Genomic DNA, 41,940 nt, shown 5'->3' with positions numbered 1-41,940 from the left:
GCACCGATCGCCATGGAAGACGGCCTGCGCTTCGCGATCCGCGAAGGTGGCCGCACCGTCGGCGCCGGCGTCGTGTCCAAAATCCTCGAGTGATCGGGATCCGATAGGTATTGCAGGGGGCGTCCTTCGGGGCGCCCCTGTTGCTTGGACCGGCGCACAAGGGCGTTACGCGCCGAGGATTCGGGGGATATCAGGCCCGATCCGTCAAGATGTCGCAGCTGCGACTCTGCCCTCGGCCAGTGTTTTCACATGCAGCAACCGGGATGTTCGGCAGGCCACGCCGCCGTGCCGAAGGGACGGATTAGTGATGCAAAACAATGGCAAGCCGGATGTTTCTGCAGGTGCGAGAAGGCCATCTGCATACGATGGTATTCCGCTAAGTCATTGAAAACTTGACTTTTTTCTGCATTCCGTCACTCTTTGCGCAGAAGTCGGGGAGACGCGGATGGATCAGTTGAATGTCAGGGCTTGGGAAGGCCGTACGGAGTTGCAGGAGGGGTGTATATCGCCTGCTCAGGCCGCTCAGATCCATGCAACTCTCGGGACACCGGGCAGCAGACCGCCGGCGATGGGTGACCTGCTGGAGCCGCTGTGGCACTGGTGTGCGTTCAATCCCACGGCGCCCTTGGCGGAGCTGTCACGCGACGGTCACCCGGCGCTTGGGGATTTCCTGCCGCCGGTCCGTCTGGAACGGCGGATGTGGGCCAGTGGGGCGCTGAGCTTCGGCGCGCCGCTCAGAGTGGGAGAGCGGCTGACAAAGCGATCTTTCATCCGCAGCGTGGTGGAAAAGGAAGGCAAGACCGGGCCGATGGTTCTGGTTTCGGTCGATCACCGGATTTACGGCGAACAGGGTCTGGCGATCGAAGAGCGGCAGGATATCGTCTATCTCGACATCCCCGACAGGTTCCGCCCGCCCGCTGCCCGCCCGCTGCCCGAGCGCCCGGCACTGCACAAACAGATCCGGTTGAGCGAGGCGCTCTTGTTCCGGTATTCGGCGCTGACCTTCAACGCGCACCGTATTCACTATGATCTGCCCTATGCGCAGGAGGTCGAGCATTACCCCGGTCTTGTGGTGCATGGGCCGATGCAGGCGACCTGGCTTATTCAGGCGGCGTGTCAGTACAAGGGCCGACGACCCAGCCATTTCGATTTCCGCGCCGTGCATCCGGTGTTCCTGAGCCCCGGCGAAAGCCGCGATCTGGACATCATGGGCACCGAGGACGAGAGCGGCGCAGTGCTGCTCTGCACCGGCCAGCAAGGGCATCAGGGCATGCAGGCCACAGCCATTTGGGAGGAAACGGTATGAACAGGTTGCTCAACGGAATGCGGGTGGTCGAAGGCTCGGCTTTTGTGGCCGTGCCGCTGGCGGGAATGACGCTGGCGCAGATGGGGGCCGAGGTGATCCGCTTTGACCGGATCGAAGGCGGCTTGGACGCGGGGCGCTGGCCGCTGGCACCCTCCGGGCGCAGCCTGTTCTGGGCAGGGTTGAACAAGGGCAAGAAATCGATCGCGGTGGATATGCGCAGCCCCGAAGGCAAAGAGCTGGTCACCCGGATCATAACCGCACCCGGAAAGGACGCGGGCATGTTCCTGACCAATCTGCGGGTGCGCGGCTGGATGGACTACGAAACGCTCAGCCAGTATCGGCGCGACCTGATCATGGTGACGCTGACCGGCGACCGGCATGGCCGCCCGCAAGTGGATTACACGGTCAATCCAGCACTTGGCATCCCCGAGATGACCGGTCCCGAAGGCCATGACGCGCCCGTGGCCAGCGCACTTCCGGCATGGGATCTGATCGCGGGAAACATGGTGGTGTCGGCGCTACTTGCGGCCGAGCGTCACCGCCTGCGAGAGGGCGAGGGCCAGGATGTGGAGATTGCGCTGAAGGACGTCGCGGCAGCCACCATCGGCCATCTGGGCATGATCGGCGATGCGCTCGTCAATCAGACGGAACGCGGCAAATCCGGCAACGCGCTCTATGGCGCGTATGGACAGGATTTCGAATGCGCCTGCGGGCGGCGGGTCATGGTGATCGGGTTGACGGGGCGGCAATGGGCGGGGCTGGTGAAGGTGACCGGCACCGGAGACGCGATGGAGCGGCTGGCCAAGCGCACGGGCCGTGATCTTGAGGATGAAGGCGTGCGTTGGGAGCTGCGCCACGAGATCACCGAGATTCTCCGGCCCTGGTTCGCAGCGCGCCGGGTCGAGGAGTTCGCCGAGCAGTTCGAGGCCCGTGGCCTGACATGGTCGATCTTCCGAAGCGTGAAGCAAGCGGTGCGCGAGGACCCCGATCTGAGCGAGGCCAACCCGATGTTCTCGATGCTGGATCAGCCGGGGCTTGGCCGATTCCCGGTGCCGGGCTATCCCGGCGAGTTTTCGGCCAAGCCGAGGATCAAGCCGGCGCCGGCGCCGGAACTGGGCCAGCATACCGAGGAAATTCTGGGTGATGTGGCGCGTTTGACCGATACCGAGATCGCACAGCTTTTCGACAAGGGTGTCGTGCAAAGTCCAAATTATACCGCCCGATCGGCGGCCTGAAAGGGCCGCCGGAACGAGCGCCAGGACGCGATGAAGAAATTCCGAAGAAGGCGGCTTGATTCCCGGCGTAAGGTGGCTTAATCCGGCGCTTGGCGTAGGGGTATAGCTCAGCTGGTAGAGCGACGGTCTCCAAAACCGTAGGTCGCGGGTTCGAGCCCTGCTGCCCCTGCCAATCCACATTTCCTGTCACAGCTTACGAATTCAGGACGCGCCGTGGAGGGTTTTTGCCCCGGCCGCATTCCTGACGGATTTCCGCCATTCTCAAGTCTCAAAACCCATGTGAATACAATCATAAAGTTATTTTGCGTGGGGGCGCGGAGTTGAGTGAGTTTTGTCATGACAAACAATGCATCCGTGCGCATTACGCACACAGACCAGCCTGCACCTTTTGCAAAAGCCTCCGACAGGCGCGGCCATGTCGCGGACGGTGGTGAGACGCTTGCCGGACAGGATGCGGCCGAGCGGATTGTCCGCGATTTTATGGTCGAAGAAATGCGGAAAACCGGGGCTGATCGTTTGCCCGAGCTTGCGCCCGCAGAGACAGAAGTCACGGGCAAAATAAAGGCAAAGACCCAAAAGAAAGCATGTGTCCGGCGCCAGCAATGGCATGAGGCCGTTTTTGATGATTCCGGGCGGGACCAACTTGACCGGCTCGCCCAGGTGCAGGCTGAGCCACGGCAAGCTGAAACACCGATGGGTACGAGCCAAGGCCAGACAAAACGCATCGTCGGATTGGCGCGGGGCATCAGGCTCGGACGTGGTGCCGTCATGGCGATGCTGCTCGTGCTTTTGGTGATCTGGAAACCGGGTCTTGTGCTGACCTTGATCGGGGTTCCAGTCGTTCTGGCTGTCATTGCCTATTTGACCGTCGGACATGACCGGATCGCGGAAATCAGCGCCGAAAGCTGGCGAAAATTCGAGGCGCGCCGTCCGAAACGTGCCGAGACGTTGCGCGCGAAGGCGGATGCGCTGGCTCTGAAATGGGACATGCTGCTGGACCATCTGCCCGAAAGCTGGGCCGAACGGCTGGCCTTGCCCGATCTTTCGGCATCGAACGGCACGACGCTGCGGGATGCGCCGGACCCGTTCGAGCGACTGGCCAGAGAGGCCCGCAACGACTGAGCGAGGGCAGCAGCGCCACATGGCTGCCTTCTGCCGGAGCGTGGCCCCTTGAATTCGCGCGCCCGCCCGAGTATGTCGCCCGTCAACCGGCACAGGAAAGTAGACAGCGCCCATGGCACGCACAAATCCGCTTCAGTTCATTCAGCAGGTCCGCGCAGAAGTGGCGAAAGTGGTCTGGCCCACGCGCCGCGAGGTCCTGTTGACCACGGTCATGGTGTTCATCATGGCGGCCCTGACGGCGGTCTTCTTCGCGCTGGTCGATCTGGGTATTCGCAGCGGGCTGCAGGGCTTGCTGTCGATATTCGGCTGACAGGCCTCCGTGGGACTGTGTGACGGGCGAGAAAAGTGCGCCTTCGCCCTTGAAACCGCAAGCGATCACGGGTAAGCCGCAGGTCACTTCGGAATATGGCGCGCGGCGATTCGGGTTGCGCGCCGATTTTTGTTTCGAGAACTCCGGGTTCAGATCCGGAAGGAATTCTAGAATATCGGTCGAATGGCCGGCAGCGACAAGGGCATGGGTCGGACATGGCGAAACGGTGGTACTCGGTCAGTGTTCTCTCGAATTTCGAAAAGAGGATCGCCGAGCAGATCAGACAATCCGTTGCCGAACAGGGGCTCGAAGAGGAAATCGACGAGGTTCTGGTCCCCACCGAAGAGGTGATCGAGGTGCGGCGCGGCAAGAAGGTGACAACCGAGCGCCGTTTCATGCCCGGCTATGTGCTGGTCCATATGGAAATGTCGGACCGTGGTTATCACCTCGTCAATTCGATCAACCGGGTCACGGGCTTTCTTGGCCCGCAGGGCCGCCCGATGCCGATGCGCGATGCCGAGGTCAATGCCATCCTGAACCGCGTTCAGGAAGGCGAGGAATCGCCGCGCACGCTGATCCATTACGAGATCGGTGAGCGGGTAAAGGTGAATGACGGTCCGTTCGAAGATTTCGACGGCATGGTCGAGGAAGTGGACGAAGACAACCAGCGCCTCAAGGTGACGGTGTCGATCTTTGGCCGGGAAACCCCGGTCGAACTGGAATTCACGCAGGTCACCAAACAGACCTGATGTGTGAGCCGTGGGAGGCGAGGGCGCCGCGGCGCCCGGACCGGACCACACGACTGAGACCCCAAGGGGCGCGCCCTGAGGGGAGTTGGAAAGAAGGAGAGGCCAGATGGCCAAGAAACTCGCAGGCAAGATGAAGCTGCAAGTGCCCGCAGGCAAAGCGACCCCGTCCCCCCCGGTGGGACCGGCGCTTGGTCAGCGTGGCATCAACATCATGGAATTCTGCAAGGCGTTCAACGCCAAGACGCAGGACATGGAGCCCGGTGCGCCGTGCCCGACCGTGATCACCTATTACCAGGACAAGTCTTTCGAGATGGACATCAAGACGCCGCCGGCGTCGTACTACCTCAAGAAGGCCGCAAAGCTGCAGTCCGGGTCCAATACGCCGGGCCGCGCGACCGCTGGCACAGTGTCCACCAAGCAGGTGCGCGAGATCGCCGAAGCCAAGTGGAAAGACCTGAACGCGAACGATGTCGATGCCGCGATGAAAATCATCCTCGGCTCCGCGCGTTCCATGGGCATCGAGGTGAAGTAAGATGGGAAAGCTTGGAAAACGCACCCGCGCCGCACGCGAGGCATTCGCCGGCAAGGAAAATCTCAGCGTCGAGGAAGCCGTTGCGCTGATCAAGGCCAACGCAACCGCGAAATTCGATGAAACGGTCGAGATTTCGATGAATCTCGGCGTTGATCCGCGCCACGCCGACCAGATGGTCCGCGGTGTTGTCGGCCTGCCGAACGGCACCGGCAAGGACGTACGCGTTGCCGTGTTCGCTCGTGGTGCCAAGGCCGAAGAAGCGCAGGCCGCAGGGGCCGATATCGTGGGCGCCGAAGACCTGATGGAAACCATTCAGGGCGGCAAGATCGATTTCGATCGCTGCATCGCCACCCCGGACATGATGCCGATCGTCGGTCGTCTGGGCAAGGTGCTTGGCCCGCGCAACCTGATGCCGAACCCCAAGGTCGGCACCGTGACCATGGATGTGGGTGACGCCGTCAAGGCCGCCAAGGGCGGTGAAGTCCAGTTCAAGGCCGAAAAGGCCGGTGTGGTTCACGCCGGTGTCGGCAAGGCATCGTTTGACGATGCCAAGCTGGTCGAGAATGTGCGCGCTTTCGTGTCGGCCGTGGCCAAGGCCAAACCGGCGGGCGCCAAGGGCACCTACATGAAGAAGATTTCGCTGACCTCGACCATGGGGCCGGGTGTCAGCATCGACGTGGCGAACGCGGCGTCGGAATGAGATTTGCGTCGGCCCAATGGGCCGGCGTGAATGGCGGGGCCGCAACCGGCCTCGTCCTGTCCGAGATGGAGGGTTGGGCGCAAGCTCTGTAATTCCTTCCTGAGATGGGGAACGAGATGAGATTCAACGAAGGTGAAAGCCTTCGGGTGATCTTGGCCTCGGGACCCTGACTTTGGACCCGAACGGCGGGGAGACCCGCCAAAACTGAGCCGGGGGGAGACCCCCAAAACTGGAGTGAAACTGTGGATAGAGCCCAGAAAGAGAAAGTGGTCGAGGAACTCGGCCAAATCTTCGAAAGCTCTGGCGTCGTAGTGGTTGCCCACTACGCGGGTCTTACAGTTGCCGAGATGCAGGATCTTCGTGCGCGCGCCCGCGCGGCCGATGCTTCCGTTCGCGTCGCCAAGAACAGGCTCGCCAAGATCGCCCTTGAGGGCAAGCCTTGCGAAAGCATTGCTGGCTATCTCACGGGTATGACGGTTCTGACCTATTCGGAAGATCCTGTGTCCGCCGCCAAGGTGGCAGAGGGTTTCGCCAAGGACAACTCGAAATTCGAGATCCTCGGCGGTGCGATGGGATCGGATCCGCTGGACCGTGCCGGTGTCAAAGCCGTGTCCGACATGCCGTCGCGCGAAGAGCTTCTTGCTCAGATCGCTGGCATGCTGGGCGCACCCGCTTCGAGCATCGCCGGTGCAATTGGCGCCCCTGCTTCTAACATCGCGAGCATCCTTTCGACCATCGAAGAGAAGGCGGAAGCTGCGTAAGCGAGCAACTGGAATATCCGCGTTTGGGGAATGCCCGACGTTGGAACACATCTTAAAACGGAAAGAGCTGAACAATGGCTGATCTGAAAAAACTTGCTGAAGAGATCGTTGGACTGACGCTTCTCGAAGCACAGGAACTGAAAACCATCCTGAAAGACGAGTATGGCATCGAGCCCGCCGCTGGCGGCGCCGTGATGATGGCTGGTCCGGCTGGCGACGCAGGTGCTGCGGCAGCTGAAGAGCAGACCGAATTCGACGTCATCCTGAAGTCGGCAGGCGCGTCCAAGATCAACGTGATCAAGGAAGTCCGCGCAATCACCGGTCTGGGCCTGAAAGAAGCCAAGGACCTGGTGGAAGCCGGTGGCAAGGCCGTCAAGGAGCAGGTCTCCAAGGACGAAGCCGAAGAGATCAAGAAGAAACTCGAAGAAGCTGGCGCGGAAATCGAGCTCAAGTAATCAGCTTGCCAGGGCAGCCTGGCGACACATTACAGGCTGGGTCCGGATTTCCGGTCCCAGCCGAACCTGTCTCAGCAAGGCCCTGATTTATCAGGGGTTTTCTAAGGCGAGGTTTTCAAGATCGGGAGGCTTCTGGTGGGACAGAGGCCGGGAATGGATCGAACCCGCCATCTCGGATGGGCGTGCTGCTGTGGCCCGACAGCAGGTGCGGCCGGTGAGAAACGAAAGGTGACCAGACACATGGCTCAGACCTTCCTTGGCCAGAAGCGTTTGCGGAAATATTTCGGCAAAATTCGCGAAGTTCTCGATATGCCGAACCTCATCGAGGTTCAGAAATCCTCGTATGATCTTTTCCTGAAATCCGGCGACCAGCCCACACCGCTGGACGGCGAAGGCATCAAGGGTGTCTTCCAGTCGGTATTCCCGATCAAGGATTTCAACGAAACCAGCGTGCTGGAATTCGTCGGCTATGATCTTGAGCGTCCGAAATACGACGTCGAGGAATGCATGCAGCGCGACATGACCTATAGCGCGCCGTTGAAGGTCACCCTGCGTCTGATCGTGTTCGATGTGGACGAGGATACCGGCGCCAAATCGGTCAAGGACATCAAGGAACAGGACGTTTTCATGGGCGACATGCCCCTGATGACGCCGAATGGCACATTCATCGTGAACGGCACCGAGCGCGTCATCGTCAGCCAGATGCATCGCAGCCCGGGTGTGTTCTTCGATCACGACAAGGGCAAGACCCACAGCTCGGGCAAGCTGCTGTTCGCCTGCCGCATCATCCCGTATCGCGGCTCGTGGCTGGATTTCGAATTCGACGCCAAGGATCACGTCTATGCCCGCATCGACCGTCGCCGCAAACTGCCGGTGACGACGCTGCTCTATGCGCTTGGTATGGATCAGGAAGGCATCATGGATGCCTATTACGATACGGTCGATTACAAGTTGAAGAAGAACAAGGGCTGGGTTTCCAAGTTCTTCCCGGAACGCGTGCGCGGCACGCGCCCGACCTTTGATCTGGTCGACGCCAAGACCGGCGAAGTGATCGCCGAAGCCAGCAAGAAGATCACCCCGCGCGCGGTCAAGAAGCTGATCGACGACGGCAATGTCAGTGAGTTGCTGATGCCGTTCGAGCAGATCGCCGGCAAGTTCGTGGCACGGGACATCATCAACGAAGAAACCGGCGCGATCTATGTCGAGGCCGGCGACGAGTTGACGATCGAGCGCGACAAGGACGGCGACATCATCGGTGGATCGGTCAAGGAATTGCTGGATGCCGGGATCACCGATATTCCGGTTCTCGACATCGACAACATCAATGTCGGCGCCTACATCCGCAACACCGTGGCGATGGACAAGAACATGAACCGGGAAACCGCGCTCATGGACATCTACCGCGTGATGCGTCCCGGTGAGCCGCCCACCGAAGAGGCCGCATCGGCCCTGTTCGACACGCTGTTTTTCGACGCCGAACGTTATGATCTGAGCGCCGTCGGACGGGTCAAGATGAACATGCGTCTGGCCCTCGACAAGCCCGACACGCAGCGCACGCTGGACCGCGAAGATATCGTGGCCTGCATCAAGGCGCTGGTCGAGCTGCGCGACGGCAAGGGCGACATCGACGATATCGACCACCTCGGCAACCGTCGGGTGCGCTCGGTCGGCGAACTGATGGAAAACCAGTATCGCGTTGGCCTGCTGCGCATGGAGCGCGCGATCAAGGAGCGCATGTCCTCGGTCGAGATCGACACGGTGATGCCGCAGGATCTTATCAATGCCAAGCCTGCCGCGGCGGCCGTGCGTGAATTCTTCGGTTCAAGCCAGCTGTCGCAGTTCATGGACCAGACCAACCCGCTGTCGGAAGTCACCCACAAGCGGCGCCTGTCGGCGCTTGGGCCGGGCGGTCTGACGCGCGAGCGCGCAGGCTTCGAAGTGCGCGACGTGCACCCGACCCATTATGGCCGGATGTGCCCGATCGAGACACCCGAAGGCCCGAATATCGGTCTGATCAACAGCCTTGCGACCTTTGCCCGGGTCAACAAGTACGGTTTCATCGAAACGCCGTATCGCAAGGTGACCAACGGACAAGTCACCGATGACGTGGTCTATATGTCCGCGACCGAGGAAATGCGTCACACCGTGGCCCAGGCGAACGCCAAGCTGGATGACGAAGGCCGGTTCGTGAACGATCTCGTCTCGACCCGTCAGTCCGGCGAATACATGCTCGCACCGAACGAAAGCGTCGACCTGATCGACGTGAGCCCCAAGCAGTTGGTCTCGGTTGCGGCGTCGCTTATTCCGTTCCTGGAAAACGATGACGCCAACCGCGCTCTGATGGGCTCGAACATGCAGCGTCAGGCCGTGCCGACCCTGCGCTCGGAAGCGCCGCTGATCGGCACCGGGATCGAGGGCGTTGTCGCCCGGGATTCGGGCGCGTCGATCATGGCCAAGCGCGCCGGCATCATCGACCAGGTCGATGCGGCCCGTATCGTTGTGCGCGCGACCGAGGATCTGGAAATCGGCGATCCGGGTGTGGATATCTACCGGATGCGCAAGTTCCAGCGCTCCAACCAGAACACCTGTATCAACCAGCGTCCGCTGGTGAAGGTGGGTGACCTGGTGCAGAAGGGCGAAGTGATCGCCGATGGCCCGTCCACCGACATGGGGGAACTGGCGCTTGGCAAGAACGTGGTCACGGCCTTCATGCCGTGGAATGGCTACAACTTCGAGGACTCGATCCTGATTTCCGAGCGGATTGCACGGGATGATGTGTTCACGTCGATTCATATCGAGGAATTCGAAGTGGCGGCCCGCGACACCAAGCTCGGGCCGGAAGAGATCACCCGCGATATTCCGAACGTGGGCGAGGAAGCGCTGCGCAACCTCGACGAAGCGGGTATCGTCTATATCGGCGCCGATGTAGAGCCGGGCGATATTCTTGTGGGCAAGATCACCCCCAAGGGTGAAAGCCCGATGACCCCTGAGGAAAAGCTGCTGCGCGCGATTTTCGGCGAAAAGGCGAGCGACGTGCGTGACACCTCGCTGCGCGTGAAGCCGGGCGATTACGGCACGGTGGTGGAAGTGCGGGTGTTCAACCGTCACGGCGTTGAAAAGGACGAGCGCGCGCTGCAAATCGAGCGCGAGGAAGTCGAACGTCTGGCCCGTGACCGCGACGACGAATTGGGGATTCTGGATCGGAACATCTATGCGCGTCTGAAGTCCTTGATCCTTGGCAAGGTGGCCGTGAAAGGCCCCAAGGGCGTCAAGTCCAACTCCGAGATCACCGAAGAGCTTCTGGAGACGCTGACCAAGGGTCAGTGGTGGCAGCTGGCTCTCAAGGATGAGAAGGATGCCCAGATCGTCGAGGCGCTGAACGAACAGTACGAGGCGCAGAAGCGCACGCTGGAAGCCCGCTTTGAGGACAAGGTCGAGAAGGTGCGTCGCGGCGACGATCTGCCGCCGGGTGTGATGAAGATGGTCAAGGTCTTCATCGCTGTGAAGCGCAAGCTTCAGCCGGGCGACAAGATGGCGGGCCGTCACGGCAACAAGGGTGTGATTTCGAAGGTTGTGCCGATCGAGGACATGCCGTTCCTTGCCGATGGTACGCCGGTCGATTTCTGTCTGAACCCTCTGGGTGTGCCGTCGCGTATGAATGTCGGTCAGATTCTTGAAACCCATATGGGTTGGGCCGCGCGCGGCCTTGGCATCAAGATCGATGAGGCGCTGCAGGAATACCGCCGCTCGGGCGACCTGACACCGGTGCGTGAGGCGATGAAGATCGCCTATGGCGACGATGTGTACGAAGAAGGCATCGCCGACATGGATGAGGCACATCTGGTGGAAGCGGCCGGCAACGTGACCAAGGGCGTTCCGATCGCGACACCGGTCTTCGATGGGGCCAAGGAAGCCGACGTCAACGATGCGCTGCGGCGTGCCGGCTTCGACGAAAGCGGCCAGTCGATCCTCTTTGACGGGCGCACCGGCGAGCAGTTCAGCCGTCCGGTCACCGTCGGGGTCAAGTACCTGATGAAGCTGCATCACCTTGTGGACGACAAGATCCACGCGCGCTCGACCGGGCCTTACAGCCTTGTCACGCAGCAGCCTCTGGGCGGCAAGGCGCAGTTCGGCGGCCAGCGCTTCGGTGAGATGGAAGTCTGGGCGCTGGAAGCCTACGGCGCGGCCTATACCCTGCAGGAGATGCTGACCGTAAAATCGGACGACGTGGCAGGCCGGACCAAGGTCTACGAGTCGATCGTCAAGGGCGAGGACAATTTCGAGGCCGGTGTGCCCGAAAGCTTCAACGTTCTGGTGAAGGAAGTCCGCGGCCTCGGCCTCAACATGGAACTCCTGGATGCCGAGGAGGACGAGGAATAACGGCGGGATCCCCCGCCGTCCCCATCCCCTCAGCCAGATTTCAAGGATTTGAACATGAACCAGGAACTTACAAACAACCCGTTCAACCCGGCCGCTCCGGCCAAGGTGTTCGATCAGATCAAGGTCAGCCTTGCCAGCCCCGAGCGTATCCTCAGCTGGTCCTACGGCGAGATCAAGAAGCCCGAGACGATCAACTACCGCACGTTCAAGCCCGAGCGTGACGGCCTGTTCTGCGCGCGCATCTTTGGTCCGATCAAGGATTACGAATGCCTGTGCGGCAAGTACAAGCGGATGAAATATCGCGGCGTCGTCTGCGAGAAATGCGGTGTGGAAGTGACGCTGCAAAAGGTCCGCCGCGAGCGGATGGGCCATATCGAACTGGCGGCACCCTGTGCGCATATCTGGTTCCTCAAATCGCTGCCGTCGCGCATCGGTCTGATGCTGGACATGACTCTGCGCGATCTGGAGCGGGTGCTTTATTTCGAGAACTACGTGGTCATCGAACCTGGTCTCACCGATCTGTCCTATGGGCAGATGCTGACCGAAGAAGAGTTCATGGACGCGCAGGATGCCTATGGGACGGATGCGTTCACTGCCAATATCGGCGCCGAGGCGATCCGCGAGATGCTGCAGAATATCGACCTCGAAGCCGAGGCCGAACAGCTGCGCGCCGATCTGGCCGTCGCCACGGGTGAATTGAAGCCCAAGAAGATCATCAAGCGTCTGAAAGTGGTCGAAAGCTTCATCGAGTCCGGCAACCGTCCGGAATGGATGGTCATGACCGTGATTCCCGTGATCCCGCCCGAACTGCGCCCGCTGGTGCCTCTGGATGGCGGTCGCTTCGCGACATCCGACCTCAACGATCTGTATCGCCGGGTCATCAACCGCAACAACCGCCTCAAGCGTCTCATCGAGCTGCGCGCGCCCGACATCATCGTCCGCAACGAAAAGCGGATGTTGCAGGAATCGGTCGACGCGCTGTTCGACAACGGTCGTCGTGGCCGTGTCATCACCGGCGCCAACAAGCGTCCGCTGAAGTCGCTGTCGGATATGCTCAAGGGCAAGCAGGGCCGGTTCCGTCAGAACCTTCTGGGCAAGCGGGTCGACTTCTCGGGCCGTTCGGTCATCGTGACCGGTCCGGAACTCAAGCTGCATCAGTGCGGCCTGCCCAAGAAGATGGCGCTGGAACTGTTCAAGCCGTTCATCTACTCGCGGCTGGAAGCCAAGGGCATGTCCTCGACCGTCAAGCAGGCGAAGAAGCTCGTGGAAAAGGAACGCCCCGAGGTGTGGGATATCCTCGACGAGGTGATCCGCGAACACCCCGTTCTTCTGAACCGGGCACCGACGCTGCACCGTCTGGGTATTCAGGCATTCGAGCCGATCCTGATCGAAGGCAAGGCAATCCAGCTTCATCCGCTGGTCTGTTCGGCCTTCAACGCCGATTTCGACGGCGACCAGATGGCTGTGCACGTCCCGCTGAGCCTTGAGGCGCAGTTGGAAGCCCGTGTTCTGATGATGTCGACGAACAACGTTCTGTCACCGGCAAACGGTGCGCCGATCATTGTTCCGTCGCAGGACATGGTTCTGGGCCTCTATTACACCTCGATCATGCGCGAAGGCATGAAGGGTGAGGGCATGACCTTTGCCTCGATCGAAGAAGTGCAGCACGCACTGGACGCCGGCGAAGTGCATATGCACGCCAAGATCATCGCCCGCGTTCCGCAGATCGACGAGGAAGGCAACGAAGTGATGATGCGCTTCGAGACCACGCCTGGGCGTGTTCGGATCGGCGCGCTTCTGCCGCTGAATGCCAAGGCGCCGTTCAGCCTGGTCAACAAGCTTCTGCGCAAGAAAGAAGTGCAGCAGACGATCGACACGGTCTACCGTTATTGCGGTCAGAAGGAATCGGTCATCTTCTGCGATCAGATCATGTCGATGGGCTTCCGCGAGGCGTTCAAGGCCGGCATCAGCTTCGGCAAGGACGACATGGTGATCCCGGAAGACAAGTGGACGATCGTCGAAGAGACCCGTGACCAGGTCAAGGGGTTCGAACAGCAGTATATGGACGGTCTGATCACCCAGGGCGAGAAGTACAACAAGGTGGTCGATGCCTGGTCGAAATGTAACGATCAGGTCACCGAAGCCATGATGAACACCATTTCGGCTGAAATCCGCGACGAGAACGGCGCGGTGATGGAACCCAACAGCGTCTACATGATGGCCCATTCGGGCGCCCGTGGTTCTGTGACCCAGATGAAGCAGTTGGGCGGCATGCGCGGCCTGATGGCCAAGCCGAACGGCGACATCATCGAGACGCCGATCATCTCGAACTTCAAGGAAGGTCTGACCGTTCTTGAATACTTCAACTCGACCCACGGTGCCCGGAAGGGTCTGTCGGACACGGCTTTGAAGACGGCGAACTCGGGCTATCTGACACGCCGTCTGGTCGACGTGGCGCAGGACTGCATCGTGCGCGAGCATGATTGCGGCACCAACCTTGCGATCACCGCTGAACCGGCTGTCAATGATGGTGAGGTTGTCGCTTCTCTTGGTGAGCGTGTTCTGGGCCGTGTCGCGGCCGAGGATATCGTAAACCCGGTGACCGAAGAGGTGATCGTCGCCGAAGGTCAGCTCATCGACGAGCGCACCGCCGACGCGATCGAGGAGGCCGCTGTGCAAACCGCGCGCATCCGCAGCCCGCTGACCTGCGAGGCCGAGGATGGCGTCTGTGCCATGTGCTATGGCCGTGATCTGGCGCGTGGCACCATGGTCAATACCGGTGAAGCGGTCGGCATCATCGCCGCGCAGTCGATCGGTGAACCCGGCACGCAGTTGACGATGCGGACATTCCACATCGGCGGCGTGGCTCAGGGTGGCCAGCAGTCGTTCCTCGAAGCAAGCCAGTCCGGCCGCATCGTGTTCGACAGCGCACAGACGCTCGAGAATTCGTCAGGCGAAACGCTGGTCATGGGCCGTAACATGAAGTTGCGGATCATCGGCGACAACGATGTCGAGCTAGCCAGCCACAAGATCGGCTATGGCACCAAGCTGTTCGTCAAGGACGGGGACAAGATCACCCGCGGCGCCAAGCTGTTCGAATGGGACCCCTACACCCTGCCGATCCTTGCCGAAAAGTCGGGTATGGCGAAATTCGTTGATCTCACCAGCGGTGTTTCGGTGCGTGATGTGACCGATGACGCCACGGGCATGACACAGAAGATCGTTACCGACTGGCGCGCTGCCCCGCGCGGCAACGAGCTGAAGCCCGAGATCATCATCGTCGGCGAAGACGGTGAGCCGGTCCGCAACGACGCGGGTAACCCGGTGACCTATCCGATGTCGGTGGATGCCATCCTGTCGATCGAAGAAGGTCAGGAGATTCATGCGGGCGACGTGGTTGCACGTATCCCGCGCGAAGGCGCCAAGACCAAGGACATCACCGGCGGTCTGCCGCGTGTGGCCGAACTCTTCGAGGCGCGTCGTCCCAAGGATCACGCGATCATCGCTGAAATCGACGGTTATGTCCGCTATGGACGCGACTACAAGAACAAGCGTCGCATCACCATCGAGCCTGCGGACGAGTCGATGGAGCCGGTCGAATACATGGTGCCCAAGGGCAAGCATATCCCCGTTCAGGAAGGGGATTATGTCCAGAAGGGTGATTACATCATGGACGGCAATCCCGCGCCGCATGACATCCTGTCGATCATGGGTGTCGAAGCGCTGGCCGATTACATGATCCACGAGGTGCAGGAGGTCTATCGCCTTCAGGGCGTGAAGATCAACGACAAGCACATCGAGGTGATCGTGCGGCAGATGCTGCAGAAGTGGGAGATCCTCGACAGTGGCGAGACAACGCTGCTGAAGGGCGAGCATGTCGACAAGATGGAGCTGGAGGCAGCCAACCAGAAGGCGATCGCCAAAGGGGGACGCCCGGCCTCGGGCGAACCGATCCTGTTGGGCATCACCAAGGCATCGCTGCAGACGCGCTCGTTCATCTCGGCGGCGTCCTTCCAGGAAACCACCCGCGTTCTGACCGAAGCCTCGGTTCAGGGTAAAGTGGACAAACTTGTGGGCCTCAAAGAGAACGTCATCGTGGGCCGCCTCATTCCGGCGGGTACGGGCGGCGCGACCCAGAAGGTGCGCCAGATCGCTCAGAGCCGCGACAATGTCGTTATCGAGGCCCGCCGCGAAGAAGCGGCAGCAGCCGCGGCTCTTGCGGCACCGGTGCAGGACGATGATGTGATCGGTGATGACACCTTCGACAATTTCGTCGACACGCCGGAAAATCGCGACGATTAAGACAGGTCGCAAGACCATCAAAAGGCCCCGCAGACCCATCTGCGGGGCCTTTTTGCGTCAAGCGGGTTCCGGCGCAGTGACGATTCTTGTTGCAATCAGGGTTGATCCTGACAATCGATAGGCCATGCGACGGTCTCAAACCCTTCTTGCCGCATTGGCGGTCGCCTTTGTGGCGGCCTGCATATTCTGGATATCGCTGAGCTATTTCCAATCCGAGGAGCGCAGCAAGGCGCAGGGGCGGTTGTCGCTTTATCGCAGCACCGTTCTTGCCGAATTGGAGCGATTTTCGCACCTTACATATGTTCTGGCGCGCGATCCCTTCGTGATCGAGACATCGCTTGGCGCCGACACCCGTGCCCTGAACCTCCGGTTTGCTGCATTCGCCGAGAAGTCAGGGCTGGACGCGATCTATCTCATGAGACCTGACGGGCTGACGATCTCGGCGTCCAATGCCGGAGAACCAGGCAGTTTCGTCGGGCAGGATTATTCGTTCCGGCCCTATTTCAAGGATGCCATCAAGGGACGTCAGGGGCGCTTTTACGGGATCGGAGCGACAACGGGTTTGCCGGGATATTTCATCGCCGATGCTGTGCGCGGGCCGGATAACGCGGTGTCGGGGGTTGTGGCGATCAAGCTGGATCTGTCCGGGCTGGAAGCCAGCTGGCGTGAGGCTGGCGAACAGGTGATCCTTGCCAATGAGGATGGTGTCGTGCTGTTGGCCTCGGATGCGGACTGGCGCTATACCTTGCTGACGGACATTACGACCGAGCAAATCGATGCCATACGCGCCTCGCGCCAATTCCCCGGACAGGCTCTGGACCGGCTGGATTGGCAGCCGAAATCCGGACAACGCGCCGTGATTGGCGGCGGCGAGCGCATCCATCTCAGCGCGCATGATTTGCCGCATGGCTGGGTATTGCACTACTTCACAAGCGATGACCGCGCCGTGGTGCGAAGCCTGTTGGTCACGGGCATCGCCGTGATCCTGGCGGCACTGGCCTTCATCTTCTCACAATTGCGCCGGACCCGCCGGATCGGGGCGGCGTTGCGCAAGTCGGTGGCCGAAGAGGCGCAGCTGCGGCAGGCCAACGAACGGCTGGCGTTCGAGATCGAAGAGCGCAAAGCGGCGGAGCGGCAACTGAAGCGGACCCGCGGTGAATTGGAGCGCGCCAGCAGGCTCGCGGCACTTGGGCAGTTGGCGGCGTCCGTTACACATGAGTTGGGACAGCCGCTTGCCGCAATGCGCAATCACCTGGCGGCCGCTGAATTGAGCGGCGCGGCAAATGGCGGGCTGCTGCCGCGTATCGGCGGGTTGGTGGACCGGATGGAGGGGATCACCCGGCAGCTGAAGTTCTTTTCGCGCACCGATGGCGAAGGGTTTCGCGAGGTTGACCTGCGTCAGGCGGCCCAGGCCGCGCTAGAGCTTGTGGCTCCGAATATCGAACAGGCCGAGGCCGGCGTGACCCTTGAATTGCCGGATGAACCCGTCCTTGTGAGGGGCGATCAGTTGCGCCTCGAGCAGGTGATAACCAACATTTTGCGCAATGCCATGGATGCGCTGGAAGACAGCACGGAGCGACATCTGTCGGTGCGGATCGGCACCACTGGCGACAAAGGCTGGTTCGAGGTTCGCGACACCGGACATGGACTGGGCGACGCGACCCTGTCGGATCTGCAGGAGCCGTTTTTCACCACGCGAGAAAGCGGGCGCGGCATGGGTCTTGGGCTTGCGATCTCGGCCAGCATCGTCAAGGAACATCATGGGCGGATGTCGGCATGTAACGCCTCTTCGGGTGGCGCCGTGTTCCGGGTGGAAATTCCGCTCAATGAAACCGAAGAGGAGGCCGCCGCTTGAGCCGCAGCCAGATACGAACCATCCTGCTGATCGATGACGACCGCTCGATGCGCGAGTCGCTCGTCGATCTTCTTGAGGCTGATGGATGGCGGGCAGAGGCCGTCTCGCGGGCGCAAAAGGCGATCGACCTGTTGCCGGACCTGCAGCCCGATGTGATCCTTTCGGACATCAAGATGCCCGGTATGTCGGGCCTTGATCTGCTGGGGCAGCTTGCGCCGGATATCTCGCCGCCTCTGGTGCTGATCTCGGCGCATGGAGACATTCCAATGGCCGTCAAAGCCATGCAGGACGGGGCGTATTCCTTCGTCGAAAAGCCATACGAGCCGCGCCGCCTTTTGACGATTCTGCGCCATGCGGCCGATCAGCATCTCATGCGGCGCACGAACGAAAGGCTCAAGGCGCGTCTGATGAGACTGTCCGGGCTGGACCGCGCCTTGTTGGGGCAAACACCTGAAACCCGCGCCTTGCGCGAGGATGTTCTGGATTTGGCCGAAAGCGATGCGCCTGTTCTGGTTCTTGGGCAGACCGGCACCGGTAAGGAACTGGTGGCCCGAGCGCTGCACGATCTCAGCCCGGCTGGGGATGGACCCTTCGTGGCTTTGAACTGCGCGGCGCTTTCCGCGGATAGTTTCGAGACCGAGATGTTCGGCGGTCATGCAGGGCAGGGCAGCCGCCTTTTGGCGGCGAATGGCGGGACCCTGTTTCTGGACGAGATCTGCTCCTGCCCTCTTCAGGTGCAGGCCAAACTACTGCGCGTGATCGAAGACAAACAGATCTTGCCCACGGCGGGTGGGCCTCCCATTCCACTTGCCTTTCGCGTGGTATCGGCCACGAACGAAGATCCCGCGCAGGCGGTCGAAGAGGGCCGTTTGCGCCGTGATCTGCTGTTTCGTCTGAATACGATGATGGTCAGCCTGCCAACTCTTCACCAGAGGCGTGATGACCTGTTGCTGCTCTTTACGCATTTCACGCAAGAGTTTGCCCGCGTCTACGAGACAGCGCCCCCGCCCTTGACGCAAGAAGACATCGCCGCCCTGATGGCCCATGACTGGCCCGGAAATGTGCGTGAATTGCGCAATGTGGCCGAACGCCGGGTGCTGGCGTCGCGTCGCGGGGGCGGATCGGTGGCGCAGGCCATGCGGATCGATCCCCTGACCGATGATATTCCAAACACCTTGCGCGAGGCTGTCGCCTCGTTTGAGCGCGAGTTGATCGCGAAGGCGATCAAGGCGCATGATGGCCGCATGGATGCCGTGGCCGAGGCTCTTGGCATCGGGCGGCGCACGTTGAACGAGAAGATCGTCAAGCTCGCCTTGGACAAGGAGGCGCTGTTGTAGACCGGCCATTCCGGCCCTGCGGATTTCCGCAGGACCTGGCGGATCTTCCCGGCGGTTTTCTTCGTTGGAGCGCGGCGCAGATTTACCGATACTCTCGCCATCGATCCGCATGATACCTTGGGAGGAGACACCATGCAGAAGTTACTGGGCTGCACGACCGTGGCCGCAATCAGCCTTGCATTCGCCACCGAAGCACTCGCGACCGAATGGAACGTATCGCTTTGGGGCAAGCGCCGGGCGTTCACCGAGCATGTCGAAAAGCTGGCTGAACTGGTCAGCGAGAAGACCAATGGCGAATTCACGCTGAACATCAGCTATGGCGGTCTGTCGAACAACCGCGAGAACCTTGACGGCATCAGCATCGGCGCCTTCGAGATGGCGCAGTTCTGTGCAGGCTATCACCGGGACAAGAACCCGTCGATCACCGTGCTCGAACTGCCGTTCCTCGGGGTCGAGACGCTTGAGCAGGAACGTGAGCTGTCCATGGCGCTCTATGAGCTGCCCGCCGTGAAAGAGGATCTGGGCCGCTGGAACGCGACGCTTCTGATGCCGTCGCCCATGCCGCAATACAACCTTGTCGGTATGGGTGAGCCGCCGCGCAGCCTTGAAGAATTCGCGGGGCTCAGTGTCCGGGCAACGGGTGGCATCGGTGCGGCGATGGAGGCCGTGGGCGCGGTGCCCACGTCGATGTCGGCCACCGAAGTGCGCCAGTCCTTGGACAGCGGCGTGATCACCGCAGCTTCGTTCGCTCCGCACGCGCATATGGCCTTTGGCACGATCGAGAACGCGACATGGTGGACGACCAATCTCAATCCCGGCACGGTGAACTGCCCGGTGGTCGCCAATACCGATGCGTTGAACGATCTGCCGGACGCCCATCGCGACGCGCTTCTGGGGTCGATCGATGAGGCCCTGGATCATTATGTCGATTATTACACGAACGAGACGATGAAAGCCTGGGGCCCTGCTCTGGATGAGCGAGGCATCGAACGGATCAGCTATGATGTCGACGCGCTTGCCGCCTTTGAAGACGCTGTTGCCGGACCCGCAGCCGAAGCCTGGATCGAGGACATGAGCGCCCGCGGCCTGCCCGCACAGGAGCTGTATGATTTCGCGACCAGCAAGCTGGCGGAACTCAAGGGCCAGTGACACCGGGTCATTCCGATCGAGGATGACCGTCCACCGCGCCGGGCTGTTTTGACCGGCGCGGTGGACATGCAGACTATCCGAAACGAAGGGGACCGATATGGCAGGTGCTGCATCAGTACTGTCAGATGACAGCCGACTCAGCCGTCTGGATCGTGGCTTTTACAGGCTGGAACGGTTCTTCGCACTGCTCAGCGGCATCGCCGTGTTCGGCTTGATGCTGCTGGCCGTATTCTCGGTCACGGGCCGCAACATCTTCAACCAGCCGTTGCCAGGCTATGTGGATTGGATCGAACAGATCATGCCGCTTATCGCCTTCATGGGCGTGTCCTATGCGCAGCGTGACGGTGGGCATATCCGCATGGACATTCTGGTCGGCGCATTGAAGGGGCGCGCGCTGTATCTGGCCGAGTTCATCACCACATTCGCGATCCTGATCCTGATGCTTCTGCTGGTCTGGGGAAGTTGGGCGCATTTCGAGCGCAGCTTCGATTTTTCATCGCCGCTCTGGAGCAGGGACAGTTCCATGGATATCGCACTTCCGCTTTGGCCGGCGAAACTTCTGGCGCCAGTGGCGTTCGCGGTGCTCTGCGTGCGTCTGGTTCTGCAGCTTTGGGGATACATGCGGGCCTTTGTGCAGGGAATGGATGAACCGGTCGGTGTTCCGCTGGTGCTGGATGCTGCGACCGTGGCTGCGCGTGAGGCCGAGCATGTCAGCCGCCGCGAAGAGGAAGGGGCCAACTGATGGAACCGATCGATATCGGCCTTGTCGTGACCGGTGGACTGCTGGTTTTCGTGGTTCTTGGGATGCGTGTTGCCTTCGCCGCCGGGCTCGCCGGTTTGGTCGGGCTGATCTGGATCTTCTGGTCCAAGAAGGGCTATGATCCGGACGAATTCGGTTGGGCGCTGACGGTTGCAGCCAAGACGGCAGGTCAGGTGCCACATTCCAAGGTCAGTTCGCAGGCGCTCAGCCTGATCCCCACCTTTATCCTGATCGGCTATCTGGCTTATTACGCCGGGCTGACCCGGGCGCTTTTCGAGGCCGCCAAGCGGTGGATCGCCTGGGTTCCTGGTGGCCTTGCGGTGTCGACGGTCTTTGCCACGGCGGGCTTTGCGGCAGTTTCAGGCGCGAGCGTCGCCACAGCGGCCGTGTTCGCGCGCATCGCCATCCCGGAGATGCTCAAGATCGGCTATGACAAGAGATTCGCCGCCGGTGTCGTGGCGGCGGGTGGCACTCTGGCCAGTCTGATCCCGCCGTCCGCGATCCTTGTGATCTATGCGATCATCGTCGAACAGGATGTGGGCAAGCTGCTTCTGGCGGGGTTCATTCCCGGAGTGTTCTCGGCGCTGATCTATGCAATTCTGATTATCGGCATGGCCCTGACGATCAAGGGGTTCGGGCCGCCGGTCGGGGGCTTTTCGTGGCGCGAGCGGTTGGAATGTCTTCCCGCAGCCCTGCCCATCGTTCTGGTCGTCGTGACCATCGTCTTTTTCGTCTACAACCCGTTTGGCGGGGACGCTTGGGGTACGCCGACCGAAGGCGGCGCAATCGGCGCGTTCATCGTGTTCCTGATGGCGGTGTATCGGGGCATGAGATGGGCCGAACTGAAGGATGCGCTTCTGGAGACTGCAAAGCTGAGCGTGATGATTTTCACCATCATCTGGGGTGTTCTGATCTATGTGCGGTTTCTGGGCTTCGCAGAATTGCCAAGCGCCTTTGCGGACTGGATCACGTCACTGACCATGTCGCCCATGGTGATTCTGATTTGCATTCTCTTGGCCTATGCGGTGCTTGGAATGTTCATGGATGCCATCGGCATGCTGCTTCTGACGCTGCCTGTTGTCTATCCTGCGGTCATGGCGCTGAACGGCGGCGTATATGTGTCTGCCGAGGACAGCGCATTCGGCATGTCTGGACCGATGTGTGCGATCTGGTTCGGCATCCTCGTGGTCAAGATGGCCGAGTTCTGCTTGATAACTCCGCCTATCGGGCTGAACTGTTTTGTCGTGGCCGGGGTCAGACCCGACCTGAGCGTGCAGGACGTGTTCAAGGGCGTCACGCCGTTTTTCATCGCGGATGGCATCACCATCGCCCTTTTGGTCAGTTTCCCGATGATCGTTCTATGGCTGCCGGGCTTGGCCTGAGCATGTCGGCGTGGCGACGGTCACGGTCGAGTGCGCGCAATCAGCGCAAGTCTCGGATATGGCGTGCAACGAAAGCGGCATCGCCGGAACTGGCCAACAACTCGGCGGCTTGCTCCGCTGAGGCCCAGATCACGCTATGGCCCGGTTCTGTAGGTTCCGAGAGCTGCAGGACCGGCGTGGCCACGAAGATCGTGCAGATCTTTTCCGCCCAGATGTCATATTCCGGCATGTAGGCGAAACGGCGATACACGCCAAGCCGCCGGGCGCCGGCGATCTTCCAGCCGGTTTCCTCGCGCACCTCGCGGTGCAGCGCTTGCAAGGGGGACTCGCCGGGATCGATGCCGCCGCCCGGCAGTTGCAACTCGGGTTCTGGCGCTTCTTGGAAGGTCAGCAGAAGGCCTGCGTCACTTGGCAGTATGGCATAGACGCCGGGGCGCGGTCGGTAGGCCTGATGACGCACAGGGGGCGTGCCGAATCTGGGGGTCATGCGGGGGCTCTCCGTTTCCTGATCCTTGGCCTTGCGTCGCATAATGCGCCTGCAAACGCCAGCGCGCGATACCGTGTCAGCCGCCCTTGAGGCGCGCCAGCAGCACAACTTCGCTGTCGTCCTTGATCGGCGTGAACCAGCTGTCGTTGTAGATCCGTCCGTCGATGGCGACCGACACGCCGCGATCCAGTTGCGGACGCATTCCGGGATAGCGGTCTGCCAGAGCATCCAGCAATTCCCGCAGGGTCGACGCATCGATCTCGACCTCGCTCTTGTCGTCGGTCGCCGCCTTCAGAGAGCCGAAGATCTGCACCTTGACCATGGCGTGTCAGGACTGACCGGACCGGATCGCCGCCAGCAGCTTGGGTGGTGACATCGGAAGGCTTGTCATGCGAACCCCTGCCGCGTCCGACACCGAATTGGCGACGGCCGCCAGCGGCGGCACGATCGAGGTTTCGCCAACGCCGCGCACGCCGTAAGGGTGACCGGGATTGGGGATTTCCAGAATGACCGTGTCGATCATCGGCAGGTCTGATGCCACGGGGATGCGGTAATCCAGGAAACCGGGATTCTGCAGGATGCCATCCTCGCCATAGATATACGCCTCATTGAGCGCCCAACCGATGCCCTGCACGGCGCCGCCCTGAAACTGGCCCTCGACATAAGACGGATGCACCGCCTTGCCTGCGTCCTGAAACACGGTGTAGCGCAAAATCTTGACGGCGCCTGTGTCGGGATCGACCTCGGTATCGACCATATGTGTGGCGAAGCTGACGCCGGCGCCTTCGGCGTTCACTTCGAAATGCCCGGCGATCGGCCCGCCTGTGTTCGAGGCGATGGCCGCAATCTCGGCCAAGGACATCGGCGGATGCTGGCCTGCGTTGGGGCCAGCGGGGCGGGCGGCGCCGTCTTCCCAGATCACCGCGTCTTCGTCTATGCCCCAGACCTGTGCGGCACGTTTGCACATCTCGCGCTTGGCGGCGCGGGCGGCCTCGATCGTGGCAAGGCCCACGGCGAAGGTCACCCGGCTGCCGTCGGTCACCTCGTTCTGACCAAGCGAGCCTGTGTCGGCGATCACGGTGCGCACCCTGTCATAGGGAATGCCCAGTTCTTCGGCGGCCATCATCGACATCGACGCGCGAGAGCCACCGATATCGGGATTGCCTTCGGACAGGGTCACGGTGCCATCCGGCGTGATATTCAGGGAAACGCAGGTATCGCCGCCGAAATTGAACCAGAACCCACAGGCGACGCCCCGCCCCTGATTGGGGCCAAGCGGAGCGGACCAATGCGGATGATCCTTGGCGGTACGCAATGTGGCCTCGAGCCCGATGGCCGGATAGGTCGGACCATAGGACGCGCGGGTGCCTTCGCGGGCGGCGTTCTTGAGGCGGACTTCTAAAGGGTCGAGGCCGAAGCCGCGGGCCAGTTCGTCAATCGCGCTTTCCACTGCAAATGCGGCCATTGGCGCGCCGGGGGCGCGATATGCGGCCTGTTTGGGCCGATTTGTGACCACGTCAAACCCTACGGTTCGTACGTTTTCGAGGTCATATGGTGCGAAAGCCGACATCGATCCCATGTCCACCGGAGAGCCGGGATAGGCGCCCCCCTGATAGCGCAGTTCGGCGAAGCCGGCGGTGATGCGGCCATCGCGGGTCATGCCGATCCGCACGTCGATCGAGCTCGAGGCGGTGGGGCCGGTGGCGCGCAGCACCTCGGAGCGCGACATCACCATTTTCACCGGGCGTCCGGATTTCTGCGACAGCTTGAGCGCCACGGGTTCCAGAAACACGGTGGTCTTGCCGCCGAAGCCGCCGCCGATCTCGGAGGCGGTGACGCGCAATTGCCCCTGTTCGATCCCGAGGATCGCGGCACAGGTGTTGCGCACCATGTAGTGACCCTGGGTGCAGCACCACAGATCGGCCTGACCGTCGGCGTTCATCGTGGCAAGGCAGGCATGCGGTTCGATATAGCCCTGATGCGTCGCCTCGGTCCGGTAGGTGCGTTCCAGCACGCGGTCGGCCTGCGAAAGGCCGGCGTCGATATCGCCATGGCCGAACTCGTGACGGGCCATCACGTTGGGCGACATGCCGGCAGGAACCGTTTCATCGGCGCGGCCCTCGTGCAGCGCCGGGGCATCGGGTGCCATCGCCGCGTCGACATCGGTGACATGCGGCAAGGGCTGGTAATCGACCTTGATGAGCTTGAGCGCCTGCCGGGCCACCTTGCCCGATATGGCGGCGACGGCGGCGACGGCATGACCGTCGTAAAGCGCATTGTCGCCTGCCATGCAATTGTCGAGCACATCCGCAACCCCGGGATCGCTTGGCGGTCCGAAATCGGCGCGGGTCACCACGGCGTGAACGCCGGTCAGGGCTTCGGCTGCGGAGGTGTCGATGGATCTGATCCGGGCATGAGGGTGCGGGCTGCGCAGCACCAGCCCCACCAGCATTCCCGGCGCGGACATGTCTGCGCCGAACCGCGCACGCCCGGTGACCTTGTCGATGCCGTCGGGGCGCAAGGGGCGTGTGCCAACGACCTTGAACTGCTGTGGCTTGGTGTCGGTCTTGCTATCGAGTGCCATCAAGATGCCTCCCGCATGTCCTTGGCCGCGTCCAGAACCGCGCGGATGATCTTGTCATAGCCGGTGCAGCGGCACAGGTTGCCGGCCAGCCAATAGCGCGTTTCTTCCTCGGACGGGTCGGGGTTGTGGTCGAGCAGGGATTTGGCCGCGACAAGAATGCCCGGCGTGCAGATCCCGCATTGCAGGGCCGCGTGTTCGATGAATTTCTGCTGCAGCGGATGAAGCTGATCGCCTTTGGCCATGCCTTCGATCGTGCCGATCTCGCGGCCTGCCGCTTCGGCGCCCAGCATCAGGCAGGAGCAGACAAGCCGCCCGTCCACGGTGACCGAGCAGGCCCCGCAATCGCCGGTGCCGCAGCCTTCTTTCGAGCCGGTCAGTCCGAGATGATCGCGCAGCACATCCAGAAGGGTCTCTTCGGCATCGCAGAGATATTCCACTGGATCGCCGTTGATCGTGGTGGTGACGTGGATCTTACTCATGATGCACCTCCGGCGCGGGTCTTTGCGATGATCGCGGCGCGTTTTGCCAGAACTCCGGCCACATGGACGCGGAATTCCACGGTGCCGCGCTTGTCGGCGATGGGCCTGGCCGCGTCTGAACAGGCGCGCGCCAGAGCGTCGAGTGCGGTGTCGTCAACCGTCGTGCCGATCAGGGTGTCGGCGGCGGCGTCAACCAGAATGGCCGTGGGGGCCACGGCCCCGAGCGACACGCGCGCTGCCGTGCAGGTGCCGCCCGCGTCCAGCGTCAGCGCCACGGCACAGCCCACCACGGCGATGTCCATCTCGGTCCGCGGGATGAATCGCAGATAGGCGTCGCCGGACCGCTCGGGGCGGGACGGCAGCCAGATCGAGGTGACGAATTCTCCGGGGGACAGGCATGTCTTGCCCGGCCCGGTTGGAACATCGGCCACCGGGATGTCGCGCAGGCCGTCTTGCCCCGCGATCCGCGCCACGGCGCCTGCGGCGATCATCGCGGGTACGCTGTCGGCTGCGGGCGAGGCGTTGCACAGGTTGCCCGCCATCGTCGCGCGGCCCTGTATCTGGGTGGAGCCGATCAGGTTCACCGCTTCGACCACGCCGGGCCAGTCGGCGACAAGATCGGCATGTTCGCCCATTTCGGCCCCGGACACGGCAGCGCCGATGCGCCAGCCGCCCGCATCGCGGGAGATGCGGCGCAGCTCGTCGATGCGCTTGATGTCGAGAATGCTGTCCGGTTCGGCAAAGCCCGAGCGCATCCTGACCAGCAGGTCGGTGCCGCCGGCGAGCACCTTGCAGTCTCCGCTTTGGGACGAGAGCAGGCGTATGGCGTCGTCAATGGTGGTGGGAGACAGGTATTGCATGGGCCGGTTCCAGAGGTCGTTTTGGGGCGCGCGCATCAAACGGGTCACTCGTTATGCCGCCCAAGCGTAACTCTGTCCCGAGGGCACATCAATCGTTGTTGTGACGTGCCGCTGCGCTTGCAGATCGGCGCAGGCCGCAGCATGGAAGCGGGTGGTGTGGGCAAAAAATGAACAGAAATCAGGAGTTGTGGCCCAATCCCGGCGCTTGAGATGGACCCCGGCCGGCTGGTGTTCTAACACTTGAGGCAGAAGGCGACACGCAGCAGGAGCCATGTCCGGGTGATCCAGACGTCCAGATTGTTCAACGCACGCCTGCACGAGCTTCTTCGTGCGATCTATCCGCGCGAAGACAGCAGGGCGCTGGCGGATGCCATCATCACGGCGTTCTGGCCGGAGGGTACGCAGCGCCGCAGGCGCGCCCGCGCGCCGAGCAACGGCTTGTGGTCGGAACGGGATGCGGTTCTCATCACCTATGGCGACACGATCCGGGACGGTCAGCACAAGCCATTGGACCTTTTGCAGGATTTTCTGGTCAATCATCTGGATGGCGTGGTCAATTGCGTGCATATCCTGCCGTTCTTTCCGTTCAGTTCGGATGACGGGTTTGCCGTCACCGATTACCGGGCGGTCAATTCGCAGCTTGGCGATTGGGCGGATATCGAACGGATCGCCGCGCGGTTTCATTTGATGTCGGATCTGGTGCTCAACCATGTCTCGAGCCAGGGGGCGTGGTTCAACGCCTATCGGCAGGGGCAGGCGCCCTATGACCGGTTCTTCTTTGAAGGAGATCCGGCCGATGATCTCTCGATGGTGGTGCGCCCGAGGACGACCCCGCTGCTGCAGAAGATCGAGACCCGCACTGGCGATCGCCATGTCTGGTGCACCTTCAGCCACGATCAGGTCGATCTGAATTTCGCCAATCCCGAGGTGCTTGTGGAAATGCTGCGGATCATCCGGCTGCATATCGACAAGGGCGTGCGGATCCTCAGGCTCGATGCGGTGGCGTTTTTGTGGAAAGAGCCGGGCACGCCCTGCATTCATCTGCCACAGACCCACGCCATCGTGCAGCTTTTGCGGCTGCTGTGCGATCATGCGGTCGAAACGGTCGTGCTGCTGACTGAAACCAACGTGCCGCGCACCGAGAACCTGAGCTATTTCGGCAACCGCAACGAGGCGCATGCGGTTTATAATTTTCCGCTGCCGCCGCTGATCCTGCATGCGCTGCAATCGGGGAGCGCGCGGTATCTGCATCGCTGGCAATCGGCGATGCCGCCGGCGCAGCTGGGATGCGCCTATCTGAATTTCACGGCCAGCCATGACGGGGTGGGGATGCGGCCCGCCGAAGGGGTTTTGCCGGCCGAGGAAAAGGATCGGATGATCCAGACGGTGCAGGCGGCGGGCGGGCGCGTGTCGATGCGGGCGCTGCCGGATGGGCACGAGGAGCCTTACGAGCTGAACTGTGCGTTGTTCGATGCCTTGCGCCGCACCTTCGAGGGCGAGGACGGGCATCATATCGACCGTTTCCTGTGTTCACAGACTATCGTGATGTCGCTGGAGGGGATCCCGGCGTTCTATATCCATTCGCTGCTGGCCACCCGCAACGATCACGAGGCGGTCGAGAGGCGCGGGATGAACCGGGCGATCAACCGGCATCGCTGGCATTATCCCGAGCTGCTCGAGTTGCTGCGCGATCCGGCATCGGATCAGTCCAAGGTGATGCGGGGGATGTCCGAGAGGTTGCGGCTGCGGTCGCGGCAACCGGCGTTCCATCCCAATGCCACGCAGTTCACGCTGACGCTGGATGAGCGGCTGTTCGGGGTGTGGCGTCAGAGTCTTGATCGCAACCAGTCGATCTTTGCCATTCACAACGTGAGCAACCAGCCGGTTGCGGTCAGCCCGTCCACGATCAACCTGATCGAGGACGATACCTGGACGGATATCCTGAGTGGGGACCGGATCGCGCTGGCCGGACCCGAGATCGTGTTTGCGCCCTATCAGTGCCGGTGGATCACCAACCGCGCCTGAGGGTGGCGTTCAGCGGTAATCCTGCGCGTCGTCGGCGGCGGCGCGCAGCAGGTCGGACAGGAAATCGGGATCGGCGGAATGGACCCTGTTCCATGTCGGGATGAAGGGGCTTTCATGTGGGTTTTCCAGAAAGATCTGACCCGCGCGGATGATGTTCTCGGCAAAAAGTTCGACCGATTTCTCTTCCTTGTGACGGTCCAGAGACAGGCCGTTCATCTTGGCGTCGTTGTAATAGCATTCCAGCAGGTCGAGCGCCTGACGGTAATAGGTCGCCTTGAGCGTGCGGAAGAGATTGGGCGTGAACACCGTGCCGTCCGAGGCCAGTTTGCGGAAGATCGCCTTGCAGATATCCGTGGACATCCGGCTGAGGCCGCGATTGGCGTCTTCGGGAGACAGCTCCTGATGCTTGTGGTCATAGGCGTCGGATATGTCCACCTGACAGACCGATTGCGGTGCAAGGTTGCGCCACGCCTCTGACAGCACCCCGATTTCCAGACCCCAATCTGAAGGGATGCGAAGATCGGGCAAGGTCGAGGTGCGCATCGCGAATTCGCCCGACAGCGGATAGCGGAAGCTGCGCAGGTAATCGAGGTAATCGCGGTCCCCCACCACCTTCTTGAGCGCGATCAGGAGTGGGCTGACCAGAAGCCGTGTCACCCGGCCATTCAGTTTCTGCCCGTCGATGCGGGGATAGAACCCCTTGGCCATCTGATAGGGAAAGGACGGTTGCGCCACAGGATAGACCAGCCGGGCCAGCATCTCGCGGTTATAGGTCAGGATATCGCAATCATGGATCGCCATGATCGCACTGTCCGCGCAGGCGATCAGGTAGCCCATGCAGCCCCAGACATTCTTGCCCTTGCCGGCCTCTTGCGGCGCAAGGCCAAGCGCATCGAGACGCTGGCCGAGCGCGAGCATCCGGGGGCTGTCGTTCCAGATCACCATATGCTTTTGCGGCAGGCGGCTGAAAAATGTCTGCGCGTGGCGAAACTGGGCTTCGTCGGCCTTGTCCAGCCCGATGATGATGCGGTGCAGATAGGGCACCGTGCACAGCTCATCGAGGATCGCGGGCAGGGCGGGGCCTTCGAGTTCGGAGTAAAGGCATGGCAGGATCAGGGATATCTTGCGCGTCTCGGCGCAGGCGGTCAGCTCATAAGTCAGATCGTCTAGCGTACGGGTGCGCAGGTTGTGCAGTGTCGTGATGCTGCCGTTCTGGTGAAAATCAGCCATGTGCCTTGCGCTCTCCGATCTTGCCCAACTCGGTCAGCAGTGCCATCACGGCCTGCGCCCAGCCTTCGGGGCCTTGCTTTTGCGTCCGCCTTATACGACCGCGCGCTTCGCCCGGGAGCGGGGGAATTGCGGGGGCGGCGGGGTTGTTCACGATCACGCCGAAATCGGCTTTCTGCAACATTTCCAGATCATTGGGCGCATCGCCAAGGGCGATGGTATGGGCCGGGTTGCAGGTGGCGATGATCTCGTCCATGCGGTCGGCCTTGGTGCCGCCCATGGACAGGGTCAGGAACCGGCCACCGCGACGGGCGGTCAATCCGGCCTCGGACGCGGCATGGAGAAAGGTCTGGAGATCCCGCTCGGTGCCCGACCAAAGCCCCGGTTCGCTGAACCGCCTGTCGCGCGCCAGAGCGGCTTGGGCGGGGGGCAGCCCGGTCAGGCGGCTGATCTCGGTTGTCGTCATGTCACCGAAGCCGCGAAACCCTGACGGCAGATCGGCGAGGACCGCGCGGATTTGAAGGTAGATCCCTGCATCGGGCGTGTCGGTCTGCCCCCCGGCGAGCAGCCCGCCGCCATTTTCGACGATGGCGGGCCAGTCGGGAAATCCGATGGCGTCACGAAGGCCACATACCTCGGCGGCTGTCTTGCTGGTGGCCAGCACGAGGCCGGCGCCCAGATCGTGCAAAAGGTTCAGGGCGGGCAGGGCCGGACCCCAGGAATAATCCTGATGATCCAGCAATGTTCCATCGAGATCGGAAAAAACAACGATGTCAGCTGCGTGACCCATTTCCGAACTTTAGACCACTTCCCGACCAAGTGCGAGACCCAAGCGGGACAAGGCGTCAGTCGGACGACATCTGTGCCGTCGGGGTAGAGCGCGAAATCTCCCATTCTTCGTCGGACATCTCTTCGATGACGCCATCGAAAAGGGGCGTCGACAAATACCGCTCGCCGGTATCGGGCAGCATGACCAGCATCACCGACCCGTCGGGCGCGGTCTTTGCCAGATCCATCGCCACGGCGAAGGTCGAGCCACCCGAGATGCCGGTAAAGATGCCTTCTTCGGCGGCAAGGCGTTTGGACCATGCGATGCCGTCGGCACCGGCGACCGGGACGAGCGAGTCGTAATTCTGCTTGTCGATCGCTTCTTGCAGGACATAGGGGATGAAATCAGGCGTCCAGCCCTGGATCGGATGCGGCTGGAACGAGGGATGGCTTTCGGTGGGCTGATGCGCCTCGTTGCGGGTGTTGACATAGCCCGAGGCGATCAGCGCGGCATTGGCCGGTTCGCTGAGGATGATCTTGGTCTCGGGGCGTTCGCGTCTGAGAACCCGCGACACGCCCGACACGGTGCCGCCGGTGCCATAGCCGGTGATCCAGTAATCGAGCCGCGCGCCCTGAAAATCGTTGATGATCTCGCGGGCGGTGGTGGCCTCATGAATCGCGGCGTTGTCGGGGGTCTCGAATTGGCTGGCGAGGAACCAGCCGTTTTCCTCGGCCAGTTCCTTGGCCTTGGAATACATGCCGAAGCCCTTCAGCGCCTTGGGGGTCAGCACGACCTTGGCGCCCAGAAACCGCATCAACTTGCGGCGCTCGACCGAAAAGCTTTCTGCCATTGTGACCACCAGAGGATAGCCTTTGGCGGCGCAGACCATGGCAAGCCCGATGCCGGTATTGCCCGATGTCGCCTCGACCACGGTCTGACCGGGTTTGAGGCGGCCATCGGCCTCGGCGGCCTCGATGATGTTCAGCGCCAGCCTGTCCTTGACGGAGCCTGCGGGATTGAAGGCTTCGAACTTGACGTAGACGGTGACGTTTTTCGGTGCGATGCGGTTGATGCGGATGACGGGCGTGTTTCCCACGGTGTCCAGAATGCTGTCATAGCGCTGCCCCCGTCCTTCGGTGCGTCTGATCGTCATGGTATGTCTCTCCCCTTCGCAAAAATGTAGCCGTGGCAGGCGGTGCGGCAATGCGATGCCGCCGGTCCGCGAGACCCGCGAACCGGCAGCTTAACATGGATCACGCCGCGCTGCGCCCGGTCAAAGCGTGATGATCGTCGAGCCGGTTGTCTGCCGTCCTTCGAGGGCGCGATGCGCGTCCGAGATCCGCTCCAGCGGGAAGGTCTGACCGATATTGACCTTGACCGCTCCGCTTTCGACCTTGGAAAACAGATGGCGGGCCATGTCCTGACAGCGCTCATGGTCCGCGAGGAAGGTGAACAGGGTGGTGCGGGTCAGTTTGAGCGAGCCCTTGGCAGCAAGGGTCAGCAGGCTGACGGGTTCGACAGGACCTGAGGCATTGCCGAAGGACATCATCATGCCAAGCGGCTTGAGGCAATCAAGCGACGCGGTGAACGTGTCCTTGCCCACGCCGTCCATCACCACATCGACACCTTTGCCATCGGTGAGTTCCTTGACCTTGGCGACGAAATCCTGATCGCGGTAATTGATGCAGGAGGTGGCGCCGTTTTCGAGTGCCAACTGGCATTTCTCGTCGGTGCCCGCGGTGCCGATCAGCTCGATCCCTTCGGAGCGCGCCCATTGGCAGGCCATCAGACCGACGCCACCGGCGGCGGCGTGGAACAGAACCTTGTCCCCGGCTTTCAGAGGCCAGACACGGTGAAAGAGGTATTCCACGGTCATGCCCTGCAGCATGATCGCGGCGGCATCCTCGAACGAGATCGCGTCGGGCAGGGGGCAGACCTGTGCTGCGGGCATGACACGGGCATCGCAATAGGCGCCGGGCGGTGTCGCGGCATAGGCGGCGCGATCGCCCGGCTTGAGATGGGTGACCCCCTCGCCCACGGCCTCGACGATGCCGGCGGCTTCCATGCCGAGCGCATGGGGCAAGGTCAGCGGATAAAGACCGGTGCGCTGATAGACGTCGATGAAGTTGAGGCCGCAGGCCTTGTGCGCGATCCGGATTTCACCGGGGCCGGGCGCGCCGACCTCGGTTTCGACGAGTTTCAGGTTTTCCGGACCACCGGCCTGTTCAATGACAATGCTGCGCGACATATGTATTCTCTCTTCCTTGGGGTGATGCGGCGGAGATCGTCCCGCCATTCCCGCCGGAGTTAAGTGCACTATGTCGCGAATGGCAATGTGTTGAACGCAATCGGCACTCGGCAAAGTCACAGGAGGATGTCATGGCACACGAGACGAGATTATACGGTTTCGACGGGTCCACTTATGTGCGTACGGTGAAGATGGTTCTGGCCGACAAGGGCATGGAGTACCAGCAGGATCAGATCAATGTGCTGGCGGGTGAGCCGCACAAGCCCGAGCATCTGGCCCGCCATCCGTTCGGCAAGGTTCCGGTGCTCGATATCGACGGGATCCGGATTCGCGAAACGGATGCGATCTGCCGATATATCGAGGAGACGCGCCCCGAACCGGCCTTGATCCCGGCCGATCCCCGGCACCGCGCGGTGATGAATGAGGCCATCAGCCTGATCAATTCCTATGGTTATGGCGCGTTGGTCGGGGTTGCGGGATATCATCTGTTTCCCGATTTCATCGGCGGCCAGAACGAGGATGCGCGCGCTGATTGCATCGCGAAGTCAAAGACGCTGCTGTCGCTGCTGATGGCCAACAAGGGCGATGCCAAATGGCTTGCCAGCGATCAGCCGACATTGGCCGACTACTTCCTTGCGCCCATCATGTTCTATGTCTCCCTGACGCCGGATGCCGAGACGCTTCTGAGCGTTCCGGGTGTTTCCGAGTGGTGGAGCGCGATGCAGGAGGTTGCCGCTTTCGGATCGACGGAGCCGGATCTTGGGTAAGGCCCTTCCAGAGCCGCGCGCGTGATTGCCACGCGCGCGGCTGGTCTTGCCTTTTGTAGTCTTTCCTTTCCCGGCCAAGATGCCTGCATGATGCAGCAAGGGCACATGTCGGCAGGGATTTTTGCCGGGCACACACGTTTAGCGGCAAATGTGCTATACATAGGCTTAGGGGGCGCATGCCTCCTACCTCCCTGTTAGACTGGCCGGCTTACTCGAGCCGGCCCTTTTTTCGCGAAAGCGGCGCCAAGCGGCCCGGTCTGCGCGCGTCTGCGCCGGGTCGGATCCGTGAATTGATCTCGACTGCTTGACCCTTGCCGCAGCTTGGAATATGCCTCGGCCTTGCCGAGCGGGCGTTGTGTAATGGTAAGACCCTTGCCTTCCAAGCAAGAGATGCGGGTTCGATTCCCGCCGCCCGCTCCAGCTTATCGGGACATCTGTTTGCACCTGCGGCAAATCTGGCCCCTTGACCCCACGCGCCTCCCCGGCCAAGTAACGTGACCGTAAAGGTCAAGGGAATGGAAGATGGTGCGCAAAGCTGAAAATGGCGCCGATATGCTGGAGCGTGACAAGTCCAAGGACATGGGTGCGCTTGGCGAGCTTTGGCCATTTCTCAAGCCCTACAAAACACTTCTGGGCGCGGCCCTTCTTGCGCTGGTTCTGACGGCGATGGTGTCGCTGGCGTTGCCATTGGCGGTGCGCCGGGTGATCGACAATTTCGGGGTGGAAGACAGCGGCCTTCTGGACCTTTATTTCATGGCCTCGCTTGGTATTGCCGCATTGCTGGCGATCGGCACGGGGCTGCGCTATGCGCTGGTTACGCGGTTGGGCGAACGTGTGGTGGCCGACATCCGCAAGGCGGTGTTCGATCGGGTGATCGGAATGAGCCCTGCCTTTTTCGAAAAGATCATGACCGGCGAGGTTCTGAGCCGGATCACCACCGATACGACGCTCATCCTGTCGGTGATCGGGTCGTCTGTGTCGATCGCGCTGCGCAATCTGCTGATTTTTGTCGGCGGTCTGATCTTCATGATGCTGACCTCGGCCAAACTGACCGGAATGGTGCTGCTGATCGTGCCGCTTGTGATCGTGCCGATCCTGACCATGGGCCGCAAGCTGCGCAAGCTGAGCCGGGAAAATCAGGATTGGATCGCCAACAGTTCGGGCAATGCATCCGAGGCGCTTTTGTCGGTTCAGACCGTGCAGGCCTTTACCCACGAAGATGCCAGCCGCGGACGTTTTGCCGATGTGACCGAGGAAAGTTTCGACGCGGCCCGTCGGCGCATCATGGTGCGTGCGGCCATGACGATGATCGTGATCTTCCTCGTGTTCACCGGCATTGTCGGCGTCCTGTGGATCGGTGCGAATGACATGCGCTCAGGGGACATGACGCCCGGTTCGCTGGTTCAGTTCGTGATCTATTCGGTCATGGTGGCGGGCGCCGTGGCGGCCCTGTCCGAGATTTACGGCGAGTTGCAGCGGGCCGCAGGTGCCACGGAACGGCTGGTTGAATTGCTGCAGGCGGAAGATCATGTGAACGACCCTGCCAACCCCGTTGCCCTGCCGCGCCCGGTGCGTGGTGAGATCAGCTTCGAGAATGTGCGATTCGCCTATCCGTCGCGCCGCGAAACCCCGGCGCTTGACGGTTTCGATCTGAAGGTTGCCGCCGGCGAGACGATCGCTCTGGTCGGACCGTCGGGGGCGGGAAAAACGAGCGTGATCCAGATGATCCAGCGCTTTTATGACCCGGATCAGGGACGTGTCCTGCTGGACGGGATTTCCCTTGCCGACATGGAGCGCCGGGATTTCCGGCAGGACATGGCACTGGTGCCGCAAGACCCGATCATCTTTGCTGCCTCGGCGCGCGAAAACATTCGCTTCGGCCGTCTGGATGCCACCGATGCCGAGGTCGAAGAGGCCGCGCGCGCAGCGGCGGCACATGATTTCATAGCGGCCCTGCCGGACGGCTATGATACCTATGTGGGCGAACGTGGCGTCATGCTGTCCGGCGGGCAGAAACAACGCATCGCGATTGCGCGCGCCATCCTGCGAGATGCTCCGGTGCTGTTGCTGGACGAGGCGACCTCGGCGCTTGATGCGGAAAGCGAGCGTGCGGTGCAAACGGCGGTCGAGGCGATGGCGCGCACAAGGACCACGATCATCGTGGCGCACCGTCTTGCCACGGTGAAAAAGGCTGACCGTATCATCGTGATGGACAAAGGCCGTATCGTGGCTCAGGGCACGCATGAGGCCTTGGTGGCGGAAGACGGGCTTTACGCGCGTCTCGCGCGGCTGCAATTCACCGATGGTCAAGCGGCCTGAGCGGGGTGCGGCAGGGTGTGATCCCGCCGGGCAGGTTGTGAAGGGAACCAGATGATGAAGATCGCGACAGCGGCCTATCCGCTTGATCCCGTGCAGACCTGGGACGCGTATGCCGCCAAGCTGGAGGAATGGGTGGCCGACGCCGCAGGGCAGGGCGCAGACCTGCTGGTTTTTCCGGAATATGGCGCGATGGAACTGGCGATTCTGGACGGCCCGGAAGCTGCGGGCGATCTGGAACGCTCCCTGCATGCGGTGTCGCGCTGGTTGCCGGAGGTGGACAACCTGCATTCCGAGTTGGCGGCACGCTACGGGGTGCATATCTGCGCCGCCTCGGCCCCCGTTTTCGATCTGGATCACGGCACAAGGCCGGTCAACCGGGCCAGGCTGTTCACGCCGCAGGGGGGCTGCGGGGTTCAGGACAAGCAGATCATGACCCGTTTCGAGCGCGAAGACTGGGACGTGATCCCCGGTGGCCCTTTGCGGCTGTTCGACACAGCCCTTGGCCGGATCGGTATCCTGATTTGCTATGACGTGGAATTTCCGCTTTTGGCGCGTGCCCTGTCGGATGCCGATGTGATCCTTGCCCCGTCCTGCACCGAGGCGCTGGCGGGCTATTCAAGGGTGCGCATAGGGGCCATGGCGCGGGCGCTCGAGACGCAATGTGTCGTGGCCATGGCCTCGACCGTGGGCGATGCCGCCTGGTGCCCTGCGGTGGATGAAAACACGGGCATGGGCGGTATTTTCGGCCCGCCGGACACCGGGTTTCCGCCAACAGGCGTGATTGCCGAGGGTGTGTTGAACAAACCCGGCTGGACCTTTGCAGAGATCAGGCCCGCGGCTGTCGCGGCTGTGCGGGTCGAAGGCGTCGTGCTCAACCGCGCGCACTGGACAGAGCAGCCGGAACGCGCCGAGAAAGCCATAAACCTGAGCCTGCGTTGATTATAAGCTTGAAAAACACGGCGAATGGCCCCATTTAAGGCGCGGTCCGCACACAGGCGGATTCCATAACGAAGGAGATATCATGGCCAAGGAAGATACGCTCGAATTCCCCGGTGTCGTGAAGGAACTCCTGCCTAACGCGACGTTTCGGGTCGAGCTTGAAAACGGCCATGAGATCATCGCGCATACGGCAGGCAAGATGCGCAAGAACCGCATCCGCGTTCTTGCGGGCGACAAGGTTCAGGTGGAAATGACGCCCTATGATCTGACCAAGGGTCGGATCAACTATCGCTTCAAGTAAGCTTTTGACTGAATGCGTTTGATCCTCGGATCCGGCAGCCCGCGCAGGCGGGAGCTGCTGGCTCAGATCGGGGTGGTGGCGGATGACATCCGCCCGCCCGACATAGATGAAACCCCACGCAAACAGGAATTGCCCCGCCCCTATTGCGCGCGCATGGCGCGTGAAAAGGCGATGGCCGTGGTTGCGGATGCCGGGGATATCGTTCTGTCTGCGGATACAACGGTGGCCCTTGGCCGCCGGATCATGGGCAAGCCCGCGACGGCCGCAGAGGCGGCGGAGTTCCTGCTGGCCATGTCCGGTCGCCGGCACAAGGTGATCACCGCCGTCGCGGTGCGCCGGGGGGAGCGGCTCTGGGAACGGGATGTGGTGACCAGCGTCCGGATGAAGCGCCTGTCGGATCAGGAACTCAACGCCTATCTGGCGACTGGCGATTGGCAGGGCAAGGCGGGCGGTTATGGCATTCAGGGACCGGCCGGCGCCTTGATTCCCTGGATCGAAGGCTCGTTCACGGCGGTGGTGGGTCTGCCGCTTTATGAGACCGCAAGCCTGCTGCAGGCTGCGGGCTACCCTGTATTCGGAGGATGGACAGCATGAAGGGCCGGCTGATTGTGCTGGATGATCTGAACGGCCATGAGGCGGCGGCCCTGATGGTCGATGGGCGGCTGGAGGATCTGTTTCTCGACAGTGAAGGAGTAAGGACAGGCGCGATCTACCGCGCTGTGGTGGATCGTCCGGTCAAGGGGCAGGGAGGCGTCTTTGTCCGCACCACCGATGGCATGGGGTTTCTGCGTCAGGTGAGCGGGCTGCGCCCCGGTCAGGCCGTTCTGGTTCAGGTCACCGGCCAACCCGAGCCGGGCAAGGCCCTGCCGGTGACCTCCAGGTTGTTGTACAAAAGCCGCTACGCCATCGTCACGCCTGACGCGCCCGGGCTGAACGTGTCGCGCAGCATTCGCGACGAGGATCGGCGTGATGCACTTCTGGCCATCGCCCATGCCGAGATGGCGGGGGCCGAGATGGGCCTGATCCTGCGATCCTCCTGCGCCGAGGCCAGCGATGACGACATCGCCGATGATATCCGCGCCATGCATGATCTGGCGCAAGCCGTGGCCGAGGATGCCGAGGGCGCCGGGCCGGAAAAGCTGACCGAAGGGGACGGGCCGCATCTGCTGGCATGGCGCGAGTGGACGGATGCGGCCGAGCTGGACACGACGCCGGGAAGTTTCGCCGCGCATGGCGTGCTTGATCAGATCGAGGCTTTGCGTCAGCCGGACTGTCCGCTTTCGGGCGGGGCGTCCATGGTGATCGAGCCGACCCGCGCCCTGATCGCGGTGGATGTGAACACCGGTGGTGACATGTCGCCGGCATCGGGCTTCAAGGCCAATCTTGCCGCTGCAAAGGAGCTTCCGCGCCACTTGCGCCTGCGCGGCCTTGGTGGGCAAATCGTGATTGATCCCGCGCCCATGCCCAAGAAGGATCGCCGGCAGTTCGAAACCACGCTGCGCGCCGCTTTTCGGGCGGACCGTGTCGAAACGGCCCTTGTCGGATGGACCCCACTGGGCCATTTCGAGTTACAGCGCAAACGCGACCGCATGGCTCTGAGCGAGGTGGCCGAATGACCTGTCCGATCTGTCAAAAGCCGACCGACACACGCTTTCGTCCGTTCTGTTCGAAGCGCTGCGCGGATGTGGATCTGGGGAAATGGTTTGGGGGTGATTATGCGGTCCCGTCCCAAGACCCCGAAGATATCGAGCGCGCTTTCGAAGAGGCGGAAAAAGAGCGGGCGAAACCACATTGAAAATTTTGCCAATCCCTCTGGACACGCCGTGCGCGCTCGCCTAAGACACGCGCACCCGAACGCTGATGCGTTCCCCATGCCCGGGTAGCTCAGGGGTAGAGCAGTGGATTGAAAATCCTCGTGTCGGTGGTTCGATTCCGCCCCCGGGCACCATTCAAACGCTTGATATTTATCGATATTCATTCTTGAGACTCTCAGGGTTTGACAGTTTATTTGATGGGTTTGACAATTTTTGATCGGCGTTCGTTCTCCTTTTCTAGTGTTTCCATCGTGATCCGATTGCGGTCCGCAAGGTTGGCGGACCGTGAATAGTGGCGAGCCATTGCCAGGGTTTTCTGCCCCAGTAGGTCCGCAATCTGGCGTTCCTCAAGTCCCGCCTCGCGGAGCGTTGTGGCCACGGTATGCCGCAGCCCTTTGAGGGTCAGGCCTGGTTGAACCGCTTCCTCGGCTTCCAGCTTTTTCTTTAAGCGGTGCCATACCGTCGAAAAGCCGTTGTAGGTCCAAGGCTTCCCGGTTGATGTGGCGAGGATTGTCACCGCGTCGTGGGCTGGTGCGGCGTCCAGAGCCGCTTGCAGCGTCGGGGAGATAGGAATGGCGACCTCATGCCCCGTCTTGCCTCGGACGCCCCAGATCGTCTTGCCGTCGATTTGGCGACGGGTCAGCTTGAGTGCGTCGGACGGATCAAGGCCAGTGTTCATAATTAGCGCGACCGCCACACGGACGTGGGGGGCAGCTCGATCCAGAACAACGCTGCGTTCCTCGATTGACCAAGGCCGATTGGCATAGGGTCGATCTTTCGGGCGCGGTTTCGGAATGACGCCCGTCGCATAGTCTTGGTCGATCAGGCCGCGCGGTATGGCGTGGCGAAAAACTTGGCTCAGGAAGGTGCGGACCATGTTTGCCCGCCGCCAGCCGATCTTTCCCGCCGCCTTGTCATGGATTGCCGACACAAGGGGTGTCGTGATTACGGAAACGGGCGTGTCGCGGATCGGGTGCAGGAAGTCAGCACACTTGCGATAGTCTCGCTTCGTTGCATCCGCAAGATTGCCAAAGTGCTCAGTCTGGAAATAGGCCTTGATTAACCCGCCAAGCGTTCCGGGCTTAAGGGCTTGCGCTTTCCGCGCCTCAGCAATGGCCGAAATACGGGCACATTCCGCGAAAAACCCAGCGGATCCCAGTGGAGTTTTCTCCAAGTCAATCTTGTGGCCAGTGGCTCGATGGTAGCAACGGGCTTTCCCATGCCGGTCATCGAATATCTTGAAGCCTTTTACCTTAACCCGCGTCATTATAACTTTCCAAGAATGACGTCCTGCGTCGCCATCTCAGCTCCTTCTTTCATTGCATCAATCCAATTGTCCAAGTCGCGCTTGTCCCAAAGGATCGTGCCTGGGCGGATTTCTATTGGCGGGACGGGACACGTTGCCTTGAAGTGCTTAAGGGGCAAACCTGTATAGACTGCGGCCTCAGACTGTTTCAGCATCCGCTTTTCATTAACGTTAATTGTCAGGTTAGCGTTGGCCACTGCTAGCGTCTCCCTCCTTTACGCTCGACAGGTCTATAGAGTTCGAAAAAAAGGGCCTTCCGGTACCAATTTTTTGAAAGGTCTAATTAACACTAATTGTGGCAGGTTACTTTCCGCGAGGGCGCCAAGCATCACTTCGCTCCAAACTCAGATGCAATAGCCTCGATTTCTCCATACGAAATCTCGCGCATGACATGCATGCCCTCCATATCAAATAGGCCTGCAAACCCTGACCTAGACCATGCGGTCATGTCCCCTTTGGATTTTATTTCGTTCATTTTGGTAAGATGAAGTGGCGTGAAGTATATCTCCAAACCCACGCCCTTAACGATCACATAAGCTGGTTTTTCATGGACGATGTATCTTACTCCAGCGATTTTCTCACCGAGTTCTGCACGATCCGGCCCCGAGCATACTAAATCAATTAAGTAAACCAGGAAGTCTTCGGCGGTATTTTCTCGTTCAAACCCGAGAAGCTGAATTAAGCTTGCAGCTTCTATCTGGTCGAACTCATCATTCTGGAATTGACGGAAAATCTTGAAAGTTTCGACTACACGATTTGGTGGAGCGCCCGTCATTAGAGCAAGCGTAAGCCTTGCTGCATCGCGCTTTGTCATGTCGGGTGCGTTCACACCACGTGCACCTGTCGTTAGGAGGCCGGCTTCACGAAGTCTGCGCGCAACAAAACGAACAGTCGCCTGTTCAATGCCAAGCGCATTCGAAACGACTTTTATTAACTGACCGGATTTCATTCTCTAATTGTGCATCACACACTTAGGGGGTGTCAACGAATTTATTAGTAATTGTATTTATCATTTGGGCGTCGTGGTCCAACGGGGCATACGCCGCGATTTTTCAGCTCGTTCATCATCGACAGCCAGAACCTCGCCCCCTCGTTCTCGGCGATTCACAGGCCCAGAACCTCACGATGGTTATCACGGGTGACGCCGAGGGCGACTTAGGCTGCGTTGGGCACTGGGCTTGAACCAATGGCGGCTCGATAGCTCACTCTTGACCGTCCGGCTGTCAGCATCCCGTAGGATTATCCCGTATTTTGGAGCACTACAGAATGGCTTGAAAACGAAAGAAGCCGGATGGCTGGCAGTTCTTGGCTTGGAGCGGATGTTTTATGCGGGCTGCTCGGACAGGACCTTGCGCGCTATCCGAAAGCACTCGAGCGCCTGGGGCACGCCACAGTAGATGCCGATCACGTGAATGATCGCGCGGATTTCGTCCTGGGTGACGCCGTTGTTGAGGGCGCCGCGGCAGTGTGTTTCCCACTC

The 41,940-nt window shown here is 61.3% G+C and carries 38 protein-coding genes, 3 tRNA genes and 1 pseudogene; 28 read left to right on the top strand and 14 right to left on the bottom strand.

The genetic code is table 11. The annotated features are described in order from the left end of the window. The 4 genes from F3H35_RS17990 to F3H35_RS17975 form a co-directional block, all read left to right on the top strand. Positions 1-93: EF-Tu C-terminal domain-related protein (locus F3H35_RS17990; RefSeq protein ID WP_149779575.1), on the top strand; the 93-nt coding region annotated here is incomplete at its 5' end. A 352-nt stretch (positions 94-445) separates the two neighbouring features. After that, the gene (locus tag F3H35_RS17985; RefSeq protein WP_223228473.1) at positions 446-1,306 is read left to right on the top strand and encodes an FAS1-like dehydratase domain-containing protein; all 861 of its coding nucleotides are present in this window, start codon (positions 446-448) and stop codon (positions 1,304-1,306) included. Next, positions 1,303-2,541, top strand: coding sequence for a CoA transferase (locus F3H35_RS17980; RefSeq protein WP_149780913.1), 1,239 nt, complete (start codon positions 1,303-1,305; stop codon positions 2,539-2,541). Before F3H35_RS17985 ends, F3H35_RS17980 begins: the two co-directional genes overlap by 4 nt. A 96-nt stretch (positions 2,542-2,637) precedes the next feature. Further along, positions 2,638-2,713, top strand: a tRNA-Trp gene (locus F3H35_RS17975). Positions 2,714-2,838: 125 nt separating this feature from the next. Here the strand turns inward: F3H35_RS17975 and F3H35_RS17970 are convergent. After that, a complete protein-coding gene (locus F3H35_RS17970; protein ID WP_149780912.1) occupies positions 2,839-3,222 on the bottom strand; it encodes a hypothetical protein in 384 nt (127 codons plus the stop codon). A 12-nt stretch (positions 3,223-3,234) separates the two neighbouring features. On the opposite strand from F3H35_RS17970, the gene F3H35_RS17965 reads away from it, so the two are divergent. The 14 genes from F3H35_RS17965 to F3H35_RS17900 all read left to right on the top strand — a co-directional run bounded on the left by F3H35_RS17965 (position 3,235) and on the right by F3H35_RS17900 (position 22,335). Beyond that, the gene (locus F3H35_RS17965) at positions 3,235-3,663 is read left to right on the top strand and encodes a hypothetical protein (RefSeq protein WP_188130032.1); all 429 of its coding nucleotides are present in this window, start codon (positions 3,235-3,237) and stop codon (positions 3,661-3,663) included. A 112-nt stretch (positions 3,664-3,775) separates the two neighbouring features. Continuing rightward, the gene (gene secE / locus F3H35_RS17960) at positions 3,776-3,973 is read left to right on the top strand and encodes a preprotein translocase subunit SecE (RefSeq protein ID WP_007812946.1); all 198 of its coding nucleotides are present in this window, start codon (positions 3,776-3,778) and stop codon (positions 3,971-3,973) included. 215 nt (positions 3,974-4,188) lie between these two features. After that, the gene (nusG, locus tag F3H35_RS17955; RefSeq protein ID WP_007812948.1) at positions 4,189-4,722 is read left to right on the top strand and encodes a transcription termination/antitermination protein NusG; all 534 of its coding nucleotides are present in this window, start codon (positions 4,189-4,191) and stop codon (positions 4,720-4,722) included. Between the two features lie 106 nt (positions 4,723-4,828). Next, a complete protein-coding gene (gene rplK, locus F3H35_RS17950; protein ID WP_007812952.1) occupies positions 4,829-5,254 on the top strand; it encodes a 50S ribosomal protein L11 in 426 nt (141 codons plus the stop codon). Position 5,255: 1 nt separating this feature from the next. Further along, positions 5,256-5,954: a 50S ribosomal protein L1 gene (rplA, locus tag F3H35_RS17945; protein ID WP_149780910.1), complete on the top strand. Its 699-nt coding sequence runs from the start codon at positions 5,256-5,258 to the stop codon at positions 5,952-5,954. 242 nt (positions 5,955-6,196) lie between these two features. Continuing rightward, positions 6,197-6,715 (top strand): 50S ribosomal protein L10, encoded by a 519-nt coding sequence (rplJ, locus tag F3H35_RS17940; RefSeq protein WP_149780909.1) that lies wholly within the window; start codon positions 6,197-6,199, stop codon positions 6,713-6,715. 74 nt (positions 6,716-6,789) lie between these two features. Beyond that, positions 6,790-7,170, top strand: coding sequence for a 50S ribosomal protein L7/L12 (gene rplL / locus F3H35_RS17935; protein WP_149780908.1), 381 nt, complete (start codon positions 6,790-6,792; stop codon positions 7,168-7,170). Positions 7,171-7,410: 240 nt separating this feature from the next. Further along, positions 7,411-11,550 carry a DNA-directed RNA polymerase subunit beta gene (gene rpoB, locus F3H35_RS17930; RefSeq protein WP_149780907.1) on the top strand — a complete coding sequence of 1,380 codons (4,140 nt, stop codon included), beginning with the start codon at positions 7,411-7,413 and terminating at the stop codon, positions 11,548-11,550. A gap of 54 nt (positions 11,551-11,604) precedes the next feature. Then, positions 11,605-15,852 (top strand): DNA-directed RNA polymerase subunit beta', encoded by a 4,248-nt coding sequence (gene rpoC, locus F3H35_RS17925; protein WP_149780906.1) that lies wholly within the window; start codon positions 11,605-11,607, stop codon positions 15,850-15,852. Positions 15,853-15,976: 124 nt separating this feature from the next. Then, a complete protein-coding gene (locus F3H35_RS17920) occupies positions 15,977-17,707 on the top strand; it encodes a sensor histidine kinase (protein WP_149780905.1) in 1,731 nt (576 codons plus the stop codon). After that, positions 17,704-19,044: a sigma-54-dependent transcriptional regulator gene (locus tag F3H35_RS17915; RefSeq protein WP_149780904.1), complete on the top strand. Its 1,341-nt coding sequence runs from the start codon at positions 17,704-17,706 to the stop codon at positions 19,042-19,044. Before F3H35_RS17920 ends, F3H35_RS17915 begins: the two co-directional genes overlap by 4 nt. A 132-nt stretch (positions 19,045-19,176) precedes the next feature. Then, on the top strand, positions 19,177-20,193 hold the full coding sequence (locus F3H35_RS17910; protein ID WP_149780903.1) for a C4-dicarboxylate TRAP transporter substrate-binding protein: 1,017 nt from the start codon (positions 19,177-19,179) through the stop codon (positions 20,191-20,193). Positions 20,194-20,290: 97 nt separating this feature from the next. Next, positions 20,291-20,935: a TRAP transporter small permease subunit gene (locus F3H35_RS17905; protein WP_149780902.1), complete on the top strand. Its 645-nt coding sequence runs from the start codon at positions 20,291-20,293 to the stop codon at positions 20,933-20,935. Further along, positions 20,935-22,335, top strand: a complete 1,401-nt coding sequence (locus tag F3H35_RS17900; protein ID WP_149780901.1) for a TRAP transporter large permease — start codon at positions 20,935-20,937, stop codon at positions 22,333-22,335. Before F3H35_RS17905 ends, F3H35_RS17900 begins: the two co-directional genes overlap by 1 nt. A 40-nt stretch (positions 22,336-22,375) precedes the next feature. Here the strand turns inward: F3H35_RS17900 and F3H35_RS17895 are convergent, their stop codons facing one another. From F3H35_RS17895 to F3H35_RS17875, 5 genes are all read right to left on the bottom strand, one after another. Then, on the bottom strand, positions 22,376-22,822 hold the full coding sequence (locus F3H35_RS17895) for an NUDIX hydrolase (protein WP_188130031.1): 447 nt from the start codon (positions 22,820-22,822) through the stop codon (positions 22,376-22,378). Between the two features lie 76 nt (positions 22,823-22,898). Next, entirely contained in the window at positions 22,899-23,144 is a 246-nt protein-coding gene (locus F3H35_RS17890; RefSeq protein ID WP_149780899.1) for a MoaD/ThiS family protein, read from the bottom strand. 6 nt (positions 23,145-23,150) lie between these two features. Then, positions 23,151-25,406 carry a xanthine dehydrogenase family protein molybdopterin-binding subunit gene (locus F3H35_RS17885; protein WP_149780898.1) on the bottom strand — a complete coding sequence of 752 codons (2,256 nt, stop codon included), beginning with the start codon at positions 25,404-25,406 and terminating at the stop codon, positions 23,151-23,153. Continuing rightward, positions 25,406-25,885 carry a (2Fe-2S)-binding protein gene (locus F3H35_RS17880; RefSeq protein WP_149780897.1) on the bottom strand — a complete coding sequence of 160 codons (480 nt, stop codon included), beginning with the start codon at positions 25,883-25,885 and terminating at the stop codon, positions 25,406-25,408. Before F3H35_RS17880 ends, F3H35_RS17885 begins: the two co-directional genes overlap by 1 nt. Further along, positions 25,882-26,745, bottom strand: a complete 864-nt coding sequence (locus F3H35_RS17875) for an FAD binding domain-containing protein (RefSeq protein ID WP_149780896.1) — start codon at positions 26,743-26,745, stop codon at positions 25,882-25,884. The genes F3H35_RS17880 and F3H35_RS17875 overlap by 4 nt, the downstream gene beginning before the upstream one ends. A gap of 279 nt (positions 26,746-27,024) precedes the next feature. Between F3H35_RS17875 and F3H35_RS17870 the strand changes: the two genes are divergently transcribed. After that, complete coding sequence (locus tag F3H35_RS17870) at positions 27,025-28,770, top strand: sugar phosphorylase (RefSeq protein WP_149780895.1); 1,746 nt, start codon at positions 27,025-27,027, stop codon at positions 28,768-28,770. A 9-nt stretch (positions 28,771-28,779) separates the two neighbouring features. Here the strand turns inward: F3H35_RS17870 and F3H35_RS17865 are convergent, their stop codons facing one another. The 4 genes from F3H35_RS17865 to F3H35_RS17850 all read right to left on the bottom strand — a co-directional run bounded on the left by F3H35_RS17865 (position 28,780) and on the right by F3H35_RS17850 (position 33,014). After that, positions 28,780-30,000 (bottom strand): glycosyltransferase family protein, encoded by a 1,221-nt coding sequence (locus F3H35_RS17865; RefSeq protein WP_149780894.1) that lies wholly within the window; start codon positions 29,998-30,000, stop codon positions 28,780-28,782. Beyond that, positions 29,993-30,787 (bottom strand): HAD-IIB family hydrolase, encoded by a 795-nt coding sequence (locus F3H35_RS17860; protein WP_149780893.1) that lies wholly within the window; start codon positions 30,785-30,787, stop codon positions 29,993-29,995. Before F3H35_RS17860 ends, F3H35_RS17865 begins: the two co-directional genes overlap by 8 nt. A 55-nt stretch (positions 30,788-30,842) precedes the next feature. After that, on the bottom strand, positions 30,843-31,919 hold the full coding sequence (locus F3H35_RS17855) for a PLP-dependent cysteine synthase family protein (protein WP_149780892.1): 1,077 nt from the start codon (positions 31,917-31,919) through the stop codon (positions 30,843-30,845). Positions 31,920-32,039: 120 nt separating this feature from the next. After that, a complete protein-coding gene (locus tag F3H35_RS17850) occupies positions 32,040-33,014 on the bottom strand; it encodes a quinone oxidoreductase family protein (RefSeq protein WP_149780891.1) in 975 nt (324 codons plus the stop codon). Positions 33,015-33,145: 131 nt separating this feature from the next. Here F3H35_RS17850 and F3H35_RS17845 point away from each other — a divergent pair, with 131 nt between their 5' ends. From F3H35_RS17845 to F3H35_RS17805, 9 genes are all read left to right on the top strand, one after another. Beyond that, a complete protein-coding gene (locus F3H35_RS17845; RefSeq protein ID WP_149780890.1) occupies positions 33,146-33,781 on the top strand; it encodes a glutathione S-transferase family protein in 636 nt (211 codons plus the stop codon). 346 nt (positions 33,782-34,127) lie between these two features. Then, a tRNA-Gly gene (locus F3H35_RS17840) sits at positions 34,128-34,201 on the top strand. A 102-nt stretch (positions 34,202-34,303) separates the two neighbouring features. After that, positions 34,304-36,100 (top strand): ABC transporter transmembrane domain-containing protein, encoded by a 1,797-nt coding sequence (locus tag F3H35_RS17835; protein WP_149780889.1) that lies wholly within the window; start codon positions 34,304-34,306, stop codon positions 36,098-36,100. Between the two features lie 54 nt (positions 36,101-36,154). Then, positions 36,155-37,039: a carbon-nitrogen hydrolase family protein gene (locus F3H35_RS17830; protein ID WP_149780914.1), complete on the top strand. Its 885-nt coding sequence runs from the start codon at positions 36,155-36,157 to the stop codon at positions 37,037-37,039. 82 nt (positions 37,040-37,121) lie between these two features. Further along, positions 37,122-37,340, top strand: coding sequence for a translation initiation factor IF-1 (infA, locus tag F3H35_RS17825; protein WP_005978431.1), 219 nt, complete (start codon positions 37,122-37,124; stop codon positions 37,338-37,340). Between the two features lie 12 nt (positions 37,341-37,352). Beyond that, positions 37,353-37,934, top strand: a complete 582-nt coding sequence (locus F3H35_RS17820) for a Maf family protein (RefSeq protein ID WP_149780888.1) — start codon at positions 37,353-37,355, stop codon at positions 37,932-37,934. Further along, positions 37,931-38,956 carry a ribonuclease E/G gene (locus tag F3H35_RS17815; RefSeq protein ID WP_149780887.1) on the top strand — a complete coding sequence of 342 codons (1,026 nt, stop codon included), beginning with the start codon at positions 37,931-37,933 and terminating at the stop codon, positions 38,954-38,956. Before F3H35_RS17820 ends, F3H35_RS17815 begins: the two co-directional genes overlap by 4 nt. After that, entirely contained in the window at positions 38,953-39,135 is a 183-nt protein-coding gene (locus F3H35_RS17810; protein ID WP_007813034.1) for a DNA gyrase inhibitor YacG, read from the top strand. The genes F3H35_RS17815 and F3H35_RS17810 overlap by 4 nt, the downstream gene beginning before the upstream one ends. A gap of 78 nt (positions 39,136-39,213) precedes the next feature. Continuing rightward, a tRNA-Phe gene (locus F3H35_RS17805) sits at positions 39,214-39,288 on the top strand. A 56-nt stretch (positions 39,289-39,344) separates the two neighbouring features. Here F3H35_RS17805 and F3H35_RS17800 read toward each other — a convergent pair. The 4 genes and pseudogenes from F3H35_RS17800 to F3H35_RS17780 form a co-directional block, all read right to left on the bottom strand. Beyond that, positions 39,345-40,421: a tyrosine-type recombinase/integrase gene (locus F3H35_RS17800; RefSeq protein WP_149780886.1), complete on the bottom strand. Its 1,077-nt coding sequence runs from the start codon at positions 40,419-40,421 to the stop codon at positions 39,345-39,347. Positions 40,422-40,788: 367 nt separating this feature from the next. After that, positions 40,789-41,409, bottom strand: a complete 621-nt coding sequence (locus F3H35_RS17790; protein WP_149780884.1) for a hypothetical protein — start codon at positions 41,407-41,409, stop codon at positions 40,789-40,791. An 89-nt stretch (positions 41,410-41,498) separates the two neighbouring features. After that, positions 41,499-41,615, bottom strand: a pseudogene (locus tag F3H35_RS19080) (transposase); the annotation flags it as partial. A 169-nt stretch (positions 41,616-41,784) separates the two neighbouring features. Further along, the coding region (locus tag F3H35_RS17780) for a carboxymuconolactone decarboxylase family protein (RefSeq protein WP_188130030.1) at positions 41,785-41,940 on the bottom strand (156 nt) is incomplete at its 5' end.

Origin of the sequence: Roseovarius litoreus (assembly GCF_900142765.1) — a bacterium.
Taxonomy (GTDB): Bacteria; Pseudomonadota; Alphaproteobacteria; order Rhodobacterales; family Rhodobacteraceae; genus Roseovarius; species Roseovarius litoreus.
Note: the sequence above shows the minus strand (reverse complement) of the source record. Positions and strands in the feature narration are given on the sequence as shown.

Coding starts and splice junctions, on each gene's coding strand:
- F3H35_RS17835 (WP_149780889.1), top strand. CDS start 34,304: ATGGTGCGCAAAGCTGAAAATGGCGCCGATATGCTGGAGCGTGACAAG.
- F3H35_RS17830 (WP_149780914.1), top strand. CDS start 36,155: ATGAAGATCGCGACAGCGGCCTATCCGCTTGATCCCGTGCAGACCTGG.
- rpoB (WP_149780907.1), top strand. CDS start 7,411: ATGGCTCAGACCTTCCTTGGCCAGAAGCGTTTGCGGAAATATTTCGGC.
- F3H35_RS17860 (WP_149780893.1), bottom strand. CDS start 30,787: ATGGGTCACGCAGCTGACATCGTTGTTTTTTCCGATCTCGATGGAACA.
- F3H35_RS17875 (WP_149780896.1), bottom strand. CDS start 26,745: ATGCAATACCTGTCTCCCACCACCATTGACGACGCCATACGCCTGCTC.
- F3H35_RS17885 (WP_149780898.1), bottom strand. CDS start 25,406: ATGGCACTCGATAGCAAGACCGACACCAAGCCACAGCAGTTCAAGGTC.
- F3H35_RS17855 (WP_149780892.1), bottom strand. CDS start 31,919: ATGACGATCAGACGCACCGAAGGACGGGGGCAGCGCTATGACAGCATT.
- infA (WP_005978431.1), top strand. CDS start 37,122: ATGGCCAAGGAAGATACGCTCGAATTCCCCGGTGTCGTGAAGGAACTC.
- F3H35_RS17880 (WP_149780897.1), bottom strand. CDS start 25,885: ATGAGTAAGATCCACGTCACCACCACGATCAACGGCGATCCAGTGGAA.
- rplK (WP_007812952.1), top strand. CDS start 4,829: ATGGCCAAGAAACTCGCAGGCAAGATGAAGCTGCAAGTGCCCGCAGGC.
- rpoC (WP_149780906.1), top strand. CDS start 11,605: ATGAACCAGGAACTTACAAACAACCCGTTCAACCCGGCCGCTCCGGCC.
- F3H35_RS17920 (WP_149780905.1), top strand. CDS start 15,977: ATGCGACGGTCTCAAACCCTTCTTGCCGCATTGGCGGTCGCCTTTGTG.
- F3H35_RS17980 (WP_149780913.1), top strand. CDS start 1,303: ATGAACAGGTTGCTCAACGGAATGCGGGTGGTCGAAGGCTCGGCTTTT.
- F3H35_RS17865 (WP_149780894.1), bottom strand. CDS start 30,000: ATGGCTGATTTTCACCAGAACGGCAGCATCACGACACTGCACAACCTG.
- secE (WP_007812946.1), top strand. CDS start 3,776: ATGGCACGCACAAATCCGCTTCAGTTCATTCAGCAGGTCCGCGCAGAA.
- F3H35_RS17845 (WP_149780890.1), top strand. CDS start 33,146: ATGGCACACGAGACGAGATTATACGGTTTCGACGGGTCCACTTATGTG.
- F3H35_RS17815 (WP_149780887.1), top strand. CDS start 37,931: ATGAAGGGCCGGCTGATTGTGCTGGATGATCTGAACGGCCATGAGGCG.
- F3H35_RS17910 (WP_149780903.1), top strand. CDS start 19,177: ATGCAGAAGTTACTGGGCTGCACGACCGTGGCCGCAATCAGCCTTGCA.
- F3H35_RS17810 (WP_007813034.1), top strand. CDS start 38,953: ATGACCTGTCCGATCTGTCAAAAGCCGACCGACACACGCTTTCGTCCG.
- F3H35_RS17820 (WP_149780888.1), top strand. CDS start 37,353: ATGCGTTTGATCCTCGGATCCGGCAGCCCGCGCAGGCGGGAGCTGCTG.
- F3H35_RS17985 (WP_223228473.1), top strand. CDS start 446: ATGGATCAGTTGAATGTCAGGGCTTGGGAAGGCCGTACGGAGTTGCAG.
- F3H35_RS17850 (WP_149780891.1), bottom strand. CDS start 33,014: ATGTCGCGCAGCATTGTCATTGAACAGGCCGGTGGTCCGGAAAACCTG.
- F3H35_RS17905 (WP_149780902.1), top strand. CDS start 20,291: ATGGCAGGTGCTGCATCAGTACTGTCAGATGACAGCCGACTCAGCCGT.
- F3H35_RS17790 (WP_149780884.1), bottom strand. CDS start 41,409: ATGAAATCCGGTCAGTTAATAAAAGTCGTTTCGAATGCGCTTGGCATT.
- F3H35_RS17965 (WP_188130032.1), top strand. CDS start 3,235: ATGGGTACGAGCCAAGGCCAGACAAAACGCATCGTCGGATTGGCGCGG.
- F3H35_RS17900 (WP_149780901.1), top strand. CDS start 20,935: ATGGAACCGATCGATATCGGCCTTGTCGTGACCGGTGGACTGCTGGTT.
- nusG (WP_007812948.1), top strand. CDS start 4,189: ATGGCGAAACGGTGGTACTCGGTCAGTGTTCTCTCGAATTTCGAAAAG.
- rplA (WP_149780910.1), top strand. CDS start 5,256: ATGGGAAAGCTTGGAAAACGCACCCGCGCCGCACGCGAGGCATTCGCC.
- F3H35_RS17895 (WP_188130031.1), bottom strand. CDS start 22,822: ATGACCCCCAGATTCGGCACGCCCCCTGTGCGTCATCAGGCCTACCGA.
- rplL (WP_149780908.1), top strand. CDS start 6,790: ATGGCTGATCTGAAAAAACTTGCTGAAGAGATCGTTGGACTGACGCTT.
- F3H35_RS17890 (WP_149780899.1), bottom strand. CDS start 23,144: ATGGTCAAGGTGCAGATCTTCGGCTCTCTGAAGGCGGCGACCGACGAC.
- F3H35_RS17800 (WP_149780886.1), bottom strand. CDS start 40,421: ATGACGCGGGTTAAGGTAAAAGGCTTCAAGATATTCGATGACCGGCAT.